Origin of the sequence: Pseudomonas sp. FSL W5-0203 (genome assembly GCF_001896155.1) — a bacterium.
Taxonomy (GTDB): domain Bacteria; phylum Pseudomonadota; class Gammaproteobacteria; order Pseudomonadales; family Pseudomonadaceae; genus Aquipseudomonas; species Aquipseudomonas paracarnis.
Genome location: NZ_MPOR01000045.1, coordinates 1 through 41552, shown reverse-complemented (window position 1 = coordinate 41552; position 41552 = coordinate 1). Strand labels below are relative to the sequence as shown.

General features: G+C 61.6%; 35 protein-coding genes. 20 read left to right on the top strand and 15 right to left on the bottom strand.

The genetic code is table 11. From position 1 onward, the window contains the following. Positions 1–113: 113 nt before the first annotated feature. The 7 genes from nagE to BOP96_RS25615 all read right to left on the bottom strand — a co-directional run bounded on the left by nagE (position 114) and on the right by BOP96_RS25615 (position 8608). Positions 114–1811 carry an N-acetylglucosamine-specific PTS transporter subunit IIBC gene (gene nagE, locus BOP96_RS25645; RefSeq protein WP_073454354.1) on the bottom strand — a complete coding sequence of 566 codons (1698 nt, stop codon included), beginning with the start codon at positions 1809–1811 and terminating at the stop codon, positions 114–116. 26 nt (positions 1812–1837) lie between these two features. Further along, positions 1838–4348, bottom strand: coding sequence for a phosphoenolpyruvate--protein phosphotransferase (ptsP, locus tag BOP96_RS25640; protein ID WP_014719793.1), 2511 nt, complete (start codon positions 4346–4348; stop codon positions 1838–1840). A gap of 30 nt (positions 4349–4378) precedes the next feature. After that, positions 4379–5401, bottom strand: coding sequence for an SIS domain-containing protein (locus BOP96_RS25635; protein ID WP_014719792.1), 1023 nt, complete (start codon positions 5399–5401; stop codon positions 4379–4381). Then, positions 5382–6488 carry an N-acetylglucosamine-6-phosphate deacetylase gene (gene nagA, locus BOP96_RS25630; RefSeq protein ID WP_014719791.1) on the bottom strand — a complete coding sequence of 369 codons (1107 nt, stop codon included), beginning with the start codon at positions 6486–6488 and terminating at the stop codon, positions 5382–5384. Before nagA ends, BOP96_RS25635 begins: the two co-directional genes overlap by 20 nt. A gap of 10 nt (positions 6489–6498) precedes the next feature. Then, a complete protein-coding gene (locus BOP96_RS25625) occupies positions 6499–7257 on the bottom strand; it encodes a GntR family transcriptional regulator (RefSeq protein WP_003193978.1) in 759 nt (252 codons plus the stop codon). 262 nt (positions 7258–7519) lie between these two features. After that, on the bottom strand, positions 7520–8023 hold the full coding sequence (locus tag BOP96_RS25620) for a L,D-transpeptidase family protein (protein ID WP_014719790.1): 504 nt from the start codon (positions 8021–8023) through the stop codon (positions 7520–7522). Between the two features lie 36 nt (positions 8024–8059). Then, positions 8060–8608 (bottom strand): NUDIX hydrolase, encoded by a 549-nt coding sequence (locus BOP96_RS25615; protein ID WP_003193976.1) that lies wholly within the window; start codon positions 8606–8608, stop codon positions 8060–8062. Between the two features lie 147 nt (positions 8609–8755). On the opposite strand from BOP96_RS25615, the gene BOP96_RS25610 reads away from it, so the two are divergent. From BOP96_RS25610 to purT, 5 genes are all read left to right on the top strand, one after another. Beyond that, positions 8756–9358 carry a CoA pyrophosphatase gene (locus BOP96_RS25610; protein ID WP_014719789.1) on the top strand — a complete coding sequence of 201 codons (603 nt, stop codon included), beginning with the start codon at positions 8756–8758 and terminating at the stop codon, positions 9356–9358. 35 nt (positions 9359–9393) lie between these two features. Next, the gene (locus tag BOP96_RS25605) at positions 9394–9915 is read left to right on the top strand and encodes a gamma carbonic anhydrase family protein (RefSeq protein ID WP_014719788.1); all 522 of its coding nucleotides are present in this window, start codon (positions 9394–9396) and stop codon (positions 9913–9915) included. Next, entirely contained in the window at positions 9912–10127 is a 216-nt protein-coding gene (locus tag BOP96_RS25600) for a DUF1289 domain-containing protein (RefSeq protein WP_073454352.1), read from the top strand. The genes BOP96_RS25605 and BOP96_RS25600 overlap by 4 nt, the downstream gene beginning before the upstream one ends. A gap of 148 nt (positions 10128–10275) precedes the next feature. After that, entirely contained in the window at positions 10276–10743 is a 468-nt protein-coding gene (locus BOP96_RS25595; protein ID WP_014719786.1) for a preQ0 transporter, read from the top strand. Positions 10744–10813: 70 nt separating this feature from the next. Continuing rightward, positions 10814–11995: a formate-dependent phosphoribosylglycinamide formyltransferase gene (gene purT, locus BOP96_RS25590; RefSeq protein ID WP_072435082.1), complete on the top strand. Its 1182-nt coding sequence runs from the start codon at positions 10814–10816 to the stop codon at positions 11993–11995. Between the two features lie 121 nt (positions 11996–12116). Here the strand turns inward: purT and BOP96_RS25585 are convergent, their stop codons facing one another. The 3 genes from BOP96_RS25585 to BOP96_RS25575 form a co-directional block, all read right to left on the bottom strand. Then, entirely contained in the window at positions 12117–13427 is a 1311-nt protein-coding gene (locus tag BOP96_RS25585; RefSeq protein ID WP_003193968.1) for an MFS transporter, read from the bottom strand. A 365-nt stretch (positions 13428–13792) separates the two neighbouring features. Next, positions 13793–15031 carry a transporter associated domain-containing protein gene (locus BOP96_RS25580; protein ID WP_073454350.1) on the bottom strand — a complete coding sequence of 413 codons (1239 nt, stop codon included), beginning with the start codon at positions 15029–15031 and terminating at the stop codon, positions 13793–13795. 12 nt (positions 15032–15043) lie between these two features. Next, on the bottom strand, positions 15044–15856 hold the full coding sequence (locus BOP96_RS25575; RefSeq protein ID WP_003193966.1) for a cytochrome C assembly family protein: 813 nt from the start codon (positions 15854–15856) through the stop codon (positions 15044–15046). A 232-nt stretch (positions 15857–16088) separates the two neighbouring features. Here BOP96_RS25575 and ffh point away from each other — a divergent pair, with 232 nt between their 5' ends. The 6 genes from ffh to BOP96_RS25545 all read left to right on the top strand — a co-directional run bounded on the left by ffh (position 16089) and on the right by BOP96_RS25545 (position 20157). Further along, complete coding sequence (ffh, locus tag BOP96_RS25570; protein WP_003193965.1) at positions 16089–17465, top strand: signal recognition particle protein; 1377 nt, start codon at positions 16089–16091, stop codon at positions 17463–17465. A gap of 251 nt (positions 17466–17716) precedes the next feature. After that, complete coding sequence (rpsP, locus tag BOP96_RS25565) at positions 17717–17968, top strand: 30S ribosomal protein S16 (RefSeq protein ID WP_003175899.1); 252 nt, start codon at positions 17717–17719, stop codon at positions 17966–17968. A gap of 5 nt (positions 17969–17973) precedes the next feature. Then, positions 17974–18510 (top strand): ribosome maturation factor RimM, encoded by a 537-nt coding sequence (rimM, locus tag BOP96_RS25560; protein ID WP_003175898.1) that lies wholly within the window; start codon positions 17974–17976, stop codon positions 18508–18510. Further along, positions 18492–19265 (top strand): tRNA (guanosine(37)-N1)-methyltransferase TrmD, encoded by a 774-nt coding sequence (trmD, locus tag BOP96_RS25555; protein ID WP_153475158.1) that lies wholly within the window; start codon positions 18492–18494, stop codon positions 19263–19265. Before rimM ends, trmD begins: the two co-directional genes overlap by 19 nt. A gap of 45 nt (positions 19266–19310) precedes the next feature. After that, positions 19311–19661, top strand: coding sequence for a 50S ribosomal protein L19 (rplS, locus tag BOP96_RS25550; RefSeq protein ID WP_003175895.1), 351 nt, complete (start codon positions 19311–19313; stop codon positions 19659–19661). Positions 19662–19743: 82 nt separating this feature from the next. Next, positions 19744–20157: an acyl-CoA thioesterase gene (locus tag BOP96_RS25545; RefSeq protein WP_003193963.1), complete on the top strand. Its 414-nt coding sequence runs from the start codon at positions 19744–19746 to the stop codon at positions 20155–20157. On the opposite strand, the gene BOP96_RS25540 is transcribed toward BOP96_RS25545, so the two are convergent. Further along, complete coding sequence (locus BOP96_RS25540) at positions 20158–21966, bottom strand: cation:proton antiporter (RefSeq protein WP_073454348.1); 1809 nt, start codon at positions 21964–21966, stop codon at positions 20158–20160. It lies immediately after the preceding gene. A 107-nt stretch (positions 21967–22073) separates the two neighbouring features. Between BOP96_RS25540 and xerD the strand changes: the two genes are divergently transcribed. The 6 genes from xerD to BOP96_RS25510 all read left to right on the top strand — a co-directional run bounded on the left by xerD (position 22074) and on the right by BOP96_RS25510 (position 32118). Beyond that, positions 22074–22970: a site-specific tyrosine recombinase XerD gene (gene xerD / locus BOP96_RS25535; protein WP_014719783.1), complete on the top strand. Its 897-nt coding sequence runs from the start codon at positions 22074–22076 to the stop codon at positions 22968–22970. A gap of 148 nt (positions 22971–23118) precedes the next feature. Beyond that, positions 23119–23850: a thioredoxin fold domain-containing protein gene (locus BOP96_RS25530; protein WP_005791088.1), complete on the top strand. Its 732-nt coding sequence runs from the start codon at positions 23119–23121 to the stop codon at positions 23848–23850. A 128-nt stretch (positions 23851–23978) separates the two neighbouring features. Beyond that, positions 23979–25283 (top strand): homoserine dehydrogenase, encoded by a 1305-nt coding sequence (locus BOP96_RS25525; RefSeq protein WP_073454346.1) that lies wholly within the window; start codon positions 23979–23981, stop codon positions 25281–25283. Positions 25284–25350: 67 nt separating this feature from the next. Then, positions 25351–26760: a threonine synthase gene (gene thrC, locus BOP96_RS25520; protein ID WP_014719782.1), complete on the top strand. Its 1410-nt coding sequence runs from the start codon at positions 25351–25353 to the stop codon at positions 26758–26760. 264 nt (positions 26761–27024) lie between these two features. Next, the gene (locus BOP96_RS25515; protein WP_073454344.1) at positions 27025–30597 is read left to right on the top strand and encodes a transporter substrate-binding domain-containing protein; all 3573 of its coding nucleotides are present in this window, start codon (positions 27025–27027) and stop codon (positions 30595–30597) included. A 276-nt stretch (positions 30598–30873) separates the two neighbouring features. Then, positions 30874–32118 carry an EAL domain-containing response regulator gene (locus BOP96_RS25510; protein ID WP_020301358.1) on the top strand — a complete coding sequence of 415 codons (1245 nt, stop codon included), beginning with the start codon at positions 30874–30876 and terminating at the stop codon, positions 32116–32118. Here the strand turns inward: BOP96_RS25510 and BOP96_RS25505 are convergent. Then, the gene (locus tag BOP96_RS25505) at positions 32087–32749 is read right to left on the bottom strand and encodes a response regulator transcription factor (protein WP_003193955.1); all 663 of its coding nucleotides are present in this window, start codon (positions 32747–32749) and stop codon (positions 32087–32089) included. The genes BOP96_RS25510 and BOP96_RS25505 overlap by 32 nt on opposite strands. Positions 32750–32956: 207 nt before the next feature. On the opposite strand from BOP96_RS25505, the gene BOP96_RS25500 reads away from it, so the two are divergent. Next, positions 32957–33241: a DUF3509 domain-containing protein gene (locus BOP96_RS25500; protein ID WP_020301357.1), complete on the top strand. Its 285-nt coding sequence runs from the start codon at positions 32957–32959 to the stop codon at positions 33239–33241. A 172-nt stretch (positions 33242–33413) separates the two neighbouring features. Here BOP96_RS25500 and BOP96_RS25495 read toward each other — a convergent pair whose 3' ends face one another. After that, a complete protein-coding gene (locus tag BOP96_RS25495; RefSeq protein ID WP_073454342.1) occupies positions 33414–34613 on the bottom strand; it encodes a CaiB/BaiF CoA transferase family protein in 1200 nt (399 codons plus the stop codon). Positions 34614–34750: 137 nt separating this feature from the next. Between BOP96_RS25495 and BOP96_RS25490 the strand changes: the two genes are divergently transcribed. Continuing rightward, a complete protein-coding gene (locus BOP96_RS25490) occupies positions 34751–35293 on the top strand; it encodes a YaeQ family protein (protein WP_003193952.1) in 543 nt (180 codons plus the stop codon). Between the two features lie 157 nt (positions 35294–35450). Next, positions 35451–37160 carry a single-stranded-DNA-specific exonuclease RecJ gene (recJ, locus tag BOP96_RS25485; protein WP_014719777.1) on the top strand — a complete coding sequence of 570 codons (1710 nt, stop codon included), beginning with the start codon at positions 35451–35453 and terminating at the stop codon, positions 37158–37160. A 135-nt stretch (positions 37161–37295) separates the two neighbouring features. On the opposite strand, the gene BOP96_RS25480 is transcribed toward recJ, so the two are convergent. Further along, complete coding sequence (locus BOP96_RS25480; RefSeq protein WP_014719776.1) at positions 37296–38576, bottom strand: virulence factor family protein; 1281 nt, start codon at positions 38574–38576, stop codon at positions 37296–37298. After that, positions 38576–41218, bottom strand: a complete 2643-nt coding sequence (mprF, locus tag BOP96_RS25475; protein WP_014719775.1) for a bifunctional lysylphosphatidylglycerol flippase/synthetase MprF — start codon at positions 41216–41218, stop codon at positions 38576–38578. Before mprF ends, BOP96_RS25480 begins: the two co-directional genes overlap by 1 nt. Positions 41219–41552: the final 334 nt, after the last annotated feature.

The following is a 41552-nucleotide window of genomic DNA, read 5'->3' as shown; positions in this document are numbered from 1 at the left end:
GTTCCCACGCTCCGCGTGGGAATGCATCCTGTGACGCTCAGCGTCACCCTTGCGCAGGGCGGGACGCAGAGCGTCCGGGGCGGCATTCCCACGCAGAGCGTGGGAACGATCGGTCAGGCGTTGATAGGGCGGGTAACCAACCGCTCCAAAGCCTCACCCAAACCTAAAGCCTTGTCACCAATCAACAAGTGCCAAACCCCGCTATCCAGCTGGCTCACACCCTTGCAACCCAGCGCAGTGAGGTCCGCTTCAGACAGCACCGAATCATCCCCCAACTCCACCCGCAACCGGGTCATCGCTACCGCTTCCAGTTGGCGCACATTCTCTCGGCCACCCAGGGCATTCAGCCACTTTTCGGCCTCGTGTACATTCACCGCCACCGGCTTATCCACAGGCGCAACCGCTACAGGCGTTGCGGCAACAAACCCCGGCATCGCCAAGCGAATCTCATCGGCAATGCTATCGGCCATCGGCCCAACCACCACCTGCAAACTGCCGCCGTTACCCGGGCGCACTACAGCCATGGCACCCAGCGCTTTCAGTTCAGCATCCACCGCCTTGTTGCGATCCACCATGTCCAAGCGCAGGCGCGTAGTGCAAGCGCCGACACTGAGCAGGTTCTGCGCACCACCCAACGCCTGGATATAAGCCGTCGCACGCTGGTTGTCACTCATCGCTTCGGCCTGCACCACCTGGATATCTTCACGCCCCGGTGTCTTCAGGTTGAAGCGGCGGATGCAGTAGCTGAACACCGTGTAGTAGATCACCGAGTAGGCCAGGCCCACCGGTACCACCAGCCAGCCATTGGTGGACTTGCCCCAGCCCAGCACCATGTCGATAAAACCACCGGAGAAGGTAAAGCCGAGGTGGATATTCAGAATATTGGTCACGGCCATCGACAGGCCGGTCAGCAGCGCATGCAGCAAGTAGAGGAACGGTGCGAGGAACATGAAGGCGAATTCAATCGGCTCGGTCACCCCGGTCAGGAACGAGGTCAGCGCCATCGAGAGGAAGATCCCGCCCATGACCTTGCGCCGCTCCGGCAACGCGTTGCGGTACATCGCCAGGCACGCCGCCGGCAGGCCGAACAGCATCACCGGGAACATACCGGTCATGAACTGGCCGCCTTTCGGGTCGCCGGCGAAGTAGCGGGTCAGGTCGCCGGTCACCACCGCGCCGGTTGTCGGGTCGGTAAACGTGCCGAACACGAACCACGCCATATTGTTGAGGATGTGGTGCAAGCCAGTGACGATCAGCAGGCGGTTGAATACGCCGAATACGAACGCACCCAGACTGCCGCTTTCCATCAGCAATACGCCGAAGCTGTTGATGCCGTGCTGGATCGGCGGCCAGATCAGGCCAAAGATTACGCCCAGGCCCACCGCCGAAAAGCCGGTGACAATCGGTACAAAGCGTCGTCCGCCAAAGAACGCCAGGTACTCCGGCAGCTTGATGTCTTTGAAGCGGTTATACAGCGCGCCCGCCATCAGGCCGCTGGCGATACCGGCGAGCATGCCCATGTTGATGGACGTGTCCATCACCTTGAGTGTGGAGATCATCACCAGGTAGCCAATCGCCCCGGCCAGGCCGGCGGTGCCGTTGTTGTCGCGAGCAAAACCCACGGCAATGCCGATGGCGAAGATCAGCGCCAGGTTGGCGAAGATCGCCTGCCCGGCATCGTGCATCACCGCGATGTTGAGCAAGTCGGTGTCGCCCAGGCGCAGCAGCAAGCCGGCGATTGGCAGGATCGCAATCGGCAGCATCAGTGCGCGGCCCAGGCGTTGCAGGCCTTCGATAAAGTGTTGGTACATGGCGTGTCTCCCTATTCTTGTTGTTTTCAGCTCAGCGGCCAGTGGTGTTGACAGGCTTGGCGAACGGCCTTGGCGCTGCTCAGGTCGAGCAGCTCAAGGCTCCGTTGCCGGCATTGCGCCGCGTCCAGGTGGCGGACGCGGTCCTTGATTTCGCCGATCTGCGGCGGGCTTACCGACAGCTCGGTGACTCCCAGGCCAACCAGTACTGGCGTGGCCAGCGGGTCCGACGCCAGGGCACCGCACACGCCGACCCAACGGCCGTGTTTCGCCGCACCGGCGCAGGTCTGGGCGATCAGCCGCAGCAGCGCCGGGTGCAGCGCGTCAACACGGGCGGCCAAGCCTGCGTGGTCGCGGTCCATGGCCAGGGTGTACTGGGACAGGTCATTGGTGCCGATGGACAAAAAGTCCGCGTGTTCAGCCAACTGTTCAGCCATCAGCGCGGCGGCGGGCACTTCAATCATCACGCCCAGTTCGGGGCGTTGCGTCAGCTCCAACTCCGCGCACAGTTCATCCAGGCGCTGGCGGATCTGCAGCAGTTCATCCACCTCGCTGACCATCGGCAGCAGGATGCGGCAACGCGCCAGCGGGGTAACTTGCAGCAGGGCGCGCAGTTGCTGGTCGAGCAGTTCCGGGCGTACCTGAGCCATGCGAATACCGCGCAGGCCCAGTACCGGGTTGGCCTCGACGGGCAGCGGCAGGTAGTCGAGCTGCTTGTCGCCGCCCACATCGATGGTGCGAATGATCACCGACTTGTCGCCCATGGCATCCAGCACGGCCTGATAAGCCTGGCGCTGTTCTTGCTCATCCGGCGCGGTGCGACGGTCGACGAAGAGGAATTCGGTGCGCAGCAGGCCGACGCCGTCGGCGCCGTTGTCAAACGCCACTTGGGCTTCGGCGCTGGAGGCGACATTCGCCGCGACTTCAACCGTCACGCCGTCAGTGGTGTTCGCCGATTGCCGGGCTTGGACCTGTTGCTGCTGGCGTCGCAACTTCTGTGTTTCGCGAATCTGGTGAACTTCGGCGTGGCGCGCTTCGCTGGGGGCCAGTTCCAGGCGGCCGTTGGCGGCATCGAGCACCACCCGTTGGCCTTGGGGTACGTCGAGCACTTCATTGCCCAGGGCGACGAGACATGGCAGGCCTTTGCCCCGGGCCAGAATCGCCACATGGGAGGTCGCACCGCCTTCGGCCATGCAGATGCCCGCAGCCTGTTGCGCGCTCAATTGCAGGAGGTCCGAAGGTGTCAGCTCATGGGCACTGACAATCGCCCCCGCCGGCAATTCGAAATGCCAGGCTTCACCCAGCAACGCCCTTAGCACCCGTTGTTGCAGGTCGCGCAGGTCGTTGGCGCGCTCGGCAAACAGTGGCTTGCCCAATGCCAGCAGCACGGCGCACTGGGCCTGGATCGCATCCCGCCAGGCGTGGGTGGCGGCGCTGCCCTGTTCGATGGTTGCGCTGGCGGCGTCGAGTAACGTCGGGTCTTCCAGCAGAGCGAGGTGCGCGGCGAAGATCTCCTCTTCTTCGACGTTCTTGCGTTGGCGGGCCAGTTCCAGAGTGTTGCGGATTTCGCCACGCACTTGCTCAAGAGCCACATCCAGTCTTTGCAGTTGTTCGTCGACGTTATGGGTGTCGGTATCTTCCGGCAACTCGATGCCCGCCAGGCGGAACAGCGGCCCACATACCAAGCCCGGCGCGGCGCAGACGCCTTGCAGCACATTGGCTTCGGTATTCGCCCGGCGTGGTGTGGCGGCGACCGGCGTGTGGTGTTCCTCGTGGATCGCCACGGACAGCGCGGCGACCAATGCCTGTAACGCCGCCTCGCCATCCTTGCCGCGACAGCTCACCCGTACCTCGTCACCTTCACCAATGCCCAGCCCCATCAGGCCGATCAAGCTGTCGCAAGCCGCCGTCTTATCACCGAAGTGCAGCTGTGACTGGCTGCTGAAACCCTGAGCAGTCTTGCGGATCAGTGCAGCAGGGCGTGCATGCAATCCGCCACGGTGTGTGATGCGCACTGTAGCGCTCACTTGCGCGTCCGAGTTATCCACAGCGGTGTTAACCGGTGCGGATGTGCGCACGGCAATCCGCATCAGCGCGTCACCGACCTTCACCGTCTTGCCTGCAATCGGTTGCAGCTCAAAGCGCTCACTGTTGGTCAGGATGATCAAGCTCACCAGGCTCTTGCACTGGCGCGCAATGCGGTCCAGATCAAACTGCACCAACGGCTGACCCTCGCTCACCCGTGCGCCTTCCTTCACCAGCAAGGCAAAGCCTTCGCCATTGAGTTCCACGGTGTCGATGCCCACATGCATCAGTACTTCGGCACCGTTATCAGCGCGGATGGTCAGGGCGTGCCCGGTGCGGGCGACGTGGATGATCACGCCGTCACAGGGCGCCTGCAGGCAGTCGTTCAGCGGGTCGATAGCGATACCGTCGCCCATGGCGCCGCTGGCGAACACTTCGTCGGGGACGCGGTTCAGGGCCAGCACCGGCCCACTCAAGGGGGCGCTAAGGGTCAATGGATTATTGTTGTTGGGCATGGGCACGGTACTCATCAGGAAAACGCCGCTTTAGTGCGTGCGGGTGACTTTGCTCAGGTGGCGCGGCTGGTCCGGGTCCATGCCCCGTGCCTGCGCCAGGCCGGCGGCCATCACGTAGAAGCTCTGGATCGCCAGGATCGGGTCCAGGCTCGGGTGTTCGGCGCGGCTCAGCGTCAGGTCGCGTTCGGCGATATCGTCCGGCGCGGCCAGCAGCACGCGGGCGCCGCGTTGGCGCATGTCGGCGGCCAGGCTCAGCAGGCCGGCCTGCTCGGCGCCGCGTGGGGCGAACACCAGCAGAGGGTAGTTCTCGTCGATCAAGGCCATCGGCCCGTGGCGCACTTCGGCGCTGCTGAACGCTTCGGCCTGGATCGCCGAGGTTTCCTTGAGCTTGAGCGCGGCTTCCTGGGCGATGGCAAACCCGGCGCCACGGCCGATCACCATCAAGCGCTGGCTGCCTTTGAGGGCGTCGACGGCCAGGCGCCAATCCTGTCTGGCGGCGTCACGCAGGCCCTCGGGCAAGGCCTGACAGGCTTGCAGCAAGTCGGCTTCTTGATTCCAGTGGCCGACCAACTGTGCACTGGCGCTCAGGGTGGCGATGAAGCTCTTGGTGGCGGCCACGCTGAGTTCCGGCCCGGCGCACAGCGGCACATGAAATTCACACGCGGCTTCCAGCGGTGAGTCTTCGGCGTTGACCATCGAGATGCTCAAGGCACCCCGCTTGCGTAGCAGGCGCAGGCTGTTGACCAGGTCCGGGCTCTGCCCAGATTGGGAGAAACCAAACGCCACTTGGCCGCTGACTTTCATCGGCGCCTGCAACAGGGTCACCACCGACATTGGCAGCGACGCCACCGGAATGCCCACGTGTTGCATGGCCAGGTAGGCGAAGTAGCTGGCGGCATGGTCGGAGCTGCCGCGGGCGATGGTCATCGCCACCTGTGGTGGCTGGCGGCGCAGGCGGCCGGCGATTTCTTCCAGCATCGGGTCCAGGCGTTGCAGTTGGGCCGCGACGGCGTCGCAGGAGGCCAGGGCCTCTTCAAGCATTTTTGAAGTCAATGGTGTCTCCTTCGACCATTACGTCGGTGAGTGTCAGGGAGCGGTCCAGGCGCACGCAGTCGGCAAAGCTGCCCGGTTGCAGGCGGCCGCGTTCTTGCAAGCCCAGGTAGTCCGCAGGAAATTGCGACAGGCGTTGTGAGGCTTCACTGATGGGCAGGCCGATTTTCACCAGGTTGCGCAGCGCCTGGTCCATGGTCAGGGTGCTGCCGGCCAGGGTGCCATCGGCCAGGCGCACGCCGCCCAGGCATTTGGTCACGGTGTGGCTGCCCAGCTTGTACTCGCCGTCGGGCATGCCGGCGGCGGCGGTGGAGTCGGTGACGCAATACAGGCAGGGAATCGAGCGCAACGCCACGCGCATGGCGCCAGGGTGCACATGCAGCAAGTCCGGGATCAGCTCGGCGTACTGGGCGTGGGCCAGCGCGGCGCCGACGATGCCGGGTTCGCGGTGATGCAGCGGGCTCATGGCGTTGTACAAGTGGGTGAAACTGGTGGCGCCAGCGGCCAGGGCGGCAACGCCTTCTTCATAGCTGCCCAGGGTATGGCCGATCTGCATGCGCACGCCGCGTTCGCTGAGGGCGCGGATCAGGCCGTCGTGGCCGGCGATTTCCGGGGCGATGGTGATCACCCGGATCGGCGCCAGGCGCAGGTAGGCTTCCACTTCCTGCATCAACGCGGTGTGGGCGAAGTTGGGTTGGGCGCCGAGTTTGCCCGGATTGATGTAGGGGCCTTCCAGGTGCACGCCGAGTACGCGAGCGCTGCCGGCTGGGCGCTGTTCGCAGAACGTGCCGAGCTCACCAAGCACGCGGGAGATTTCTTCCACCGGCGCCGTCATGGTGGTGGCCAGCAGCGAGGTGGTGCCAAAACGCACGTGGGTACGGGTAATGGTCTCGAAGGCGCCCGCACCTTCCATGATGTCCGCGCCGCCACCGCCATGCACATGCAGGTCGATAAAGCCCGGCAGCAGGTAGGGCAGGTCGTTGTCGGCCGGGTCGCACGGCGTGCCGTCAATGGCGACAACCTTGCCGTGCTCGTGCACCAGGCGACCACGCATCCAGCCGCTGGGCGTGAGGATATTGTCTTCAGTCATGGGCAGTTCTCTAAGTTCGCAATTCGGCGGAATAATCATGGCGGCGCAGTTCTGCGACAAAGTCGTAGTAATCGTTGCGGCAGTAGGTGTCGGTGATTTCAATCGGCGTGTTATCGGCGGTGTAGCCCACGCGGGTCATCAGCAGCATGGCGGTGCCGGGGGCGATGCCGACCAGCGCGGCGAACTCATCCGAGGCATTGATCGCCTGGATATGCTGCAAGGCGCGCACGATGGGCTTGCCGATGCTTTCCAGGTATTCGTACAACGAATTGCCGATGGCCTGGGGATGGGGCAACACCGAGGCCGGCATGGCGGTCATTTCAATCGCCATCACCGTGTCATCGGCTTTGCGCAGTCGCTTGAGGCGCGCCACTTTGTCGGTGGGCGACAGGCCCAGGCGGATCAGTTCTTCATGGGTCGGCGGGGTGATGTCGCGCTCCAACCACTGAGACGTGGGCACAAACCCCTTGAGCCGCAGCATTTCGCTGAACCCCGACAGGCGTGACAAGGGTTGTTCCAGGCGCGGCGTGATGAAGGTGCCGGAGCCTTGGCTGCGACGGATCAGGCCTTGAGCCAACAACACTTCCAGCGCTTTACGGGCGGTGACCCGCGAGATGCTCAGTTGCTCGCTGAGGGCGCGTTCCGAAGGCAGGGCCTGTTCGGATTTCCACTGGCCGGCATGGATCGCTGCTTCAAGGCTGCGGGCCAGTTGCAGGTACAGCGGCGTGGATTGCTTATCGTCGGGGCGCAGGGCCAGGATGGGGTTCATCTGTCAGGTTTCCGATGCGTTATTGGAGTGTTGTCGCCCGGTAATGGCCGAAAACTAATACCACTTAAATACCATGTCAATGCTACCAAAACGGTGCGAATCCCGGTTTCAGGGCGCTTTAATGGGGCTTGGTATCAAGTGGTATTAGAGAGGTCTTTGTGGCGCGCACAAGTGCAGGGTCCCGCGCGGTGAACTGGTATTCACCGGCAGGCGCTGCCTGGGGCAGGAATTATTTTCGAATTATTTTACGAACGGCACGCGATTACGGCCGAATCTCGATGAGGGTGCCGTCTTTGACCAGGTTCCACACTTCGCGCATATCCACATTGCGCATGCCGATGCAGCCGTCGGTCCAGTCCAGGGTGTGGAACCACTGTTCCGGGTAGTCTTCGGTGTCGGGGGTGCCGTGGATCATGATCATGCTGCCTGGCTTCACGCCTTCGCGGCGGGCGCGGGCGGCGTCGCTGATGTTCGGGTAGGAAATGTGCATGGCCAGGTTGAAGCGGTCGCTGGTCTTGCGCCAGTCGATCCAGTAGAGGCCTTCGGGTGTGCGGCGGTCGCCTTCGATCAGCTTGTGGCCCTTGGGGTTCTTGCCCAGGGAAATGCGATAGGTCTTGAACGGCTTGCCGTCGTTGATCAGCTGCAGCTGGTGGGCGGACTTGAGTACCAGGACTTTCTCGACCGTTTTACCGCCAAGGGTTTGCACCGTGGAGGCCGGGGACAGCGTGGCGAACGACAGGCAGATCAGAGCAAGCAACCAACGCATTGAAACGGTATCCCTTTGGCGACATTGGCCGGCTTGTTATTGGGCGGGCTTGGACAGCGGTGGCACAGATTCGCTACGTACCGGGTACGCCTGTTGGCGACGGTCAGCGAAGAAGCATTCTAAGGTACGCCCGACCGTGCGGAAAGCCAGCTCGGACCAAGGGATGTCGGCTTCGTCGAACAGCCTCACTTCCAGGCTCTCCTGGCCAGCGGCGAAGTCCAGGTCGATCAGTTCGGCGCGGTAGAAGATATGCACCTGGCTGATGTGCGGTACGTTGATCAGGGTATAGATGCTCAGGTTGCGCACCCGGGCGCAGGCTTCTTCCAGGGTTTCACGCATGGCGGCCTGTTCGACGGTCTCGCCATTTTCCATAAAGCCTGCGGGCAGGGTCCAGTAACCCAGGCGTGGCTCAATGGCGCGGCGGCACAGCAGCACTTGGTCGCCCCATACCGGCACGGTACCGGCGACGATATTGGGGTTCTGGTAATGAATGGTCGAGCAGTGGTCGCATACATAGCGCAGGCGTGCGTCGCCTTCGGGAATGCGTTGGGTTACCGGTTTGCCGCACTGGCTGCAGAAATTCATGCTGGGGTTCCTGGACAATGGGCACATCTTGGCTCGGTGCCGGGCGTTCCTGCAAGTTGTCGTTTCGCGACAGCGCTGCGGTTTTGGGGTTGGGCGCTCGCACGCTTTGGTGCATGATGCAAGGTAGCCAACAGACCGAGATGACTCATGCTGGACGAGCTACTTCGCCGGGTAAGCAACCACACCCCCCACACTCTGGAAACCGACGGGCGTTTCCCCGAGGCTGCGGTGCTGGTGCCGATTACCCGCAGTGACGAACCGGAGCTGATCCTGACCCTGCGCGCCAGCGGCCTGTCGACCCACGGTGGCGAAGTGGCCTTTCCCGGCGGGCGCCGCGACCCCGAAGACCCGGACCTGATCTTTACCGCCTTGCGCGAAGCCGAAGAAGAAATCGGCCTGCCGCCGGGGCTGGTTGAAGTCATCGGCCCGTTGAGCCCGCTGATTTCCCTGCACGGCATCCGCGTAACGCCCTATGTGGGCGTGGTCCCCGATTACGTCGAATACCTGGCCAACGACGCCGAGATTGCCGCCGTTTTCAGCGTGCCTTTGGACTTTTTCCGACAGGACCCACGCGAACATACCCATCGCATTGATTACCAGGGCCGCAGTTGGTATGTGCCCAGCTACCGGTTCGGTGAATACAAAATCTGGGGGCTGACGGCAATCATGATTGTCGAGCTGATCAACCTGCTCTATGACGATGCCAAGATCAGCCTGCACCATCCGCCCAAGAGCTTCATCAATCTATAAGCCATCGTTTAAATGGCATGCCGTGAGGAAAAACCATGAAATACCGCCTGGGCGACGCCCGCGTCGAGACCCATCCCAACAGTTGGGTTGCACCGAATGCCACGCTGGTGGGCAAGGTCAAGCTGGAGGAGGGCGCCAACGTCTGGTTCAACGCGGTGTTGCGTGGCGATAACGAGCTGATCCTGATCGGCAAGAACAGCAACGTGCAGGACGGCAGCGTGATGCACACCGACATGGGCTACCCGCTGACCCTTGGCACCGGCGTGACCATTGGCCATAACGCCATGCTGCACGGCTGCACCGTCGACGACTACAGCCTGATCGGTATCAACGCAGTGATCCTCAACGGCGCCAAGATCGGCAAGCACTGCATCATCGGCGCCAACTCGCTGATCGGTGAAGGCAAGGAAATCCCCGACGGCTCGCTGGTCATGGGCTCGCCGGGCAAAGTGGTGCGTGAGCTGACCGAGGCGCAAAAGCGCATGCTTGAAGCCAGCGCCGCGCACTATGTGCATAACTCGCAGCGTTATGCCCGTGACCTGGTCGAGCAGGAATGAGCACGATTGAGCGACCGGTCGCCTCGCCCTGCGTCAGCATTTGCGCACTGAATGATGACGATATCTGCACCGGCTGCCAGCGCAATGTGGATGAAATCACGCGTTGGAGCCGCATGGACAACGCCGAGCGCCGGGTGGTGCTGGGGTTGTGCCATGAGCGGGCGGTGGCGAGTGGGATGATGTGGATGGCCCCTGGGAAATCTGGCGCCTGACAGGCCGCCATCGCAGGCAAGCCAGCTCCCACCCTTGATGTGTGAATACCCTCACATGTGGGAGCTGGCTTGCCTGCGATGAGGCCCTGCCAGACGACATCCTTGTAATTGTGTACCCTGTGCGGCATTGCCCACAGGTCCATCCTCCATGTTTTTCCTGATCGCCTACATCAGCAGCGTCGTGCTGATCAACTTCGCTTTCTCCACCGCCCCACACCTGGACATCATCTGGTCCGCCTGGGGCGGCCTGGTATTTATCCTGCGCGACATGGTGCAAACCCGCTTCGGCCATGGCGCAATCATCGCCATGCTGGCGGCACTGGTGCTGTCCTATATCACCTCCGACCCGTCCATCGCCCTGGCCAGTGCCACGGCGTTTGCGGTGTCCGAATGCATCGACTGGCTGGTGTTCAGCATCACCAAGCGCCCGCTGCATGACCGCCTGTGGATAAGTTCGGCGCTGAGCATTCCCCTCGATACCTTTATCTTTTTCGGCCTGATCGGCGCACTGACGCCGGCGGTGGCGGGCACGGCGTTGGTGTCCAAGTTCGCCGGTGTCACCGTGGTCTGGCTGATCATGGCCTGGCGCATCCGCCGGCGGGCTGTCGCCAACTGAGGCCAATTTTTACAGTTCATGTAAAATGCCGGCCTTTCTCCCCCATGATCCGCTCCCCTGAGGACCTGAGATGACCCGAATCGGAACTCCATTGTCGCCAACCGCGACCCGCGTTTTGCTGTGTGGCTGCGGTGAGCTGGGCAAGGAAGTGGTAATCGAACTGCAACGCCTGGGCGTTGAAGTGATTGCCGTGGATCGCTACGCCAACGCGCCGGCCATGCAGGTGGCGCACCGTAGCCATGTGATCAACATGCTTGACGGGGCCGCATTGCGTGCGGTGATCGAGGCGGAGAAACCGCACTTTATCGTGCCGGAAATCGAAGCCATCGCCACCGCGACCCTGGTGGAACTGGAGGCCGAAGGCTTTACCGTCATTCCGACCGCCCGCGCCACGTCGTTGACCATGAACCGTGAAGGCATCCGTCGCCTGGCCGCCGAAGAACTGGACCTGCCGACCTCGCCGTACCACTTCGCCGACACCTTCGAAGCCTACAGTAAGGCTGTCCAGGACCTGGGCTTCCCGTGCGTGGTCAAGCCGGTGATGAGTTCGTCGGGCAAGGGCCAGAGCCTGTTGCGCAGCACTGATGACGTGCAGAAAGCCTGGGACTACGCCCAAGAGGGCGGGCGTGCCGGCAAGGGCCGGGTGATCATCGAAGGTTTTATCGACTTCGACTACGAAATCACCCTGCTGACCGTGCGCCACATCGGCGGTACCACCTTCTGCGCGCCGGTAGGGCATCGCCAGGAGAAGGGCGACTATCAGGAGTCCTGGCAGCCGCAGGCCATGAGCCCGATTGCCCTGGCAGAGTCAGAGCGCGTAGCCAAAGCCGTGACCGAAGCCTTGGGCGGTCGTGGTCTGTTTGGTGTGGAGTTGTTCATCAAAGGCGATCAGGTGTGGTTCAGCGAAGTGTCGCCGCGTCCCCATGACACTGGCCTGGTGACCCTGATTTCTCAGGACCTGTCGCAGTTTGCCTTGCACGCGCGCGCCATCCTCGGCCTGCCGATCCCGTTGATCCGTCAGTTCGGGCCTTCGGCGTCTGCGGTGATCCTGGTGGAAGGGCAGTCCACCCAGACGGCGTTTGCCAACCTCGGCGCCGCGCTGAGCGAGCCGGATACAGCGTTGCGTCTGTTTGGCAAACCTGAAGTGAACGGCCAGCGCCGCATGGGCGTGGCACTGGCGCGGGACGAGTCGATTGAAGCGGCTCGTGCCAAGGCGACCCGTGCTTCCCAAGCAGTTGTTGTAGAGCTCTAAGCCGCCACGCTCGTTCCCACGCTTTGCGTGGGAATGCCTCTTGTGACGCTCTGCGTCGCGCTTGGGGACGCAAAGCGTCCCTAACTGCATTCCCACGCAGAGCGTGGGAACGAGCATGGGGTCAGGCGACCTTGTTCAAGTCGTTATCCCGCGTCTCTTTCAGGCACAGCACCGCAATCAAACTCAGCAACGCTGCCGCCGACACATACCCACCGACATAACTCAGCCCGCCCATCGCCACCAGCTTGGTCGCGAAGAACGGCGCCGCCGACGCCCCCACGATTCCACCCAGGTTATACGCCGCCGATGCGCCGGTATAACGCACGCGGGTCGGGAACAGTTCTGGCAGCAGCGCGCCCATCGGTGCGAACGTCACGCCCATCAAAAACAGCTCCAGGGCCAAAAATAGCGCCACCGCCCAGGTCGAGCCATGGGTCAGCAGCGGCTCCATGGTAAAGCCCGACAGAATTGCCAGGACCGCGCCGACAATCAGCACCGGCTTGCGCCCGTAGCGATCACTGGCCAAGGCGGCCAATGGCGTTGCCAGCCCCATGAACAGCACCGCAAAGCACAGCAGGCCGAGGAAGGTTTCACGGCTGTAGCCCAAGGTGGAAACGCCGTAGCTCAACGAAAACGCCGTGGTGATGTAGAACAGCGCATAGCACACCACCATCGACGCGGCGCCCAGCAGTACCGGCAGCCAATGCTGGCTGAACAGTTCCACCAGCGGCACTTTCACGGGTTTTTCCTTGGCCACTGCATTGGCGAATACCGGCGTCTCATGCAGTTTGAGGCGCGCATACAGGCCCACCATCACCAGCGCGGCGCTGAGGATGAACGGAATGCGCCAGCCCCAGCTGCGAAATTGCTCGTCATTCAGGCTCATGGCCAAAATCAGGAACAAACCGTTGGCCGCCAGGAAGCCTATCGACGGGCCCAGTTGGGGAAACATGCCGAACCAGGCGCGCTTGCCCTTGGGGGCATTCTCGGTCGCCAGCAAGGCCGCGCCGCCCCATTCTCCACCCAGGCCGAGGCCTTGGCCGAAGCGCAGAACACACAAGAGAATCGGGGCCCAGGCGCCGATGCTGTCGTAGCCCGGCAACAAGCCGATCAAGGTGGTGCACACCCCCATCAGCAGCAGCGAAGCCACAAGGGTTGATTTACGGCCGATGCGGTCGCCGAAGTGACCGAACAACGCCGACCCCAGTGGCCGGGCGATAAAGGCGATGCCGAAGGTCAGAAACGACGCCAGCATCTGTGCGGTGCCGGAGGTTTGTGGGAAAAACACCGGGCCGATCACCAGAGCGGCAGCCGTGGCGTAGATGTAGAAATCGTAGAACTCAATGGCGGTGCCGACGATGCTCGCGGTGGCGACGCGGGCGGTCGAGTTGGCAGGTGCGGCGCTCGCGGCCTCTTGGTAGGTGGTGCTCATAACGTTATCCCTGACGGTTATTGCGCGTTTGGACGCGGATTATTATTGGTCGAACACCCATGGATCAGGGCTATGCGCGGAGCGGCTCGGGATGGGAGCAAACGCCGGTCGGACATGGTAAGGCGGTGCCAGGACACGCTGAGTGCGGGTAGCACGCGGTCGGGCGGGGCTTGGGTAAGCCGCAGGGATTATAGGAAGGGGGCTAAGGATCCAACAAGGGGCTGGTGAGGATCTATGGCCTGGAACTGGATCAATGTGGGAGCTGGCTTGCCTGCGATAGCATCCCCTCGGTTCAACTGAAGGACCGAGTCGCCTGCATCGCAGGCAAGCCAGCTCCCACATTGACCGGGTTGAGCCTGCTGAGGTCAGGCGGCCACTGGCACGTGGCTGGTATGCCAGATCAATACTTTGCTCACCCGGTTGTCCTCGGTCTCGAGGATTTCCAGGCGATAGCGGCCGACTTTCAGGCACACCGCGCAATCGGGGATGGTTTCCAGCGCTTCGGTCACCAGGCCGTTGAGGGTCTTGGGACCGTCGCTGGGCAGGTGCCAGCCCAGGCTTTTGTTCAGTTCGCGGATCGAAGCGGCGCCGTCGATGATGTAGCGGCCATCGGGCTGGGCTTCGATATGCGGGTTATCCACCGCCTGATCGCTTTCGAATTCGCCGACGATCTCTTCCAGAATATCTTCCAGGGTGACGATGCCCAGCACTTCACCGTACTCGTCCACCACCATGCCCAGGCGCCGCTGTTGTTTGTGGAAGTTCAGCAGTTGCAGCTGCAACGGCGTGCTTTCCGGCACGAAGTAAGGCTCGTGGCAGGCGGCGAGCAGGGCCTCTTTGGTCAGGCTGGCGTCAGGCAGCAGGTGTTGGACCTGCCGGGTGTTGAGCACGGCCTGCACCTGGTTGATGTCGCTGTGGAACACCGGCAGGCGTGTGCGCGGCGAGGTGCGCAACTGTTCGATGATGTTTTCTATTGGCTCATCGAGGTTGATGCCGTCCACTTCACTGCGCGGCACCAGGATGTCGTTGACCGTGATGTTGTCCAGGGCATGGATACCGGGCAGGCCGGGAGTGCGGTCGGCGTCGGTATCGGGCTCTGGGTTGTCATCATGGTCGGGCAGGGGCTCGTCGCTGTTTTTCGCCACGCCGGATTTGCGTGCAAACGGGCGCAATAACAGCAGGCTGATGCTATTGAGCAGCCAGGCCAGGGGGTAGAGGATTTTCAGCGGCACGCCCAGCAATGTATTGCCAAAGCCCAGCACTGCCTGAGGGTGACGGGTGGCCAGGGCGCGGGGCAGGTAGTCGGCCAGCACCAGCAGCGCTGCGCAGGAAATCAGCCAGCCTAGCCAGGGCCCGTTCTCTGCCCAGGCATAGATTGCCAGCAGGGTGCAAAGAATCACCACGGCGGCGCGACACAGGCTGTTGCACAGGATCAGGCTATGGCGCGGGAAGCTCAGGCGGGCGGCCGCCTTGTCGCCCTGGCGGGTGCCAGGGCGCAGGGCCAGCAGGTGTTGTTGCGCAGCTTCTATGGCAGTAAACAGCGCCGCCCACAAGATCAGCAGGGCAATTACGGCGAGCATCGGCCCTAAGGGCAAGTTGTCCATGATCACTGCCCGTCAGATATGCAGGATGTATTCGCGAACCAGCTTGCTGCCGAAATAGGCCAGCATCAACAGGCAGAAACCGGCCAGGGTCCAGCGGATGGCCTTGTGCCCGCGCCAGCCGAGGCGGTTGCGCCCCCACAGCAGCACGCTGAACACGACCCACGCCAGGCACGCCAGCAAGGTTTTATGGACCAGGTGCTGGGCAAACAGGTTTTCGACGAACAGCCAGCCGGAGATCAGCGACAGTGACAGCAGGGTCCAGCCGGCCCACAGGAACCCGAACAGCAGGCTTTCCATGGTTTGCAGGGGCGGGAAGTTCTTGATCAGCCCCGACGGGTGCTTGTGCTTGAGCTGGTGATCCTGCAGCAGCAGGAGCAGGGCCTGGAACACCGCGATGGTGAACATGCCGTAGGCGAGGATGGACAGCAGGATGTGAGCGAGGATGCCCGGCTCCTCGTCGATCACCTGTACGGTGCCAGTAGGGGTGAATTGCGCCAGCAGCACCGTGAGCATTCCCAGGGGGAATAGCAGCACCAGCAGGTTCTCCACCGGAATCCGGTAGCAGGCCAACAGCGTCAGCGCGATGACGGCCGCGGCGATCAGGCTGGCGGCGCTGAAAAAGTCCAGGCCCAGGCCGACCGGGGTCATCAGGTGGGTGAACAGGCTGGCGGCATGGGCTAGCAGGGCCAGCACGCCAAGGCCGACGAGCAGACGTTTGTCCGCTTTGGCGCCTTGGGCCAGACGAGTGCCCTGATAGAGGGTCGCAGCGGCATACAAAATGGCGGCGGCGAGGCTGGGTAGCAAACTGGGTGACAAGGGGAGCATAAATCCTGGTAGGCAAGCCCGAAAGGCGTTGAGTTTGGCACACACCTGCGTTGCACGAAAGACTCCCGGGCCAGACAGCGGGTGTGCATGGGCGCAGTCTTCGCTATAATCCGCGACCTGCCCACGCCGCAGGCTCGGCGAACGCTGTTTTTAATAGCGATTTCCCCCAGCCTGGGCCGCCATTACCTCGGTCTACCTGCATTTCGATGAGTAGGGCCTGAAAGGATCGCGCATGTTTGAAAACTTGACTGACCGTCTCTCGCAGACGCTGCGCCACGTTACCGGCAAGGCCAAGCTGACCGAGGACAATATTAAAGACACCCTGCGTGAAGTGCGCATGGCGTTGCTGGAAGCCGACGTGGCTTTGCCGGTGGTGAAGGACTTCGTCAACTCGGTCAAGGAGCGTGCGGTCGGCACCGAAGTGTCCCGCAGCCTGACCCCGGGCCAGGCCTTTGTGAAGATCGTCCAGGCCGAGCTCGAAAGCCTGATGGGCGCGGCCAACGAAGACCTGAACCTCAGCGCCGTGCCGCCAGCCGTCGTGCTGATGGCGGGTCTGCAAGGTGCGGGTAAAACCACCACCGCCGGCAAACTGGCGCGCTTCCTTAAAGAGCGCAAGAAGAAATCCGTGATGGTGGTATCGGCCGACGTGTACCGTCCGGCGGCCATCAAGCAGTTGGAAATGCTCGCGGGCGAAGTGGGCGTGACCTTCTTCCCGTCCGACTTGAGCCAGAAGCCGGTCGACATTGCCAACGCGGCTATTAAAGAAGCCAAGCTCAAGTTCATCGACGTGGTCATCGTCGATACCGCCGGTCGCCTGCACATCGACGAAGAGATGATGGGCGAGATCAAGGCGCTGCATGCCGCGATCAACCCGGTCGAGACCCTGTTCGTGGTCGACGCCATGACCGGCCAGGATGCGGCCAATACCGCCAAGGCCTTTGGTGACGCACTCCCGCTGACCGGCGTGATCCTCACCAAGGTCGACGGCGACGCCCGTGGCGGTGCCGCGCTGTCGGTACGTGCCATTACTGGCAAGCCGATCAAGTTCATCGGTATGGGCGAGAAGAGCGAAGCGCTCGAGCCGTTCCACCCTGAGCGTATCGCCTCGCGCATCCTCGGCATGGGTGATGTGCTCAGCCTGATCGAGCAGGCCGAAGCCACGCTCGACAAGGACAAGGCCGACAAACTGGCCAAGAAGCTGAAGAAGGGCAAGGGCTTCGATCTCGAAGACTTCCGCGACCAGCTGCAACAGATGAAGAACATGGGCGGCCTCGGCGGCCTGATGGACAAGCTGCCCAACATCGGCGGTGTGAACCTGGCGCAAATGGGCAACGCCCAGGGCGCGGCAGAGAAACAGTTCAAGCAGATGGAAGCCATCATCAACTCCATGACCCCGGCCGAGCGCCGCGACCCTGAGCTGATCAGCGGTTCGCGCAAACGCCGGATCGCCATGGGTTCCGGCACCCAGGTGCAGGACATCGGTCGCTTGATCAAGCAGCACAAGCAGATGCAGAAGATGATGAAGAAATTCTCCGCCAAGGGCGGTATGGCCAAGATGATGCGCGGCATGGGCGGTATGTTGCCCGGCGGCGGCATGCCTAAAATGTAAAGTATTCGAGCGCAAGCCTTGCTTGCGCTCCGCCCCACAGGGATGTGGGATCTCCAGCAAACCCGCCGTTGGCGGGCGCTGACTCGCCGTTTTAACCGACGGCTCTATAGCAGATCTGAATGGCACGCTGATAGGCGCCAGAAAAAGACATTTGCAAAAGTCCGGATATTCCTTAGAATATGCGGCCTTTCGGGCACCTATGCCCGCTGTGCATTTAGATTTGCAGCACCGACTACAGGAACGATGTTCACATGCTAACAATCCGTCTTGCCCTTGGCGGCTCCAAAAAGCGCCCGTTTTACCACTTGACCGTAACCGACAGCCGCAACCCGCGTGACGGTTCGCACAAGGAACAGGTTGGTTTCTTCAACCCTGTTGCTCGTGGTCAAGAAGTTCGTCTGTCCGTGAACCAAGAGCGCGTAGCCTACTGGCTGAGCGTTGGCGCACAGCCATCCGAGCGCGTTGCAAAACTGTTGAAGGACTCGGCTAAGGCCGCAGCCTGAGCAATATGAACGCGACGCCAGCTGTTGCTGATGATTTGATCGTTATCGGCAAGATTTACTCTGTTCATGGCGTTCGCGGCGAAGTGAAGGTGTATTCCTTTACTGATCCGACTGAAAACCTGTTGCAGTACAAAACCTGGACGCTCAAGCGCGAAGGGAGTGTGAAGCAGGTTGAGCTGGTCAGTGGACGCGGGAGCGACAAGTTCCTGGTCGCAAAGCTCAAGGGTCTTGATGATCGTGAAGAAGCTCGTCTTCTGGCCGGTTATGAGATCTGCGTGCCGCGCAACCTGTTCCCTGAATTGACCGACGGCGAGTACTACTGGTACCAGCTCGAAGGTCTGAAGGTTATTGATCAACTCGGGCAATTGCTGGGGAAAATCGATCATCTTCTGGAAACCGGCGCCAATGATGTAATGGTGGTCAAGCCTTGCGCTGGCAGCCTGGATGACCGTGAACGCCTGTTGCCCTATACCGAGCAATGCGTGTTGGCCGTCGACCTGGCAGCGGGCGAGATGAAGGTGGAATGGGACGCGGACTTCTAAGCGTGGCTAATTTGCGCATTGAAGTGATCAGTTTGTTTCCCGAGATGTTTTCCGCCATCAGCGAGTACGGCATCACCAGTCGGGCGGTGAAACAGGGGCTGTTGCAGCTCACCTGTTGGAACCCGCGAGACTACACGACGGATCGACATCACACTGTGGACGATCGCCCATTTGGCGGTGGCCCGGGCATGGTGATGAAGATCAAGCCCCTGGAAGATGCATTGGTTCAGGCCAAGGCAGCCGCCGGGGAGAAGGCGAAGGTAATTTACCTGTCCCCTCAAGGCCGTCAGCTGAAACAGGCGGCGGTACGCGAACTGGCGAATGAGGAAAGTTTGATCCTGATTGCCGGTCGCTATGAAGGCATTGACGAGCGTTTTATTGAAGCTCATGTCGATGAAGAGTGGTCGATTGGGGACTATGTCCTGTCTGGCGGCGAGCTGCCGGCGATGGTCCTGATAGATGCGGTTACACGACTGCTGCCCGGAGCTTTAGGGCATGCGGACTCCGCGGAGGAAGATTCCTTCACGGATGGTTTGCTGGATTGCCCGCACTACACCCGTCCGGAGGTGTATGTGGATCAGCGTGTTCCCGACGTATTGCTAAGTGGCAATCACGCACACATCCGGCGTTGGCGTTTACAGCAGTCCCTTGGTCGGACCTATGAACGACGCGCCGATCTTCTGGAAAGCCGCTCGCTTTCTGGAGAAGAGAAGAAGCTGCTCGAGGAATACATCCTCGCGCGGGACGATAGTTAACAACGTATCGATGGTAGGTCCATTGACTTACCTTAGGAGCACAGCATGACTAACAAAATCATCCTTGCACTCGAAGCAGAGCAGATGACCAAAGAGATCCCTACCTTTGCCCCGGGCGACACCATTGTCGTTCAGGTGAAAGTGAAGGAAGGCGACCGTTCGCGTCTGCAAGCGTTCGAAGGCGTGGTAATCGCCAAGCGTAACCGTGGTGTGAACAGTGCTTTCACTGTTCGTAAAATCTCCAACGGTGTTGGCGTAGAGCGTACTTTCCAGACCTACAGCCCGCAAATCGACAGCATGGCCGTCAAGCGTCGCGGTGACGTACGTAAAGCCAAGCTGTACTACCTGCGTGACCTGTCCGGTAAAGCAGCTCGCATCAAGGAAAAACTGGCTTAAGTCCAGCTTCCCGATGCAGAAAAAAGCAGCCTACGGGCTGCTTTTTTGTGCCTGAAATTTGCCTATCTGCCGGTATTGACCCATGACCACCCGCCTCGAAGAAATCCAGCGCCGCACCGACCTGTCCGTCACCCACGTGACCAAGGCCGTGTTCCCGCCCACCACCAACCATCACAACACCCTGTTCGGCGGCACTGCCCTGGCCTGGATGGACGAAGTGTCGTTCATCACCGCCACGCGTTTCTGTCGCTTACCTTTGGTGACGGTCTCCACCGACCGTATCGACTTCAACCATGCGATCCCGGCTGGCTCTATCGTTGAGCTGATCGGTCGGGTGATCAAGGTCGGCAACACCAGCCTCAAGGTCGAGGTTGAAGTGTTCGTCGAGAGCATGAGCGCTGATGGCCGTGAAAAGGCGATCCAGGGCGTATTCAGCTTTGTCGCGATTGACGCAGATAAACGCCCTGTCCCAGTACTGCCTGGCTTTGTTGACTGATTACTCGGCGGTGCTGGCCTGCGGTTGAATGACCGCCAGCAAGGTCCAGCCCGCTCCGGGCTTCAAATTGCTCTCGGGCGAGACCACGTGCACCCAGCCGCTGGTGTCCCTGGCAAACAGCAAGGTGGCGCGCTCGCCGTGCAACGCCTGGTACTGCTCCCAGCCAAAGCCGTCGGTGAGGCTGGTGCTGTACAACTCGGCGCCTTGGCCCAGCAGGCTGGCCAATTTGGTGTAGCTCAAGGGTTGGCTGCCCAGCAAGTGTCCGCGGTGTTCATGACTAGCCTTGTGCTTGTCGGTGCGACGGTTTTCCTGGCTGCTGGCCAGGGCGAACAGGCGATGGCCGAAGTCATGGCGAAAACGCATGGTGGCCAAGGCATTCAGTTCGCCAGAAGGCGAGAGGGCGAGCAGGTGCCCCAGGCCGACCAGGTCCAGATGGGATTCGGCATGCTGGGAGGCCGGGTTGCCGAAGTACGTAGGCAAGCCTTCCATACGACTGGCGCGGATGTTTTCCCAGCTGGAATCCGTTAGCAACACGCGGCTGCCCAATTGCTGCAACGCCTTGCCGAGTGCTCGCGCCGGGCCGTTCGCACCCACGATCAAAAAGCCGCTAGGCGCCGGCTCAGCGACTTTGAGCAGGCGGGCCAAGGGGCGTGCCGTGGCGCTTTGCAGCACCACGGTGCCGATGATCACCGCGAAGGTCAGCGGCACCAGCAACAACGCGCCTTCGTGGCCAGCCTCATCCAGGCGGATCGCAAAGATCGCTGACACCGCCGCCGCCACAATGCCCCGTGGGGCGATCCAGGCCAGCAGTGCGCGCTCGCGCCAGTTCAACCCCGAGCCAAAGGTCGAAAGCGCCACGTTCAACGGGCGTGCAATGAATTGGATGATCAACAGCAGGATCAACACGAACGGCCCCAGGGCGATCATGGCGTTCAGGTCCAGGCGTGCCGCCAGCAGGATAAACAGCCCGGAAATCAGCAACACGCTGAGGTTTTCCTTGAAGTGCAGGATGTGCCGTACATCCACGCCTTTCATGTTCGCCATCCACATGCCCATCAGCGTGACCGCCAGCAGGCCGGACTCATGCATCACCTGGTTGGAAGCGATGAAGATACCCAGCACGCCCGCCAGTGTCGCCAGGTTATGCAGGTATTCCGGCAACCACTGGCGGCGCATGATCTGCCCCAGTACCCAGCCACCGGCGATGCCGAACAGGCTGCCGCAGAGGATGACGCCGCCGAAGGTCAGCAGGCTGTGGCTCAAACCATCGCCCGACGCACTGGCGATGATAAAGCTATACACCACTACCGCCAGCAGTGCGCCAATCGGGTCGATGACGATGCCTTCCCAGCGCAGGATATTGGCGATGGACGCTTTGGGGCGCACCACACGCAACATGGGCACGATCACGGTTGGGCCGGTGACCAGTGTCAGGGTGCCGAACAGCAGTGCCAGCATCCAGTCGAAACCCAGTAGCCAGTGGGTGGCCAGGGTGATCACCGCCCAGGTCGAGAGTGCGCCGACGGTGACCAGCCGGTGGACGACGCTGCCGATTTCCTTCCATTCCGACAGGTGCAGGGTCAGGCTGCCCTCAAACAGGATCAGCGCCACTGCCAACGACACCAATGGCATCAACAGAGGGCCGAACATTTCCTGCGGGTCGAGCCATCCGAGTATCGGCCCTGCCAGAATCCCGCTCAGCAGAAGAAACAGAATCGCCGGCAGTTTCAGGCGCCAGGCCAGCCACTGGCAGCCGAGTGCGGCCACGCCAATACCGCCAAAAGCCAACAAAATCTGTTGTTCGTTCATTAAAGCTTCCTGTTCCTTGAATTAGCGGGCTATGAAAGACTAATGGCTCTTGCCACAGTTCACTAAATAATTCGCGTATTGCCTTGTGCTGCGTTGCTTGAGTGCCCATGCCTGCCATTGACCATCCCCTGATCGACCGCTTCCTCGACGCCCTCTGGTTGGAAAAAGGCCTGTCGGACAACACACGCCAGGCCTACCGCAGTGACCTGGCGCTGTTTAACGGCTGGCTGCAGGAGAAAAAACTTGAGCTGAAAAATGCCGGGCGCGAGCTGATCCTCGATCACCTGGCCTGGCGCCTGGAGCAGAACTACAAACCGCGCTCCACTGCGCGATTCCTCTCCGGCGTGCGTGGCTTTTATCGCTACCTGCTGCGGGAAAAACTCATTGCCGTCGACCCGACCCTACAAATCGACATGCCGCAACTCGGCAGGCCGTTGCCAAAATCCTTGTCGGAAGCCGACGTCGATGCCCTGCTCGCGGCCCCAGACCTGAGCGAGGCCATCGGCCAGCGCGACCGCGCGATGCTTGAGGTGCTGTATGCCTGCGGCCTGCGCGTCACCGAACTGATCAGCCTGACGCTGGAGCAGGTCAACCTGCGCCAGGGCGTGTTGCGCGTGATGGGCAAGGGCAGCAAGGAGCGGCTGGTGCCGATGGGCGAGGAGGCGATTGTGTGGGTCGAGCGCTACATGCGCGATGCGCGCCACGAACTGCTCGGTGGGCGCCCCAGCGACGTGCTGTTCCCCAGCCAGCGCGGCGAGCAGATGACCCGCCAGACCTTCTGGCACCGCATCAAGCACCAGGCCAAAGTGGCCGGGATCGGCAAGGCGCTGTCACCCCACACCTTGCGCCATGCCTTCGCCACCCACTTGCTCAACCACGGCGCGGATTTGCGCGTGGTACAGATGCTGCTCGGCCACAGCGACTTATCCACAACCCAGATCTACACCCATGTGGCGCGCGCACGTTTGCAGGATATGCACGCCAAGCATCACCCGCGCGGATAAAACCGTCAGAAATGGCCCATTTTACCTGTCGCGGTCTGCCCTCCCGCCCAACTGTGGTAGGCTTTGCCGGTTCGCAAAGGGGACGGCATCCATTGTGGTCCAGATCAGTATTCTGCTCCCGTCCCTGCCTCTGCCTTCAGGAGTTCCCATGCGCTTGACCCAGATTATTGCCGCCGCAGCCATTGCGTTGGTTTCCACCTTTGCGGTCGCCGATGATGCGGCCGAGCAGACCATTCGCAAGAGCCTGGCCAACCTGGCGCTCGATACCCCGATCGAAAGCATCAGCGCCAGCCCCATGGCCGGCCTGTATGAAGTCAAGCTCAAGGGCAGCCGTGTGCTGTACGCCAGCGCCGATGGCCAGTACATCGTCCAGGGCTACCTGTTCCAGCTCAAGGACGGCAAGCCGGTCAACCTGACCGAGAAGGCCGAGCGCCTGGGTGTGTCCAAGCTGATCAACGGTATCCCGGTGGCTGAAACCGTGGTGTACCCGGCCATCGGCGAGACCAAGACCCACATCACCGTGTTCACCGACACCACCTGCCCGTACTGCCACAAGCTGCACGCCGAAATTCCGGCGTTGAACAAGCTGGGCGTGGAAGTGCGCTACGTCGCGTTCCCGCGCCAGGGCCTGGGTTCGCCGGGTGACGAGCAGTTGCAAGCCGTATGGTGTTCGGCCGACAAAAAGGCGGCCATGGACAAGATGGTCGACGGCAAGGAAATCAAATCGGCCAAATGCGCCAACCCGGTTTCCAAGCAGTTCGCCCTGGGCCAGTCCATTGGTGTGAACGGTACACCGGCCATCGTTTTGGCCGACGGCCAGGTGATTCCGGGCTACCAGCCGGCGCCGCAAGTTGCCAAACTGGCACTGGGTGCCAAGTAAGCATTTATCGTTGAGCCTTTGACGATCATGGCCCGCCGAACCGTCGGCGAGTCATTAATTGAGAGCCGCAGTTGTGCGGCTGTTTTCACGGCCGACCTAGCGTCGGCCGTTTCATGGGGAGTTCTTCAGTGAAACCGGTCAAAGTAGGCATCTGTGGGTTAGGGACCGTCGGTGGCGGTACCTTCAACGTACTTCAGCGTAACGCTGAAGAAATTTCCCGCCGCGCAGGTCGCGGGATTGAAGTGGCGCAGATTGCCACGCGTTCGCCAAAGCCTCAGTTCGAAACGACCGGTATTGCGATTACCAACGATGTGTTCGCCGTGGCCACCAACCCTGAGATCGATATCGTCATCGAACTGGTTGGCGGCTACACCGTGGCCCGCGAGTTGGTGCTCAAGGCCATTGAGCACGGCAAGCACGTGGTCACCGCCAACAAGGCGCTGATCGCCGTGCACGGCAACGAGATCTTCGCCAAGGCCCGCGAGAAAGGCGTGATCGTGGCGTTCGAAGCCGCGGTGGCCGGTGGTATCCCAGTGATCAAGGCAATCCGCGAAGGCCTGTCCGCCAACCGCATCAACTGGGTGGCCGGCATCATCAACGGCACCGGTAACTTCATCCTCACCGAAATGCGCGAGAAGGGCCGTACCTTCGAAGACGTGCTGGCCGAAGCCCAGGCCCTGGGTTACGCCGAAGCCGACCCGACCTTCGACGTGGAAGGCATCGACGCGGCCCACAAGCTGACCATCCTGGCGTCCATCGCTTTTGGTATCCCGCTGCAATTCGACAAGGCCTACACCGAAGGCATCACCAAGCTGACCACCGCCGACGTGAACTACGCCGAAGCCCTGGGCTACCGCATCAAGCACCTGGGCGTAGCGCGCAGCACCCCGGCCGGTATCGAATTGCGGGTGCACCCGACGCTGATCCCGGCCGACCGCCTGATCGCCAACGTCAATGGCGTGATGAACGCGGTGATGGTCAACGGTGACGCCGCCGGTTCCACCCTGTTCTACGGCGCCGGTGCCGGCATGGAGCCGACCGCTTCGTCAGTGATCGCCGACCTGGTGGACGTGGTTCGCGCCATGACCAGCGACCCGGAAAACCGTGTGCCGCACCTGGCCTTCCAGCCGGACTCGCTGTCGGCCCACCCGATCCTGCCGATCGAAGCCTGCGAAAGTGCCTACTACCTGCGCATCCAGGCCCAGGACCATCCAGGCGTGCTGGCCCAAGTGGCCAGCATCCTGTCGGAGCGCGGTATCAACATCGAGTCGATCATGCAGAAGGAAGTCGAGGAACACAACGGCCAGGTGCCGATGATCTTGCTGACCCACCGCGTGCTCGAACAGCACATCAACGATGCCATCCATGCCCTGGAAGCCTTACAAGGCGTGGTCGGCCCGGTGGTGCGGATTCGCGTCGAACACTTGAACTAACCGATTTGTTCCAGGGACCCCGTCCATTCGGCGGCCCCTGTTCGAGAATGTTTTAGAGGAGCCAGTCATGCGTTACATCAGCACCCGCGGCCAGGCACCGGCCCTGAATTTCGAAGACGTTCTGCTGGCAGGCCTTGCCACCGACGGCGGCCTGTATGTGCCGGAAAACCTGCCACGCTTCACCCAGGAAGAAATCGCCTCCTGGGCCGGCCTGCCGTATCACGAGCTGGCTTTCCGAGTGATGCGCCCGTTCGTCACCGGCAGCATTCCGGATGCGGATTTTAAAAAGATCCTGGAAGAGACGTACGGCGTGTTTGCCCATAGCGCCATCGCACCTCTGCGCCAGTTGAACGGCAACGAGTGGGTACTGGAGCTGTTCCACGGCCCGACCCTGGCATTCAAGGACTTCGCCCTGCAACTGCTCGGTCGCCTGCTCGACTACGTGCTGGAAAAGCGCGGCGAGCGCGTGGTAATCATCGGCGCCACCTCCGGCGACACCGGCTCGGCGGCCATCGAAGGGTGCAAGCACTGCGAAAACGTCGATATCTTCATCCTGCACCCGCACAAGCGCGTGTCGGAGGTGCAACGTCGGCAGATGACCACCATCTTCGGTGAGAACATTCACAACATCGCCATCGAAGGCAACTTCGACGACTGCCAGGAAATGGTCAAGAACAGCTTCGCTGACCAGAGCTTCCTCAAGGGCACGCGTCTGGTGGCGGTGAACTCGATCAACTGGGCGCGGATCATGGCCCAGATCGTCTACTACTTCCATGCATCGCTGCAGTTGGGCGGCCCGGCGCGTTCGGTGTCGTTCTCGGTGCCGACCGGCAACTTCGGCGACATCTTCGCCGGTTACCTGGCACGCAACATGGGCCTGCCGATCAACCAGTTGATCGTCGCCACCAACCGCAACGACATCCTGCATCGCTTCATGAGCGGCAACCAGTATGTGAAGGAAACCCTGCACGCCACGCTGTCGCCGTCCATGGACATCATGGTCTCGTCGAACTTCGAACGCTTGCTGTTCGACATGCACGGTCGCAACGGCGCAGCCCTGGCCGAGTTGATGAACAGCTTCAAGCAAGGTGGCGGTTTCAGCGTCGAGCAAGAGCGCTGGACCGAAACCCGCAAGCTGTTCGATTCCCTGGCCGTGGACGATGCGCAGACCTGCGAAACCATCGCGCAGGTCTATGCCGAAACCGGCGAAGTGCTCGACCCGCACACGGCTATCGGCGTGAAAGCCGCCCGCGAATGCCGCCGCAGCCTGGATATTCCAATGGTGATCCTCGGTACCGCGCACCCGGTCAAGTTCCCGGAAGCGGTCGAGAAAGCCGGCATTGGCAAGGCCCTGGAGTTGCCGGAGCATTTGACCGACCTGTTCGAGCGCGAAGAGCGCTGCACCGTATTGGCCAATGACCTGAAGACAGTGCAGGCGTTTGTCAGCCAGCATGGCAATCGGGGCAAACCGCTCTAATCAAGAATGGGGTAGCGGGTTTGTGTGGGAGCTGGCTTGCCTGCGATGCAGGCGCCTCGGTACGACTGAATACCCAGGCGTCTGCATCGCGGGCAAGCCCGGCTCCCACATTCAGCTAACTCACCCGCTGACCCTGAGGCGGATATCAGGCTGCTACAGGTATGCATTCAGCTTTTTGCAGTCGGCCAAGCCCGTCCTCGTGACGGGCTTTTTCATTCTGGCGAGCCATACTTGCCCAGTCGCCCAATCAAGGAAACCCAACCGGTGCAGGTGTTGATCCAATGGACGTTGAAGCTGGTGTGCCTGTTGTGGTTCATCCAGGTGCCCATGAGCCTGGCCGCCGTCAGCCTGCCGTTCAAACTGGTGCCGGCGTTTATCCCGCTTGAACCTATGCCGCTGGCGCCAACGGAGCAGCAGTGGTTGGCGGCGCATCGGACACTCAAAGTGGGCATCTCGATAGATGACTACCAGCCGATCGATATCACCCGCGACCGCAATCGCTACCAGGGCATCAGCGCCGATTATTTGAGCCTGGTTGGCGCGCGGCTGGGTGTGCCCATGCAAGTGCTGGGCTTCTCCGAGCGCGCCCAGGCGGTCGAAGCGCTGCGCAACGGCACCATCGACATTCTCACCAGTGCCAATGGTTACGAGCGTGACGTACCTGGCCTGCAATTCACCCCGGACTACATGCCCGACCGCTCGGTGGTGGTGCTACGTCGCGACGATACCCAAGGCGACGATCTGGCCGGCAAGAAGCTGGTGTTGCTCGACGGCTACGCCAACGTGCAGAAGGTGCACGCGGCGTATCCCGACAGCCACATCATGCTCGCCCCCAACCTCTACAGCGGCCTCGAAGCCTTGAAGCAAGGTGACGTCGATGCGTTTATCGGCAACGAAGTGATTGTGCGCGCCTATAAATCGCTGCGGCCTTACCTGGGGTTGCAGATCAAGGAGCAGAGCCGGCTGGCGCCCATCGGTTTTGCCTTCGCCACCCGCCAGGCAGATCCGTTGTTGGGGGCCATGATGAACCGCGCGCTGGCAAGCCTCGACGAGTCGGTGCAGCGTGAAATCCTCGCGCGTTGGACCACCGGGCTCGGCGTCGGTATCAGTGGTGAGCGCATTGCGTTGTCGGCGTCGGAACAGGCCTGGGTGCGTGAGCATCCCCATGTCGTGGTGGTGGCCCAGCAGATGTCTCCGTACATATTCAAGGATAAGGATGGCCACTGGGTTGGCTTGAATGTGGATTTGTTGCATCGCATCACGCGCATGACCGGTTTGCAATTTATCTTTGAAGAGGTGCACTCCACCGCGCAAACCCTGGAATGGCTGGAAACAGGCAGGGCGCAGATGAACACGACCCTGGCCGTTAACCGCGAGCGCAGCACAGTGCTCAACTTCAGCCATGGGTATGGTGGGTCCGGCTGGGTGTTTGTCGAGCGTGCCGATGCCGCGCCGCTCACCGGCTTGAAGCAGTTGGACGGCAAGGTGCTTGCGCTGCCGGCACGTCATGTATTGGAAAATGATATTCGCCATGCGCATCCGAACATCACGTTGCGCCTGGTGGACAATTACAACCAGGCCCGTGAGCTGGTACGACGGGGCGAGGCGGCCGCTACCATTCAAACTGAAGTGGAAGTGCAGAGTTACCCGGAAGATGGCCTGCGTATCGGACGCAGTGTCGATGGCAAGTGGTCGTCCAACTGCCTGTCGGTGCGCAAGGACCAGCCTGAGCTGCTGAGCATTCTGAACAAGGCCCTGGAGGCGCTGCCGGTGGCTGAGTTGAGTGCCTTGCGCTTGCGTTGGATCGGTGCCGTGGCGATTCCGCTGCCGGCCTGGCAACGCGTACCGCCATGGGCCTATTGGACGGTGGCCACGGCGCTGCTGTTTGTGTTGGTGTCGCTGGTGTGGAACAGCCGGCTCAAGCGCCAGATTCGCCAACGGCTGGAGGCCGAGCAACGGCTCAACGACCAGTTGGCGTTCAAGCGCGCACTGCTCGACGGCATGCCCAACCCGCTGTTCGTCCGCGACCTGGACGGGCGCCTGGTGACCTGCAATAAAAGTTATGAACAGCAATTGGCGACCCGGCTGGAGCTGATCCAGGGCCTGACGCTGATGGAGAGCAAGGTCGTGCCCGACGCCACAGCGGCACGCCTGCACGAAGGCCACATGGAGCAATTGGCCACGCAGCAGCCGTTGTTTGTCGACCGGCAATTGGAACTCAACGGCGGCAGTTATCACGTCTACCAGTGGACCGTGCCTTTTTTTGACGCCCAGGGCCGCCTGCAGGGGTTGTTGGGCGGTTGGATCGATATCAACGAACGCAAAGACCTGGAGCGCCAGTTGATGGACGCACGCCAGGCCGCCGACGAAGCGAACTACGCCAAAAGTGCATTTCTCTCGGCCTTGAGCCACGAGATTCGCACCCCCATGACTGCCATCATTGGCTTGCTCGAACTGGAGCAAGAGCGTTGCCTGGCAAGCGGCCAGCCGGTTTCCGAGGCGCTGCAGGTGGCCCATCGTTCGGCGCGCGAGCTGATTGCGCTGATGGGCGACAGCCTGGACTTGGCCAAGATCGAGGCCGGCCACCTGCAACTGGCGCCACAGACCACCGAGTTGAAGCGTTTTTTCGAGGGCATTCAGAGCCTGTTCGAAGCCACAGCGCAAAAGAAGGGCCTGCACCTGACCCTGGCGTTTGATCCGGCTGCTCAGGGTTATTACTGGTTCGACCCGCTGCGGTTACGCCAGGTGATGCACAACCTGTTGGGCAATGCGCTCAAATTTACCGAGCGGGGCGGGGTTCACCTCAGCGTGACTTGCCAACGGGATGAGACCGATACCGAATACCTGCACCTGTGCGTCAAGGACAGTGGCCCGGGCATCAGCGCCGAGCAACAGCCGCGGGTGTTCAAGCCTTTTACTCAGGTGAGCGCCTTGACCGCTGCGCAACACGGTGGCACCGGGCTGGGCCTGAGTATCTGCAAGCAACTGGTGGAATTGATGGGCGGCAGCATTCACCTCGATAGCGTGGTGGGCGAGGGGACGGTGGTGTGCATTGACCTGCGCCTGGACCGGGTCAGCACCGATGATGTGCCGGCAACGCCCACCGCGACGTTGTTACCGACGGGGCGCAGCCTGTCGATACTGGTGGTGGATGATTTGGCGGCCAACCGCCTGGTGCTGGCGCAGCAGTTGCAGTTCCTCGGTCATCAAGTGGTCGCCCTGGAGTCGGCCGAGGCCGCGTTGCAACGCTGGCGTGAGCAGCGTTTTGACGTGTTGGTCACCGATTGCCAGATGCCCGGCATGTCCGGTTATGCCTTGAGTGCGACGATACGGCGCCTCGAAGCCGAGGAGCAACGGCCTCGTAGCGCGCTGGTGGGTTGCACCGCGAACGCCATGAAAGATGAACAACGCCGCTGCGAGGACGCCGGTATGGATGAGCTGCTGGTCAAGCCGGTGACCCTGGAACACTGGACCCAAGTGCTGGCCCGCGTGGCGCCCCAGCGTTCGTTCGATATCCAGGCCCTGCGCACCATGACCCAGGCCGATGGCCCGGTGCTGCAAAGCATGTTGCAGGAACTGGCCAAGAGCCTGGACCACGAACACGAGGTGTTGGCGGGTGCCCTGGCCGAGCGCGACGTGGCACGCTTGAATGCATCGCTGCACCGGCTCAAGGGCATTTGCTCGCTGGTGGACGCACTGCCACTGGCCAAGGCCTGTGTCGCCCTTGAGCAATGCGCCCGTGAACAGCGCGGCGCCGAGCTTGAAGAACCCTGGTTGCGCTTGTCCGAGGTGCTCAAGGCTTTTCGTCGCGACCTGCAACCTTATCTGGATGCGTAACCCAGCCCGTATGCCGATCAGCCAAGCGAACGCAATGCTCAAGGCAACGAAGATCAAATGTGGGAGCTGGCTTGCCGGCGATAGCGGTAGTGCAGTAACAGATGTAGCGACTGACACACCGCCTTCGCAGGCAAGCCAGCTCCCACAGGAGGTCTGCGCTTGACCGACAAGGCTTGCCCCTCCCACATTTAAAGAAGCTTTTAGGACACGTCCTATGGGATACGGCGTAGCGTATGGCTACTGTGCGGGACTTTCTCTGTACCGACACCCTTACCCATGCGATCCCTGAACGTCCTGATCCTCGAAGACAACCCGTTTCAACTGATGGCCCTGCACCAGATGCTCAATGCCAACGGTGTGTTCAATGTGCGGGCCGCGGAAACGGTCGAAATTGCCCGCCAGTCCCTGGACAGCAAAGGCCCGGTGGATATCGCCATCTGCGACCTGTACCTGGAGCAGGGCGATGGCCTGGCGTTGATCCGTGAGTTGGCGGAACGCCGCCTGGCCCAGGTGTTGATCTTGCTCAGCAACGCCGAGCCCGACGTGCTGGAAGGCGTGGCGAACATGGCTCGCCAATTGGGGCTCAAGGTCTTGGCGTGCTTGCCCAAGCCGGCCTCGGCCAAGCTGATCGGGCAAGTATTGAGCGATTGTCAGGAGCACTTGCGTCCAGGGCCAGCGGTGCTGTCCTGGGAGCGCGTCCGTCAACTGCTGAGCTTGAGCGAGCAGGAACAACTGCCGCCCTCGGCGGATGTCAGCCAGGCGACTATCGCAGCCTGTGGCAGGGTCTGGTACCAGCCCATCGTCAGTCAGGCCGGTGTGTTGCAAGGGGTGGAGGCGCTGGCGCGTTGGCAGTTGCAGGACGGTGAGCTATTGCTGCCTGACGAGTTCCTGCCAGTGCTGGAGTTTGCCGGCATGGAAGAGGCGTTTACCTGGCATGTGCTGGAGCAGGCGCTTGCCCTGGCGAACCAGGTGATGGGCGAAAGCGGCCGAGTGCTGCCGGTAGCTGTGAACATTCCCGGGCGTATGCTGGAGCGCGAGCACTTCCCCCAGGTGCTGCAAGGTTTGCTGCAACTTCATGGTGTGCCCGCCCATAGCCTGACCCTGGAGTTGGTGGAAACCTCGACGCTGAAAACCGACAGCGCCCATGTCACTGGGTTGCTGCGCTTGCGCATGTTGGGTTGCCAGTTGTCCATCGGCGACTTCGGCATGGGCGGCACCAGCCTGCAGCATTTGCTGGAACTGCCTTTTACCGAGCTGAAAATTCCCCCGGCGTTTGCCTGTGGGATGGCCAATGATGATCGCAAGGCCGCTGTGGTGGCGGGCGCCATGAGCATGGCGGCGCGCCTGGATGTCGCCGTGGTGGTCACCGGCGTGGAAACCGCCGCCGATTATCACGCCGTGGGCGAACTGGGCGCGGCGTGGCTGCAAGGTTGCTTTATCGCCCGGCCGATGGAGGCCGAGACGCTCAAGCAATGGATCGCGTTCCAGGCTAGGCCAGCCCGTGTTCCTGCACGTAAATAAACAGGGCGGCATCGTTGACCAGCCCCAGCTTGCGCATGGCGCTGACTTTTTGCGCGCTGACGGTCTGCTTGCTGCGGTGCAGGTGCGCGGCGATCTCGCCCACCGTCATGCCACTGGCCAACAGGCGAATCACCTCCAGTTCCCGGGGTGACAGGTGCTCCTGGGAGTGCAGGCGATCAGCGCCGACTTCCCCGGCCAGGCTCAGCGCCTGGCGGATGGTCTGGGCCACATAGGTACGTTGCTGGCGAACCTGCCGGATCGCCTGGGGCAGCTCATCGGCCAGGCTGGCCTTGCTCAGCAAGCCCATCACGCCCAACGCCAGGATGGAATGAAACAACCCGGCATTGTTGAGCATGGTCACCACCACAATGGGCAGGTGCGGATAGTGCCGGCGCAGTTGCTCGATCAAGCGCAACCCGTCGGCTTGGGGCTCGACGGGCATCATGAAGTCGGTCACCACCACATCGCAGGCACAGTGTTGCAACAACGCACTGAGGGCCTGGGGGGAATTGGCCTCGCCGACGATGCTGATGTGCGTGTCACGCTCGAGCACGGCGCGCAGGCCAATCAGGAAAATCGGGTGATCGTCGGCAATCACGATACGCAAGGGCGGTTCAGACGCAGCTCTCAAGGCAGGCTCCCGGGACAATCCAGGGATTCTAGCCTGTGCGCCGTTGTTTTTTCTCTGTCATCTTTTCCGTGCATGCTCGTTTTCCTCAAGCAGTGGATTACACAAAAGGTAGAACTTTCTGCTTTGAGCACGGGTCACTTGAATGTCAGCCTCTTCGTGACATTTTTGTTTTTCGAACCTTTTTCGAATGATTGAGTGGTGATCGAGATGGAAAGTATCAACCTATTGCTCAGCCAAGCACTGAGCCCTTATCAGGTTACGCTGACCTCTGCCGGTATGCGCGACGACTGCCTGGTAACCGTGAAGAACCCCGGTGGCGCCATCGTGGTTGAACGTGAAGTCGATCGTGCGCAATTGAGCGACAAGCGCGCGCTGGTGGATGTGGTGGATTGCCTGCTCCGCGACCTGAAAATCGCCGAAGGGCGCCTGGAACCTTCAGTCATCGCTGCCTTGCGCAACGCCTCCCAAACCCGTGGCGGCGCACTGGCATGAAACATTATTTTTCTTCGGAACCTTCCTACAAGGTGGTCAGTCAGAGTTTGTAACAGCAAGAGCAGGCATTGTGCTCCGGTGTTTGTCGCTTGCTGTGCGGGTCTTTTTGTAGACCACGTTTAACCCCGAGTTGTCTCCCCACTGCTCGGGGTTTCTTTTTGCCTGGGATTTGTCAGATCGCGCCATCCTCGCGCAGGCGAGTGATAGCCGCCGCGTCGTAGCCCAAGGCATTGAGCACCAGGCTGTTGTGTTCACCCAGTTGCGGGCCGACCCATTCGCAGCTGCCCGGTGTGTCCGAGAGCTTGGGCACGATGCCGGGCATCTTGAAGTCCTTGCCGCCCGGCAACTGCGCCTTGAGGAACATTTCCCGGGCCAGGAATTGCGGGTCGCCCAGCATGTCTTCGGCGCTGTAGATGCGGCTGGCGGGCACCTCGGCTTTGTTCAGATGCTCAATCACCTGGTCGAGAGACAGCGAATTGACCCAGCGATCAATCACGCCGTACAGCTCATCGCGGCGAGCGTCACGCCCGTCATTGCTGGCCAGTGCAGGGTCGTCCGCCAAGTCGTCACGGCCGATCACCCGCATGAAGCGCTTGAAGATTGCATCGCCATTGGCGCCGATCTGCACATGCTTGCCGTCTGCGGTGGTGTGGATCGAGGACGGGGTGATACCGGGCATGATGTTGCCGGTGCGCTCACGGATAAACCCGAACACATCGAACTCGGGGATCATGCTTTCCATCATGGCGAAGATGGCCTCATACAGCGCCACATCCACCACCTGGCCCAAGCCGCCGTTGACTTCGCGGTGACGCAGCGCCATCAGCGCGCCGATCACTGCCCACAACGCGGCAATCGAGTCGCCGATGGAAATCCCGGTGCGCACCGGCGGGCGGTCCTCGAAGCCGGTGATATAGCGCAAGCCGCCCATGGACTCGCCCACCGCGCCAAACCCCGGCTGGTCCTTCATCGGCCCCGTCTGGCCGAAGCCCGAGAGGCGTACCATCACCAGCTTGGGGTTGAGGGCGTGCAGGGTTTCCCAGCTCAGGCCGAGTTTCTCCAGCACGCCTGGGCGGAAGTTTTCGATCAGGATGTCGGCGTCGGCCAACAGTTGCTTGAGGATCGCCAGGCCTTCAGGGTGCTTGAGGTTGAGGGTCAGCGACTGCTTGTTGCGCGCCTGCACGAACCACCACAGCGAAGTACCTTCATACAGCTTGCGCCATTTGCGCAGCGGGTCGCCGCCGTCCGGGGATTCGACCTTGATCACCTCGGCGCCGAATTCAGCGCAAATGCGTGAGGCAAACGGGCCGGCGATCAGGGTGCCCAGTTCGATGACTTTCAGGCCGGCAAGTGGTTTGGCATTAAGCGACATGGGGATCCTTACGAGCGCGGGACGATGATGTCCTGCTTTTTAACATAGGCGAGCCGCGCGGATGCAGCGCAGTATTCGTTCAATGCCCTCGCCATCGGTTAGACTGGCCGCCTTTCCTTGTCTTTAGAAGCCCGTTCATGGCCCAGCCGTCCACGACCTACAAATTCGAACTCAACCTCACCGACCTCGACCGCTCGGTGTACGAGAGCGTCAAACAGACCATCGCCCGCCACCCTTCGGAAACCGAAGAGCGCATGACCGTGCGCCTGCTGGCCTACGCCCTCTGGTACAACGAGCAATTGGCGTTCGGGCGTGGCCTGTCGGATGTGGACGAACCGGCCCTGTGGGAAAAGAGCCTGGATGATCGGGTTTTGCACTGGATCGAAGTCGGCCAGCCGGATGCCGACCGCCTGACCTGGTGCTCGCGCCGCACCGAACGCACCAGCCTGCTGGCCTATGGCAGCCTGCGCGTGTGGGAAGGCAAGGTGGTGCCGGTGGCCAACAACCTGAAAAACGTGCACATCGCTGCCGTGCCCCAGGAAGTCTTGGAGACCCTGGCCAAGGACATGCCGCGGGTGATCAAGTGGGACGTGATGATCAGCGAAGGCACGATCTTTGTGACCGATGACCGTGGCCAGCATGAAGTGCAACTGCAATGGCTGGTCGGCGAGCGCGGTTGAAAAGGTGGGAGCTGGCTTGCCTGCGAGGGCATCCACTCGGTGTGTCTGATGTACCGAGTCGTATGCATCGCAGGCAAGCCAGCGCCCACACTTGATCTCTGCTGCGTTCACTTTCTGTGTTTAACCGATGTATTAGAAGAGAAGCTCCCGTCACCCCATGCGTATCGATCCCCGCCCATTGCCCGCCGTCCTGCCTTTTCTCGGTGAACTGCCGCCGCTGTTGACCCGCCTTTACGCCGCACGCGGGGTGCAGTCGGAGGCCGAGCTGGACAAGAGCCTGGCGCGGTTGATTCCCTATCAGCAGCTCAAGGGCATCGATGCGGCGGTGGACTTGCTGGTGACGGCCCTGGAGCAACGCCAGCGCATCCTGATCGTCGGTGACTTCGACGCCGATGGCGCCACGGCGAGTACCGTGGGCACCCTGGGCCTGCGTTTGCTTGGCGCGGCCCATGTCGATTACCTGGTGCCCAACCGCTTCGAATACGGCTACGGCCTGACCCCGGAAATCGTCGCGGTGGCGCTGGAGCGCGAGCCGCAGTTGCTGATCACCGTGGACAACGGTATCTCCAGCGTCGAAGGCGTGGCGGCGGCGAAAGCGGCGGGGTTGCAGGTGCTGGTGACCGACCACCACTTGCCCGGCGATGAACTGCCGGCCGCTGACGCCATCGTCAATCCTAACCAGCCGGGCTGCACATTTCCCAGCAAGGCCCTGGCCGGCGTCGGCGTGATCTTCTATGTATTGATGGCCCTGCGTGCACGGTTGCGCAGCCTGGGTTGGTATGACAACAAGCCCCAGCCGAACATCGGTGAACTGCTTGATCTGGTGGCCCTGGGCAGCGTCGCTGACGTGGTGCCGCTGGACGCCAACAACCGCATCCTCGTGCATCAGGGGCTGGAGCGTATTCGGGCCGGTCGGGCGCGGCCGGGGATCAAGGCGATCCTGGAAGTGGCCAAGCGTGATCATGCGCGTATCACCTCCACCGACCTGGGTTTCATCCTCGGCCCGCGTCTGAACGCGGCCGGACGCCTGGATGACATGAGCCTGGGCATTGAATGCTTGCTTACCACGGACTTCGCCGCCGCACGGGAAATGGCCGCGCAACTGGACGGCATGAACCAGGACCGTAAATCCATCGAGCAAGGCATGCAACGCGAGGCCCTGGCCCAGCTCAAGGACCTGCCGGTGGAGTCGATGCCGTACGGTCTGTGCCTGTTTGACCCGGAGTGGCACCAAGGGGTGATCGGGATCCTCGCGTCACGCATGAAGGAGCGTTATTTCCGCCCGACCATCGCCTTCGCCGATGCCGGTGATGGCCTGCTCAAGGGCTCTGGACGCTCGGTGCAAGGCTTTCATATCCGCGATGCGCTGGCGGTCGTCGCCAGCCAGCACCCCAACCTGATCACCAAGTACGGCGGCCACGCCATGGCGGCGGGGCTGACCTTGCCCGAGGCCAACTTCCCGTTGTTTGCGCAAGCCTTCGATGCCGAAGTGCGTCGGCAATTGCGCGAAGAAGACCTCACCGGCCGCCTGCTTTCAGACGGCACCCTGGCGGTGGAAGAATTTCACCTGGAACTGGCCCGCGCCCTGCGCCATGCCGGCCCGTGGGGGCAGCACTTTCCCGAGCCGTTGTTTCACGGGGTATTCCAGTTGGTGGAGCAGCGGGTGGTGGGCGAGCGGCATTTGAAAGTGGTGCTCAAGAGCGAGTGCGGGTCGGTGAAGCTCGATGGCATCGCCTTTGGTGTGGACCGCGAAGTGTGGCCAAACCCGACGGTGCGTTGGGTGGAATTGGCCTACAAGCTGGATGTGAATGAATTTCGTGGCAATGAGACGGTGCAACTGATGATTGCGCACATCGAACCGCGCTAGTTTTCATCAACACCACGTACCACTGTGGGAGCGGGCTTGCCCGCGATGACGGAGTGTCAGTCAACGCTACTGTGACTGAGCCAGCGCTATCGCGGGCAAGCCCGCTCCCACATTGGGTCTTAGGTTAAGCTGGAGTTATTCGGCTTTGGCCTGATGCTTGACGATAATATCCACCAACCGCTTGGCCAGCGCCGGGTAGTTCTCATCGAAGTGATGCCCGCCCGGCAGCTTCATGGCTTCGCCCACGGCGGTCTTGTCGGTGCAGCCACTCTCGTCGACTTCTTCGGCGCCGTAGATGCACACGACTTTCTCAGGCGGCAGCTTGGCCATTTCCGGGCCGGTGGCGGCTTCTTTGCCGGCGTTGCCCAGCCAGCCTTCCACTTCGATTTCAAAGCTGCCGGTACGGGCGAAGGCCAGCAGGATGATCGCGTCCACCCGTTGCTGTTCGTTCTCTGGCATACGGTTGTAGATGGCCGGCAATACGTCGGCGCCGAACGAGTAACCGGTCAGCACGAAGCGCTTGGTGCCCCACTTTTGCCGGTAGTGTTGCATCAGCTCGGTGAGGTCCTTGGCGCTTTGCTCCGGCGTCTTGTGCTGCCAGTAGTAGCGCAGGGTGTCGATGCCCACCACCGGGTAGCCGATCTTCGCCATCTCGCCCGCCACGTCGCGGTCCAGGTCTCGCCAGCCGCCGTCACCGGAGAGGAATAGGGTCACGGTGTCCTTGGCTTGGCCGGCAGGCACTTCCACCACCGGAATCGCCAGGCCGCCGTTGTCCGAACCGACCAGTTGCTTGCGCAGTTCGTTATTCAGCACCTGTGGGTAATGAATGTCGTAGTCGCTGATGCTGGTAGTAGCGCGCGGTGTGTCACGTACGAAACTGGCGCTTTCATCGTCGGGGTTATCGTTCCACGCCACCAGCCAGCTGCCATGGGCGGCGGTTTTCGGCAGCGGGTCGTTGCAGCCTTCCTGTTTCAGGGCGAAGCCCACGGAGATGGCGTTGGCCTTGTCGTCGTTCTGGGTGGCCAGCCAGCGCCAGGCGAGTGCGGCGCCAGGGCCGATGCCGCTGACCAGGGTTGCCGGGCCTTTGAGCTGGGCCAGGGCGCCTTGCAGGGCTTTTTCCTGCAGTGCGCAGTCATCCTTGGGCAGCACCACCTGAACCAGTTGCGCAGCACCGCCCTGGCTCAGGGCAATCAGTTGGCTGTCGGTCAGGGTTTCGTCGGCCATCACCGCCACGGCCACGCGGGCTTTTGCGTTGCTGGCCGGGGTTACGCGGGTCATTACCGAACCGTCGGCCTGGGGCAAGTGCTCCAGGGTCGGTTGCGGGGCGGGGCGGTTCCAGTACCAGAAGCCACCCGCCGCGATCAGCGCAAGCAGCACCACTAAAGCCAATACATACCGCCAGGAGCGTCGAATCATCAGCGTTTCACCAATCCAGTCAAGCCGCCCGCAATCAGGGCGGCGGTATCGGCCAATGCCACCAGCGGATCCAGTCCTGCGGGCACGGCCATGTAACGGGGTTCCCAGTCGGGCTGGAACTTGTCTTTGAAGCGGCGCAAACCTTGGAAGTTATACAGTTGCTCGCCACGGCGGAACACCATCGAGCCCAGGCGCTGGGTCAGCGGTGCGCCACGGCGCGGTTGCAAGCCCGACAACGGCACCATGCCGAGGCTGAAGCGCGCGTAGTCGTGGCTCTTATAGTGTTGAATCAGGCCCACCATCATGAACTCCATGGTCAACTTGGGCGCGTCCGGGTGGGCACGCATCAGGTCGAGGCTGGCCAGGTCATGATTATAGGTTTCGAGCAGATTGGCGAAGGCCACCGGGCGCCCTTCGAAGCGAATGATCGCGATACGAAAGTGCTTGAGGTAATCATCGCTGAAACGGCCCAGGGAGAAGCCCTTTTCCCGCACATTCTTACCTGTAAGCCAGGCGTCGGAGATGACTTTTAATTCATCCATCGGCGCCTTGCCCGGTTCGCAGATTTCCAGGGACAGGCCGTCCCGGGTGCCACGGTTCCAGGTGTAGCGCAAATCCTTCATTTCCTTGCCCTTGGCTTCCAGGTCAAAGCGTTTCAGGTCGACGCGGGCTTCTTCACCCAGTTTGATCGCGGTGAGGCCGATGTCCATGTAATACGGCAGGTTCTCGGCGCGTACCTGATAGAACACCGGACGGGCGTGGTGGATGTCGCACAGGTCGCGGAACTGCCAGATCATCTCGGCGCGCGGTTGGGTCGGGCCGATCGGGTCGTACAAGGCCACCAGGCTACGCCCGCGACGGGCATACATCAGGAAGGCTTCATCGTTAGGGTGAAACAGCAGCGCCTTGTCGCCGGTGAGCGCCAGGCCGCCGTCGGGTTGGGACGAGGCCATCAGGATCTTGCTGGCGCGCTCCAGTTCTTCCGGGGTCGGCAGGTGGATGACCGGGCGTGCCGTGCGCAGCAGCCAGGTCAGCGATACGATCACCAGCAACACGGCGGCGCCGAGCAGCGAACGCAAACCACGTGGGGCGTTGGCGTCGAGGGTGAACTGCCACCAGAGTTGGTGGCTGTAGGGCACGTCCTGGTAGGCAAACAGCAACAGCCAGATCGAAGCGCCGAGCACACAGACACTGGCCACCAGGTACAGCGGCGAAAACGGCAACTCGGTCAGGCGACTGGCGCGGTAGAACGAGCGCCGGAAGATGGCCAGCAGCACTGCGGTCATGGTCATCAGGCTGGCTTCTTCCCAGTCGAAGCCTTTAAGCAGCGAAAGCAGGGCGCCAACCAGCAGCAACACCATGGTCAGCATCCAGGCGGCCGACAACCGCCGGCGCAGGCCCTGGGCGAGCAACAGGCACAACACACCGATCAGGCTGGCACCGAAGTGCGACGCGTCAATCAGACGATGGGGAATCAGGAAGCCGATGTTTTCCAGGCGTGAGTCGATCTCTGGCGTGGCGCCGGAAAACAGCAGGACCACGCCGGACAAAAAAACCAGGACGGCCAATACTGGCGCTGCCAGCCCCGACGCTACCCGCAGACTTTGCTGGGTCTGGAACAGGCGCTGGGCCTCGTTGACCAGCAGGAATACACAGGCGATCAGCAGCGGCAGCACCACGTAGATCATGCGGTACAGCAGCAAGGCAGCAGCCAGGGGCGCGGCACCAAGTTTGTCGGCAAAGGCCGCCAGCAGGATCGCTTCGAATACCCCCACCCCGCCCGGAACATGGCTGAGCACACCGGCGGCCAGGGCCAGCAGGTACACCAACAGGAACGGGCCGAAGGGCGGAGCTTCCGGCAACAGCAGATACAGCACGGTGGCGGCTGCGGCGACGTCCAGTGCGGTGATGATCAGTTGCAGGAAAGTCAGGCGTCGGCCAGGCAGGCGCAGGGTACGGCGCCCGGCCTTGACCAGCAGGTTGTCGGGGTAGGGCTGTTCCGGCAGGCGGCGGCGATAGATGCCGATGCACAGCAGGGCCGACAACAGCAGCACGGCGCCGGCAATGCCGCCGAGCAGGCTTTGCGATAAATGCAGGTAAGTGGAGGCGGCCGGCAAGTTACTCAACGTGGCCAGCGCGGCCAGCGGTGGCAGGGCACAGCCCAGGGCCAGGCTGGCGAATACGGTCATGTGCGCCACTTCCGAGGCGCCGATGCCATGGCGTGCATATAAACGGTAACGCACCGACCCCCCCGAGAGCATCGACAAGCCAATGGCGTTGCCGATAGCAAAGGCGGTGAAACCACCCAGGGCCAGGGTCTTGGCGGGCAATTGCACGCCGGCATAACGCGCGCCGGAGAACTCATAGCCGAGCAGGATTACAAAACCGGCGACCGCCGCCGCAAAGGCCCCCAATAGGGCCGGCTTGGGCACTTCCAGGATCGAATCGTGCAGGGCGTAGAGGTCCAGCTCCAGCAGCAGGTGCCGGCAGGCGATCAGGGCGATTGCAAACAGCAGAAGCGTCACGGCCAGGCCGATGGGCTGGCGGTATTTGCTCAACAGGTCCAGCCACCGCAAACGGGTGGGAGTGATCGGTTGTTCTGCTGTAACGGTGTCTTGTGGTTCAGACGAGTTGGCGCGCATCAATCACCTCGTGGATTGTGCGCGACAGGATGGAGGTATCCAGCCAAGTTACCAATCCCTATGGACAAAATAATTACAAATATTAACGCGGATCACCGGGCGCGGCGACTGCGGCCATTGGTCGTAGAGGGGTAGCGCTTGAGCATTGAGCATAGCGTGCAATGAGATGGACTCTACAAACCGTCTACGGTTTCATGAAAGATGCCATGTCATTGTTTCAGAAGAACTTTTTCGTCAGATACAAAAAAGGCCACTCTTTCGAGTAGCCTTTTTTGATGTTTGGTTGCGGGAGCCGGATTTGAACCGACGACCTTCGGGTTATGAGCCCGACGAG

Excerpts from the sequence above, each read along its gene's own strand:
- nagE (WP_073454354.1), bottom strand. The coding sequence starts at position 1,811 with ATGTACCAACACTTTATCGAAGGCCTGCAACGCCTGGGCCGCGCACTG.
- ptsP (WP_014719793.1), bottom strand. The coding sequence starts at position 4,348 with ATGCCCAACAACAATAATCCATTGACCCTTAGCGCCCCCTTGAGTGGG.
- nagA (WP_014719791.1), bottom strand. The coding sequence starts at position 6,488 with ATGACTGAAGACAATATCCTCACGCCCAGCGGCTGGATGCGTGGTCGC.
- BOP96_RS25625 (WP_003193978.1), bottom strand. The coding sequence starts at position 7,257 with ATGAACCCCATCCTGGCCCTGCGCCCCGACGATAAGCAATCCACGCCG.
- BOP96_RS25620 (WP_014719790.1), bottom strand. The coding sequence starts at position 8,023 with ATGCGTTGGTTGCTTGCTCTGATCTGCCTGTCGTTCGCCACGCTGTCC.
- BOP96_RS25615 (WP_003193976.1), bottom strand. The coding sequence starts at position 8,608 with ATGAATTTCTGCAGCCAGTGCGGCAAACCGGTAACCCAACGCATTCCC.
- BOP96_RS25610 (WP_014719789.1), top strand. The coding sequence starts at position 8,756 with ATGCTGGACGAGCTACTTCGCCGGGTAAGCAACCACACCCCCCACACT.
- BOP96_RS25605 (WP_014719788.1), top strand. The coding sequence starts at position 9,394 with ATGAAATACCGCCTGGGCGACGCCCGCGTCGAGACCCATCCCAACAGT.
- BOP96_RS25600 (WP_073454352.1), top strand. The coding sequence starts at position 9,912 with ATGAGCACGATTGAGCGACCGGTCGCCTCGCCCTGCGTCAGCATTTGC.
- BOP96_RS25595 (WP_014719786.1), top strand. The coding sequence starts at position 10,276 with ATGTTTTTCCTGATCGCCTACATCAGCAGCGTCGTGCTGATCAACTTC.
- purT (WP_072435082.1), top strand. The coding sequence starts at position 10,814 with ATGACCCGAATCGGAACTCCATTGTCGCCAACCGCGACCCGCGTTTTG.
- BOP96_RS25585 (WP_003193968.1), bottom strand. The coding sequence starts at position 13,427 with ATGAGCACCACCTACCAAGAGGCCGCGAGCGCCGCACCTGCCAACTCG.
- BOP96_RS25580 (WP_073454350.1), bottom strand. The coding sequence starts at position 15,031 with ATGGACAACTTGCCCTTAGGGCCGATGCTCGCCGTAATTGCCCTGCTG.
- BOP96_RS25575 (WP_003193966.1), bottom strand. The coding sequence starts at position 15,856 with ATGCTCCCCTTGTCACCCAGTTTGCTACCCAGCCTCGCCGCCGCCATT.
- ffh (WP_003193965.1), top strand. The coding sequence starts at position 16,089 with ATGTTTGAAAACTTGACTGACCGTCTCTCGCAGACGCTGCGCCACGTT.
- rpsP (WP_003175899.1), top strand. The coding sequence starts at position 17,717 with ATGCTAACAATCCGTCTTGCCCTTGGCGGCTCCAAAAAGCGCCCGTTT.
- rimM (WP_003175898.1), top strand. The coding sequence starts at position 17,974 with ATGAACGCGACGCCAGCTGTTGCTGATGATTTGATCGTTATCGGCAAG.
- trmD (WP_153475158.1), top strand. The coding sequence starts at position 18,492 with ATGGGACGCGGACTTCTAAGCGTGGCTAATTTGCGCATTGAAGTGATC.
- rplS (WP_003175895.1), top strand. The coding sequence starts at position 19,311 with ATGACTAACAAAATCATCCTTGCACTCGAAGCAGAGCAGATGACCAAA.
- BOP96_RS25545 (WP_003193963.1), top strand. The coding sequence starts at position 19,744 with ATGACCACCCGCCTCGAAGAAATCCAGCGCCGCACCGACCTGTCCGTC.
- BOP96_RS25540 (WP_073454348.1), bottom strand. The coding sequence starts at position 21,966 with ATGAACGAACAACAGATTTTGTTGGCTTTTGGCGGTATTGGCGTGGCC.
- xerD (WP_014719783.1), top strand. The coding sequence starts at position 22,074 with ATGCCTGCCATTGACCATCCCCTGATCGACCGCTTCCTCGACGCCCTC.
- BOP96_RS25530 (WP_005791088.1), top strand. The coding sequence starts at position 23,119 with ATGCGCTTGACCCAGATTATTGCCGCCGCAGCCATTGCGTTGGTTTCC.
- thrC (WP_014719782.1), top strand. The coding sequence starts at position 25,351 with ATGCGTTACATCAGCACCCGCGGCCAGGCACCGGCCCTGAATTTCGAA.
- BOP96_RS25510 (WP_020301358.1), top strand. The coding sequence starts at position 30,874 with ATGCGATCCCTGAACGTCCTGATCCTCGAAGACAACCCGTTTCAACTG.
- BOP96_RS25500 (WP_020301357.1), top strand. The coding sequence starts at position 32,957 with ATGGAAAGTATCAACCTATTGCTCAGCCAAGCACTGAGCCCTTATCAG.
- BOP96_RS25495 (WP_073454342.1), bottom strand. The coding sequence starts at position 34,613 with ATGTCGCTTAATGCCAAACCACTTGCCGGCCTGAAAGTCATCGAACTG.
- BOP96_RS25490 (WP_003193952.1), top strand. The coding sequence starts at position 34,751 with ATGGCCCAGCCGTCCACGACCTACAAATTCGAACTCAACCTCACCGAC.
- recJ (WP_014719777.1), top strand. The coding sequence starts at position 35,451 with ATGCGTATCGATCCCCGCCCATTGCCCGCCGTCCTGCCTTTTCTCGGT.
- BOP96_RS25480 (WP_014719776.1), bottom strand. The coding sequence starts at position 38,576 with ATGATTCGACGCTCCTGGCGGTATGTATTGGCTTTAGTGGTGCTGCTT.
- mprF (WP_014719775.1), bottom strand. The coding sequence starts at position 41,218 with ATGCGCGCCAACTCGTCTGAACCACAAGACACCGTTACAGCAGAACAA.